The 57,671-nt window shown below is 36.6% G+C and carries 55 protein-coding genes, 2 tRNA genes and 1 riboswitch (2 of these 58 running past the window's edge); of the genes, 22 read left to right on the top strand and 35 right to left on the bottom strand.

What is annotated here, in order from left to right; all coding sequences use genetic code 11:
• From rpoB to E4N78_RS04655, 14 genes are all read right to left on the bottom strand, one after another.
• A protein-coding gene (gene rpoB / locus E4N78_RS04720; RefSeq protein ID WP_255811895.1) for a DNA-directed RNA polymerase subunit beta crosses the window boundary here: on the bottom strand, positions 1 to 1,736 show its 5' portion. Its footprint begins 1,768 nt before the window's first position; the window shows 1,736 of its 3,504 coding nt (coding positions 1–1,736); the start codon lies at positions 1,734 to 1,736; the stop codon falls past the left edge of the window.
• Between the two features lie 146 nt (positions 1,737 to 1,882).
• Complete coding sequence (rplL, locus tag E4N78_RS04715) at positions 1,883 to 2,272, bottom strand: 50S ribosomal protein L7/L12 (RefSeq protein WP_255811894.1); 390 nt, start codon at positions 2,270 to 2,272, stop codon at positions 1,883 to 1,885.
• Between the two features lie 113 nt (positions 2,273 to 2,385).
• Positions 2,386 to 3,003, bottom strand: a complete 618-nt coding sequence (rplJ, locus tag E4N78_RS04710; RefSeq protein ID WP_255811893.1) for a 50S ribosomal protein L10 — start codon at positions 3,001 to 3,003, stop codon at positions 2,386 to 2,388.
• A 1-nt stretch (position 3,004) separates the two neighbouring features.
• Complete coding sequence (rplA, locus tag E4N78_RS04705; protein WP_255811892.1) at positions 3,005 to 3,685, bottom strand: 50S ribosomal protein L1; 681 nt, start codon at positions 3,683 to 3,685, stop codon at positions 3,005 to 3,007.
• A gap of 1 nt (position 3,686) precedes the next feature.
• On the bottom strand, positions 3,687 to 4,118 hold the full coding sequence (rplK, locus tag E4N78_RS04700) for a 50S ribosomal protein L11 (protein ID WP_002667599.1): 432 nt from the start codon (positions 4,116 to 4,118) through the stop codon (positions 3,687 to 3,689).
• Between the two features lie 88 nt (positions 4,119 to 4,206).
• Positions 4,207 to 4,764: a transcription termination/antitermination protein NusG gene (gene nusG, locus E4N78_RS04695; RefSeq protein WP_255811891.1), complete on the bottom strand. Its 558-nt coding sequence runs from the start codon at positions 4,762 to 4,764 to the stop codon at positions 4,207 to 4,209.
• A 3-nt stretch (positions 4,765 to 4,767) separates the two neighbouring features.
• Entirely contained in the window at positions 4,768 to 4,947 is a 180-nt protein-coding gene (secE, locus tag E4N78_RS04690) for a preprotein translocase subunit SecE (protein ID WP_255811890.1), read from the bottom strand.
• 22 nt (positions 4,948 to 4,969) lie between these two features.
• A tRNA-Trp gene (locus E4N78_RS04685) sits at positions 4,970 to 5,042 on the bottom strand.
• 45 nt (positions 5,043 to 5,087) lie between these two features.
• The gene (gene rpmG / locus E4N78_RS04680; protein WP_044977405.1) at positions 5,088 to 5,258 is read right to left on the bottom strand and encodes a 50S ribosomal protein L33; all 171 of its coding nucleotides are present in this window, start codon (positions 5,256 to 5,258) and stop codon (positions 5,088 to 5,090) included.
• Positions 5,259 to 5,296: 38 nt separating this feature from the next.
• Positions 5,297 to 5,369: transfer RNA gene (locus E4N78_RS04675), tRNA-Thr, on the bottom strand.
• Between the two features lie 160 nt (positions 5,370 to 5,529).
• Positions 5,530 to 6,228, bottom strand: coding sequence for a TolC family protein (locus E4N78_RS04670; RefSeq protein ID WP_255811889.1), 699 nt, complete (start codon positions 6,226 to 6,228; stop codon positions 5,530 to 5,532).
• Positions 6,229 to 6,249: 21 nt separating this feature from the next.
• The gene (locus E4N78_RS04665; protein ID WP_255811888.1) at positions 6,250 to 6,939 is read right to left on the bottom strand and encodes a hypothetical protein; all 690 of its coding nucleotides are present in this window, start codon (positions 6,937 to 6,939) and stop codon (positions 6,250 to 6,252) included.
• The gene (locus E4N78_RS04660) at positions 6,936 to 8,075 is read right to left on the bottom strand and encodes an HlyD family secretion protein (RefSeq protein ID WP_255811887.1); all 1,140 of its coding nucleotides are present in this window, start codon (positions 8,073 to 8,075) and stop codon (positions 6,936 to 6,938) included. Before E4N78_RS04660 ends, E4N78_RS04665 begins: the two co-directional genes overlap by 4 nt.
• Positions 8,072 to 10,231 (bottom strand): peptidase domain-containing ABC transporter, encoded by a 2,160-nt coding sequence (locus E4N78_RS04655; RefSeq protein ID WP_255811886.1) that lies wholly within the window; start codon positions 10,229 to 10,231, stop codon positions 8,072 to 8,074. The genes E4N78_RS04660 and E4N78_RS04655 overlap by 4 nt, the downstream gene beginning before the upstream one ends.
• Positions 10,232 to 10,362: 131 nt before the next feature.
• Here E4N78_RS04655 and E4N78_RS04650 point away from each other — a divergent pair, with 131 nt between their 5' ends.
• Positions 10,363 to 11,424: a hypothetical protein gene (locus E4N78_RS04650; protein WP_255811885.1), complete on the top strand. Its 1,062-nt coding sequence runs from the start codon at positions 10,363 to 10,365 to the stop codon at positions 11,422 to 11,424.
• Positions 11,424 to 12,122: a LysM peptidoglycan-binding domain-containing protein gene (locus E4N78_RS04645; protein WP_255811884.1), complete on the top strand. Its 699-nt coding sequence runs from the start codon at positions 11,424 to 11,426 to the stop codon at positions 12,120 to 12,122. Before E4N78_RS04650 ends, E4N78_RS04645 begins: the two co-directional genes overlap by 1 nt.
• An 85-nt stretch (positions 12,123 to 12,207) precedes the next feature.
• On the opposite strand, the gene E4N78_RS04640 is transcribed toward E4N78_RS04645, so the two are convergent.
• The 3 genes from E4N78_RS04640 to E4N78_RS04630 are packed head-to-tail and all read right to left on the bottom strand — an operon-like array spanning position 12,208 to position 15,332.
• Positions 12,208 to 14,514 carry a polysaccharide deacetylase family protein gene (locus tag E4N78_RS04640; protein WP_255811883.1) on the bottom strand — a complete coding sequence of 769 codons (2,307 nt, stop codon included), beginning with the start codon at positions 14,512 to 14,514 and terminating at the stop codon, positions 12,208 to 12,210.
• Positions 14,515 to 14,524: 10 nt separating this feature from the next.
• Positions 14,525 to 14,707 (bottom strand): hypothetical protein, encoded by a 183-nt coding sequence (locus E4N78_RS04635; protein ID WP_255811882.1) that lies wholly within the window; start codon positions 14,705 to 14,707, stop codon positions 14,525 to 14,527.
• Positions 14,708 to 14,723: 16 nt separating this feature from the next.
• Complete coding sequence (locus E4N78_RS04630) at positions 14,724 to 15,332, bottom strand: hypothetical protein (RefSeq protein ID WP_255811881.1); 609 nt, start codon at positions 15,330 to 15,332, stop codon at positions 14,724 to 14,726.
• Between the two features lie 340 nt (positions 15,333 to 15,672).
• Between E4N78_RS04630 and E4N78_RS04625 the strand changes: the two genes are divergently transcribed.
• The gene (locus E4N78_RS04625) at positions 15,673 to 16,437 is read left to right on the top strand and encodes an Rpn family recombination-promoting nuclease/putative transposase (RefSeq protein WP_255811880.1); all 765 of its coding nucleotides are present in this window, start codon (positions 15,673 to 15,675) and stop codon (positions 16,435 to 16,437) included.
• 1 nt (position 16,438) lies between these two features.
• On the opposite strand, the gene E4N78_RS04620 is transcribed toward E4N78_RS04625, so the two are convergent.
• From E4N78_RS04620 to E4N78_RS04605, 4 genes are all read right to left on the bottom strand, one after another.
• On the bottom strand, positions 16,439 to 16,996 hold the full coding sequence (locus E4N78_RS04620; RefSeq protein ID WP_255811879.1) for a cyclic nucleotide-binding domain-containing protein: 558 nt from the start codon (positions 16,994 to 16,996) through the stop codon (positions 16,439 to 16,441).
• Positions 16,986 to 18,278 carry a potassium channel family protein gene (locus tag E4N78_RS04615; RefSeq protein WP_255811878.1) on the bottom strand — a complete coding sequence of 431 codons (1,293 nt, stop codon included), beginning with the start codon at positions 18,276 to 18,278 and terminating at the stop codon, positions 16,986 to 16,988. The genes E4N78_RS04620 and E4N78_RS04615 overlap by 11 nt, the downstream gene beginning before the upstream one ends.
• Before the next feature lie 12 nt (positions 18,279 to 18,290).
• A complete protein-coding gene (locus E4N78_RS04610) occupies positions 18,291 to 19,382 on the bottom strand; it encodes a M42 family metallopeptidase (protein ID WP_255811877.1) in 1,092 nt (363 codons plus the stop codon).
• An 86-nt stretch (positions 19,383 to 19,468) separates the two neighbouring features.
• A complete protein-coding gene (locus tag E4N78_RS04605; RefSeq protein WP_255811876.1) occupies positions 19,469 to 21,151 on the bottom strand; it encodes an ATP-binding cassette domain-containing protein in 1,683 nt (560 codons plus the stop codon).
• A 320-nt stretch (positions 21,152 to 21,471) separates the two neighbouring features.
• On the opposite strand from E4N78_RS04605, the gene E4N78_RS04600 reads away from it, so the two are divergent.
• Entirely contained in the window at positions 21,472 to 22,650 is a 1,179-nt protein-coding gene (locus E4N78_RS04600; protein WP_255811875.1) for an ATP-binding protein, read from the top strand.
• Positions 22,651 to 22,779: 129 nt separating this feature from the next.
• Here E4N78_RS04600 and E4N78_RS04595 read toward each other — a convergent pair whose 3' ends face one another.
• From E4N78_RS04595 to E4N78_RS04585, 3 genes are read right to left on the bottom strand one after another with little or no spacing between them, the layout of a single operon-like run.
• Positions 22,780 to 24,276 (bottom strand): NAD(P)-dependent malic enzyme, encoded by a 1,497-nt coding sequence (locus E4N78_RS04595; protein WP_010697980.1) that lies wholly within the window; start codon positions 24,274 to 24,276, stop codon positions 22,780 to 22,782.
• Between the two features lie 49 nt (positions 24,277 to 24,325).
• Positions 24,326 to 24,958, bottom strand: a complete 633-nt coding sequence (locus E4N78_RS04590; protein WP_255811874.1) for a shikimate kinase — start codon at positions 24,956 to 24,958, stop codon at positions 24,326 to 24,328.
• Positions 24,959 to 25,006: 48 nt separating this feature from the next.
• Positions 25,007 to 25,447: a hypothetical protein gene (locus tag E4N78_RS04585; protein WP_255811873.1), complete on the bottom strand. Its 441-nt coding sequence runs from the start codon at positions 25,445 to 25,447 to the stop codon at positions 25,007 to 25,009.
• Between the two features lie 219 nt (positions 25,448 to 25,666).
• On the opposite strand from E4N78_RS04585, the gene rpsU reads away from it, so the two are divergent.
• On the top strand, positions 25,667 to 25,876 hold the full coding sequence (gene rpsU / locus E4N78_RS04580; protein ID WP_002673965.1) for a 30S ribosomal protein S21: 210 nt from the start codon (positions 25,667 to 25,669) through the stop codon (positions 25,874 to 25,876).
• Positions 25,877 to 25,924: 48 nt separating this feature from the next.
• On the opposite strand, the gene E4N78_RS04575 is transcribed toward rpsU, so the two are convergent.
• Genes E4N78_RS04575 through arcC form a run of 3 tightly spaced genes read right to left on the bottom strand, consistent with a single transcriptional unit; the run spans position 25,925 to position 28,771 of the window.
• Entirely contained in the window at positions 25,925 to 26,416 is a 492-nt protein-coding gene (locus tag E4N78_RS04575; protein WP_002684149.1) for a GNAT family N-acetyltransferase, read from the bottom strand.
• Positions 26,417 to 26,450: 34 nt separating this feature from the next.
• Positions 26,451 to 27,842: an MATE family efflux transporter gene (locus E4N78_RS04570; RefSeq protein WP_255811872.1), complete on the bottom strand. Its 1,392-nt coding sequence runs from the start codon at positions 27,840 to 27,842 to the stop codon at positions 26,451 to 26,453.
• A complete protein-coding gene (arcC, locus tag E4N78_RS04565) occupies positions 27,842 to 28,771 on the bottom strand; it encodes a carbamate kinase (protein ID WP_044977559.1) in 930 nt (309 codons plus the stop codon). The genes E4N78_RS04570 and arcC overlap by 1 nt, the downstream gene beginning before the upstream one ends.
• Before the next feature lie 292 nt (positions 28,772 to 29,063).
• Between arcC and E4N78_RS04560 the strand changes: the two genes are divergently transcribed.
• A complete protein-coding gene (locus E4N78_RS04560; RefSeq protein WP_002677466.1) occupies positions 29,064 to 29,924 on the top strand; it encodes a flagellin N-terminal helical domain-containing protein in 861 nt (286 codons plus the stop codon).
• Between the two features lie 56 nt (positions 29,925 to 29,980).
• Here E4N78_RS04560 and E4N78_RS04555 read toward each other — a convergent pair whose 3' ends face one another.
• From E4N78_RS04555 to E4N78_RS04540, 4 genes are all read right to left on the bottom strand, one after another.
• Positions 29,981 to 30,685 carry an orotate phosphoribosyltransferase gene (locus E4N78_RS04555; protein ID WP_255811871.1) on the bottom strand — a complete coding sequence of 235 codons (705 nt, stop codon included), beginning with the start codon at positions 30,683 to 30,685 and terminating at the stop codon, positions 29,981 to 29,983.
• A gap of 153 nt (positions 30,686 to 30,838) precedes the next feature.
• A complete protein-coding gene (locus E4N78_RS04550) occupies positions 30,839 to 31,717 on the bottom strand; it encodes an NAD(P)-dependent oxidoreductase (protein ID WP_255811870.1) in 879 nt (292 codons plus the stop codon).
• 57 nt (positions 31,718 to 31,774) lie between these two features.
• Positions 31,775 to 32,611 carry a formate/nitrite transporter family protein gene (locus E4N78_RS04545; RefSeq protein WP_255811869.1) on the bottom strand — a complete coding sequence of 279 codons (837 nt, stop codon included), beginning with the start codon at positions 32,609 to 32,611 and terminating at the stop codon, positions 31,775 to 31,777.
• A 41-nt stretch (positions 32,612 to 32,652) separates the two neighbouring features.
• Complete coding sequence (locus tag E4N78_RS04540) at positions 32,653 to 33,519, bottom strand: Rpn family recombination-promoting nuclease/putative transposase (RefSeq protein WP_255811868.1); 867 nt, start codon at positions 33,517 to 33,519, stop codon at positions 32,653 to 32,655.
• Positions 33,520 to 33,711: 192 nt separating this feature from the next.
• A riboswitch (cobalamin riboswitch) is annotated at positions 33,712 to 33,898 on the top strand.
• Positions 33,899 to 34,206: 308 nt separating this feature from the next.
• Here E4N78_RS04540 and E4N78_RS04535 point away from each other — a divergent pair.
• Positions 34,207 to 35,448, top strand: a complete 1,242-nt coding sequence (locus tag E4N78_RS04535) for a Glu/Leu/Phe/Val family dehydrogenase (protein WP_255811867.1) — start codon at positions 34,207 to 34,209, stop codon at positions 35,446 to 35,448.
• Positions 35,449 to 35,458: 10 nt separating this feature from the next.
• Here the strand turns inward: E4N78_RS04535 and E4N78_RS04530 are convergent, their stop codons facing one another.
• Positions 35,459 to 36,892 (bottom strand): MGH1-like glycoside hydrolase domain-containing protein, encoded by a 1,434-nt coding sequence (locus E4N78_RS04530; RefSeq protein WP_255811866.1) that lies wholly within the window; start codon positions 36,890 to 36,892, stop codon positions 35,459 to 35,461.
• A 120-nt stretch (positions 36,893 to 37,012) separates the two neighbouring features.
• Positions 37,013 to 38,944, bottom strand: a complete 1,932-nt coding sequence (locus tag E4N78_RS04525; RefSeq protein ID WP_255811865.1) for a hypothetical protein — start codon at positions 38,942 to 38,944, stop codon at positions 37,013 to 37,015.
• 55 nt (positions 38,945 to 38,999) lie between these two features.
• Here E4N78_RS04525 and E4N78_RS04520 point away from each other — a divergent pair, with 55 nt between their 5' ends.
• Together E4N78_RS04520 and E4N78_RS04515 are read left to right on the top strand one after the other, a co-directional pair.
• The gene (locus tag E4N78_RS04520) at positions 39,000 to 40,394 is read left to right on the top strand and encodes a tetratricopeptide repeat protein (protein WP_255811864.1); all 1,395 of its coding nucleotides are present in this window, start codon (positions 39,000 to 39,002) and stop codon (positions 40,392 to 40,394) included.
• 12 nt (positions 40,395 to 40,406) lie between these two features.
• Positions 40,407 to 41,063, top strand: coding sequence for a 5-formyltetrahydrofolate cyclo-ligase (locus E4N78_RS04515; RefSeq protein ID WP_255811863.1), 657 nt, complete (start codon positions 40,407 to 40,409; stop codon positions 41,061 to 41,063).
• Positions 41,064 to 41,350: 287 nt separating this feature from the next.
• Here E4N78_RS04515 and E4N78_RS04510 read toward each other — a convergent pair whose 3' ends face one another.
• Positions 41,351 to 42,679: an ISNCY family transposase gene (locus E4N78_RS04510; RefSeq protein WP_255811862.1), complete on the bottom strand. Its 1,329-nt coding sequence runs from the start codon at positions 42,677 to 42,679 to the stop codon at positions 41,351 to 41,353.
• Between the two features lie 180 nt (positions 42,680 to 42,859).
• Entirely contained in the window at positions 42,860 to 44,908 is a 2,049-nt protein-coding gene (locus E4N78_RS04505) for a type IA DNA topoisomerase (protein ID WP_255811861.1), read from the bottom strand.
• A gap of 252 nt (positions 44,909 to 45,160) precedes the next feature.
• On the opposite strand from E4N78_RS04505, the gene E4N78_RS04500 reads away from it, so the two are divergent.
• From E4N78_RS04500 to E4N78_RS04440, 13 genes are all read left to right on the top strand, one after another.
• A complete protein-coding gene (locus E4N78_RS04500; RefSeq protein WP_255811860.1) occupies positions 45,161 to 46,363 on the top strand; it encodes a relaxase/mobilization nuclease domain-containing protein in 1,203 nt (400 codons plus the stop codon).
• Positions 46,364 to 46,591: 228 nt separating this feature from the next.
• Entirely contained in the window at positions 46,592 to 46,963 is a 372-nt protein-coding gene (locus tag E4N78_RS04495; RefSeq protein WP_255811859.1) for a hypothetical protein, read from the top strand.
• A 169-nt stretch (positions 46,964 to 47,132) separates the two neighbouring features.
• Positions 47,133 to 49,184, top strand: a complete 2,052-nt coding sequence (locus tag E4N78_RS04490; RefSeq protein ID WP_255811858.1) for a type IV secretory system conjugative DNA transfer family protein — start codon at positions 47,133 to 47,135, stop codon at positions 49,182 to 49,184.
• Positions 49,168 to 49,635 carry a hypothetical protein gene (locus E4N78_RS04485; protein ID WP_255811857.1) on the top strand — a complete coding sequence of 156 codons (468 nt, stop codon included), beginning with the start codon at positions 49,168 to 49,170 and terminating at the stop codon, positions 49,633 to 49,635. The genes E4N78_RS04490 and E4N78_RS04485 overlap by 17 nt, the downstream gene beginning before the upstream one ends.
• The gene (locus tag E4N78_RS04480) at positions 49,635 to 50,585 is read left to right on the top strand and encodes an ATPase, T2SS/T4P/T4SS family (RefSeq protein WP_255811856.1); all 951 of its coding nucleotides are present in this window, start codon (positions 49,635 to 49,637) and stop codon (positions 50,583 to 50,585) included. Before E4N78_RS04485 ends, E4N78_RS04480 begins: the two co-directional genes overlap by 1 nt.
• A gap of 53 nt (positions 50,586 to 50,638) precedes the next feature.
• Positions 50,639 to 50,989, top strand: a complete 351-nt coding sequence (locus E4N78_RS04475; RefSeq protein ID WP_255811855.1) for a TrbC/VirB2 family protein — start codon at positions 50,639 to 50,641, stop codon at positions 50,987 to 50,989.
• Positions 50,990 to 51,001: 12 nt separating this feature from the next.
• Complete coding sequence (locus E4N78_RS04470; protein WP_255811854.1) at positions 51,002 to 51,319, top strand: hypothetical protein; 318 nt, start codon at positions 51,002 to 51,004, stop codon at positions 51,317 to 51,319.
• Positions 51,320 to 51,388: 69 nt separating this feature from the next.
• Complete coding sequence (locus tag E4N78_RS04465) at positions 51,389 to 51,655, top strand: VirB3 family type IV secretion system protein (protein WP_255811853.1); 267 nt, start codon at positions 51,389 to 51,391, stop codon at positions 51,653 to 51,655.
• A complete protein-coding gene (locus E4N78_RS04460; protein ID WP_255811852.1) occupies positions 51,648 to 51,965 on the top strand; it encodes an HU family DNA-binding protein in 318 nt (105 codons plus the stop codon). The genes E4N78_RS04465 and E4N78_RS04460 overlap by 8 nt, the downstream gene beginning before the upstream one ends.
• Positions 51,966 to 51,984: 19 nt before the next feature.
• Entirely contained in the window at positions 51,985 to 54,489 is a 2,505-nt protein-coding gene (locus E4N78_RS04455) for a VirB4 family type IV secretion/conjugal transfer ATPase (RefSeq protein ID WP_255811851.1), read from the top strand.
• Between the two features lie 202 nt (positions 54,490 to 54,691).
• On the top strand, positions 54,692 to 55,450 hold the full coding sequence (locus E4N78_RS04450; protein WP_255811850.1) for a hypothetical protein: 759 nt from the start codon (positions 54,692 to 54,694) through the stop codon (positions 55,448 to 55,450).
• 11 nt (positions 55,451 to 55,461) lie between these two features.
• Complete coding sequence (locus tag E4N78_RS04445) at positions 55,462 to 57,369, top strand: type IV secretion system protein (protein WP_255811849.1); 1,908 nt, start codon at positions 55,462 to 55,464, stop codon at positions 57,367 to 57,369.
• A gap of 42 nt (positions 57,370 to 57,411) precedes the next feature.
• Positions 57,412 to 57,671, top strand: the 5' end (the start) of a protein-coding gene (locus E4N78_RS04440; protein ID WP_255811848.1) for a VirB8 family type IV secretion system protein. 433 nt of this gene lie beyond the right edge of the window; the window shows 260 of its 693 coding nt (coding positions 1–260); it begins with the start codon at positions 57,412 to 57,414; its stop codon lies beyond the right edge, outside the window.

Here is a 57,671-nt window from a genome sequence, read left to right as displayed (position 1 = left end):
GAAGAAACCTGACCTATAAAGTACTTGTCTTCATCCATTGCGGACAAGTATTCGATTTCGCGTGTAGCAACCCCGTTTACAACCTTTACATAGGGAGCTTCCAAAAAGCCGTATTCGTTTACACGGGCATAGTTTGCCATAGAAACGATAAGACCGATGTTCGGACCTTCAGGGGTCTCGATAGGACACATTCTTCCGTAGTGGGTATAGTGAACTTCTCGTACCTCAAAGCCTGCCCTATCGCGTGAAAGACCGCCGGGGCCTAAGGCATTAAGACGGCGCTTATGAGTAAGCTCTGCCAAGGGGTTTACCTGATCCATGAACTGGGATAACTGGCTTGCTCCGAAGAATTCTTTGATAGCTGCAACGATGGGCTTAATGGAAATTAAGTCCTGAGGTTTGATGGTATCCATTTCCTTAGAGCTCATCCTGTCGCGGGCAATTCTCTCCATTCTGGAGAAGGCTTTTTTTAGAACATCGGTCATAATTTCGCCGACTGACCTAATTCTCCTGTTTCCTAAGTGGTCAATATCGTCAATGGCTTCTTCACCTATGTAAACCTTGATCAAAAGTTTCATCGTTTTAAATATGTCTTCTTCAATTAAGGTTGTACCTTGCACATCATCCGGATAGTCAAATTTTTTGTTTAATTTATATCGGTCGACCTTGCCTATGTCGTATCGGCGGGCCGTAAAGAACATATTGTGCAGATCTTCTTTTGCATTTTCATAGGTTATAGGATCTCCGGGGCGGATAACGCTGTAAACTGCATTTAAGGCATCTTCAACTGTAGGCTCATCGTTTACGGCCGGATCGGGAGTATACTTGATTTCTTCCCTTTCAAAGCAGTTGATGATGATCTGAGAATCTAAAGAGTCTTTTCCTTTAAAGTCGATTATCGTTATCTTTTTAACGTCATTTTGAATTAAATCATCTATGTTGTGAGGATGAATTTTTTCACCGGCTTGATGCATCTTACGTTTTTCGCCGTCTTCACCCTTAACAAAGACATCCCTAGCCAGTACCTGACCGATTAACTCCTCATACTCAGCCCTGTCCGAAGATATTTTTGCCGTCTTGGTCTTATAGAAAAGGTCGATAATTTTTTCTCTTGTGTCATATCCGAGAGCACGTAAAAATATCGTACCTAAAATTCGCTTTTTACTGTCGAGCTTTGCGTAGATAAGCTCTTTTTTCTGATCTATTTCAAATTCAAGCCATGTTCCTCGGTAGGGAATAATACGGCTTGAGTAAACGCCCTTTTCATGCGAAAAGATTACACCTGGAGAACGGTGAATCTGAGAAACTACAACCCGTTCAGCTCCGTTGATAATAAAGGTTCCTCTTTCCGTCATTAGAGGAATATCGCCCATGTAAATGTTTTTGCGGCGTATTTCCTTAGTTTCTTTAAAAAATAAGTCTATTTCGGCTTTTAAGGGAACAGAATATGTCAAGCCCTTTTGTTTGCATTCAATTTCAGAAAATTTAATACTGTCATAATCAAGAGAATAGGAAAGATATTGCAAAGCCATGTCTTCATTTATACTTTCAATCGGAAATGTTGTATTAAAAACCGACTCTAAACCCTCAATCTCGGCCGTATCTGTCTTTTTTTCTTTATTTAAAAATTTATTGTAAGATTGAATCTGAATATCTATAAGGTTAGGAAGCTCCATAAAATTCGGAACATCCTTACCGTAATACCTTCGATCTATCTTTTGGCCTCTTGCAAACATCCCTTACCCCCAATTTTATATTTAATCACAAAAAGACTTCCTGAAATTCCAACAGGAAGTCTTAGAGAAAACTTATTGTTTATAATGTTATGCTTCTCTTTGGAAGAAGCATAACAATGTCCGGCATAAAGCCGGTATTTTGCTTATTAAGCAATTTCAACTTCACCGCCGGCTGCCGTAATAGCTTCCTTAATTTTGGCTGCTTCTTCTTTAGAAACATCCTCTTTAAGAACTTTCGGAGCTCCTTCAACGAGCTCTTTAGCTTCCTTCAAGCCGAGACCGGGAATAACGTTTCGAACTTCCTTGATAACGCCGATCTTTTTACCGGGGTCGGAAAGACCTTTAAGAGTAACAGTGAATTCTGTTTTCTCTTCTTCAGCGGCTCCGCCGGCTGCAGCTCCGCCTGCAACTACTGCAACGGGAGCAGCGGCTGTTACGCCGAATTTTTCTTCCATAGCTTTGATAAGCTCAGAAAGTTCGAGAATCGTTTTTTCGCCGATTGCTTCAATAATTTGTTCATTTGTTAATGCTGCCATATTATCTTCTCCTTAAAGTTAGATTTTTGTGCTCAATGCACCTTAAGCAGACAGGGGGTCAGCTTTTGAAGCCTGACTGCTTAACTACTTTCGGAAATATCCGAAAGCTTGTTTTAAGCCTCAGGAGCTGCTTCGGGAGCAGACTCTGCTGGCTGTTCAGCCGCTTTTTCCTCTGAAGCAGGAGCTTCAGCTTTTGCTTCTGCGGGAGCTGCGCCTTGGGCACCGCCCTCTGGGCCGCCCTTATCCACAATCGCTTGTAAGGTGCGTACAAACTTAGAAGTTGTAGCATTGACTGTAGACATAAACATTGCAATAAGATCTTTTTTGCCGGGAAGCTTTGAAAATGCCTCAATTTGCTTGGCATCATAAATTTCACCGTCAACCACTGCACCCTTAATTATAAGAGCGGGTGCATCTTTTGCATATTCAAACAAGGTCTTAGCAGCAAGGTTTGCATCTTCTGCAATCATAGCCAAGGCTGTAGGTCCGGTTAACCAAGAATCTACATCCTTAATATCGGCATCTTCAAAAGCAATACGTGCAAAATTATTGCGTACAACCTTGTATGTGCAAGCATTTTCCCTGAGCTTTTTACGGAGCTCGGTAATCTGCTCAACTTTTAAACCTCTGTACTCGGTAAAAATAAAAGCGGAGGAGGCTTTTACATCATTTTTGATGCTTTCAATCGCTTCGGTTTTTTGGCGATTCGGATTTTTTGTTCTTAATGCCATTTTACTCTCCTACCTTATAATCAACCCAAACGCCGGGGCCCATTGTCGAACTAATCGATACGGATCTGATATAGTCGCCTTTTGCATCAGCAGGCTTTTTTCTCATCGTTTCGTTGATAAGAGCCTGTATATTTTCAACTATCTTAGAAGAATCCATAGAGATTTTTCCTATGGGAAGGTGTACAACTCCGCCCTTGTCGGCACGGAATTCTACACGGCCCTTCTTAAGCTCATTTATAGCGCTTGCAATATCCGTAGTAACCGTTCCCGTCTTGGGGTTAGGCATCAAACCTCGTCGGCCGAGTACCATACCCAAGCGTCCTACATCCTTCATCATGTCGGGGGTAGCAACCGCGATATCAAAATCGAGCCAACCGCCCTTTACCTTTTCAATGTATTCCGTAGAACCGGCATAAGCAGCTCCTGCGTCAAGAGCTTCTTTTACTCTATCGTCCGTACAAAAAACCAAAACTTTTTTTTCGCCCCTAAACTGGTGGGGAAGAACAAGGGTATCTCTAACGCTCTGTCCCTTACCAAGGGTCAAACTTACATGAACTTCAACTGTTTCATCGAATTTGGCGTATTTAAGCTCTTTGACAATATCAACAGCCTTGGGAAGCTCGTAGGATGCTGTAGAATCATACTTTGCAAGTGCATTTTTGTAATTTTTTCCGTGTTTCATACTAGCGCTCCACCTCTACACCCATGCTTCGTGCAGTTCCTGCAATGATTTTCTTTGCAGCTTCAATGTCGTTTGCATTGATATCGGGCATCTTTGTTTTTGCGATTTCTTCCAATGCGGCCTTTGAAAGTTTTCCAACTTTTGCAGTAACCGACGTGGCAGAACCTTTTTCAATCTTACAGGCTTTTTTGATTAAAACCGATGCGGGCGGTGTTTTGAGGATAAAAGTAAAACTCTTATCTGCATATACCGTGATAACAACGGGGATAACCAAACCGGGCTCCATGGACTTTGTACGGTCATTAAATTGCTGTACAAACTGGGGTGCACTTACACCGTGCGGGCCTAGAGCCGGGCCTATAGGCGGTGCAGGAGTTGCTTTTCCTGCCGGACACTGAAGTTTAATCTGTGTCACAACCTTTTTCTTTGCCATCTTCTCTCCTTCCGGTACAAACGGAGGTCTACCCTCCTCCCGTAATATACAATTAAAGTGCGGGCAAAAGACCGCACTTATTTAAACCTTAAATGATTTCCGCTTGAGACATTTCGACTTCAACCGGGGTTGTCCGGCCGAAAATTGCTACCATAACTCTTAACTTGTTTTTATCTGCCATAACTTCATCGATGACGCCGGTAAATGAGGCAAAAGCACCTTCGATAATTTTAACATGCTGTCCTTCACTGAAATTCTGAATAACGCGGATATTCTTATCGCCCTTAATTTCGCCGGTTTTTTGCAGTATTTCTTTAGCTTCATCTGGAGAAATAGGCTGAGGTTTTTCATTTCCCGCTGTTCCCAAAAAGCCCGTAACACCCTGAATCTTTCTGATTTCAGAACAAACACTTTTCCAACCCACATCAGGCAAATTCATTTCAATAAGCATATAACCGGGAAGAAACTTGCGTTTAACATTGCGTTTTTTTCCGCCCTTATTTTCGATTACAAGCTCTTCAGGTATCTTTATATCTGTAACAAAATCTGCAGAAATAATTCCTTTTTCGATGAGAGTACGTATTGTTCTTTCAATTTTATTCTCATAACCCGAATAGGTATGAAGAATATACCAAGCCTTAGCCATTACTTAAAAAATCCAACCTACACAAGCTATAAAGAAAGCATCAAGACCGCCGAGAAAAACAGCCACTATAAGAGTAGAAACCAAAACAACTTTTACAGAAGACCATACTTCCGCAGTTGTCGGCCATACAACCTTTCTAAGCTCTCCTATACATTCTTTCCAAAAAGTTCCAATCTTAGCCATAAAAACCTCGTTTTTAAAATTACAGGCCAGGAAGGACTCGAACCCTCAACATTCGGTTTTGGAGACCGACGCTCTACCATTGGAGCTACTGACCTAATTAAATATAAATCCGTTACCTAAACGGCAGCGGATTCATTCGGCTACTTTATCTTTGTTTCCTTATGCAATGTATGCTTTCTATCAAAAGAACAATACTTCATAAGTTCAAGTTTACCCTGAATATTTTTTCTGTTCTTAGATGTAGTATAATTCTTTCTTTTGCATTCGCTGCATTGAAGAGCTATGAGCTCTACAGCTGTCTTTTTAGCCATTATCTTACCCTCCGCAAAATTATAGGTCTTTTCTGAAAAGCTCCCGAGCAGAATTGAACTGCTGACCCCAACCTTACCATGGTTGTGCTCTGCCGACTGAGCTACAGGAGCAAAATACCCATAAAATAGGTTCGAGCATTTTACCAAATAGACTTCTTTTTGTCAATAGCTTGATTATAGAATTTTAACTAAATTAGAAATAAAATCAGACATTCCTTAATAAAGAAATGCCTGAGATTTTAAAAAGTAAATTTAAAAGAGGCCGGAGCCTCTAAAAGTTATAAAAATTCAAAACCTTCAAAATATACGATAATCTTTCAGCGTAATAATTTATTTCGGTTTCTTCTAAGAGATTTTTTGCAGCATATAAATCGTGAATACTGCTCTTACCTTGTTTATAAAGCTCTTCAGCAAGGGTAAAGTAGTTTTTTTGAATTTCAAGGACAGATTTTGACATTTCGGATAGAAATAGGGATTTTTCTATATTTTTTAACCCATTATTTTTTCCTTCTTCAATACTGTGCCTTAAAAATTTTTCATCCAAAGAGTTAATCTCTTTTAAAATTTTAAAATTCTTATTCAGTCTAAAATCATCATGCAAGGGAGAGAGGTTTATTCTTAAATTCATAGATACCGACCACTTTAGCCTAGGATCATCCTTCCAATACCCGGTAAAAGCAGCCGGAAAAGAGGGATAATTTTCTTTAGACGGAACAACATCAGCACCGACCGATAAAAAAAGCCTTGGAATCCTTGTATTAAAATTTTGAACCGACTGCATCCACGAAATTTCATGCTGTAAAAGACTCAGCTCATCCTCGGCTGGAGCTTCTTTTTGAAGATAAAAAGCAAAATTTTCAAAAAAAGTCAGCCAAGAATTAATATCTTCGCTCAAATCTCTAAAACTCAATCCCATAGCTTCTATTTCGCCCATAAGAACTTCGTAGATTTGTTTTGTTTGAAAAAGCAAAATTTCTTCTTGCCGGATCTTTTAATTTTTTTCGGAAAAGTCCAAGACAGACAGCTTTCCTTGAGAAAATAAAATTTCGTTTTTTGCAGTTTCTTCAATGTTCCATTTTTGAACATTCTCCAAGAGTTCTATCTTTTTCTTTAAAATTTTTTCGGAACCTATAGCAGAAAGTATTTTAATAATCAAGGTCTTCTTTGCTTTATCTTTTTCTAGCACGGAAAGCTGCTTTTTCATTTTATAAAGTCCGAAATCCTGTTTTATAAAATCAGACAGAATAGAAGGAGCCATAAACCAAAGGGGAATATTTAAATCTGCAGAAGAACTAAAGCTGTAAGAATATTCAGGCTTATTATCAAAAAATATTCCGCATGACTGTTTACCGGCAAGCTTAAGGTCTATACCCAATGGAATCCTTTGACCAATCCATAAGGAAGAAGCAAGATCAAGGCGCTTATAATGTTGATCCAGCTTAACACCTGAAACAGCACTATTTAAATCAAGATAAGGGAAAGGCAGCCACTTTGTAAACTCCGAAAAAGTCCCCATCTCATTTAATTTAAAACCTAATTCCATTTTTTTATACTGATGATTTTTTTCGATCAGGGGATTTACCCTCTCAAAAAATTCGTTTATTCCAACCTCCTTTTTTACTTCAGTATGGGCTGAAAATAAAATAAAGCCAAAAATTATATTTAATACAAGTTTTTTCATTTTACCTCCAATCTTTTTAATATAAATGACAGGATAGAACCTGTTTCGGTGATTATTGATGCCTCGGCGTCCAATCCGACTTTTAGAAAATGAGCTATACCCTTTTTATCAGGCAAGCTATTTCCATCCAATTTTACAAATACTGCATATTCGGAACTTTTTGCTCCTAAAAAAACATCGGGAAGAATTGTTTCCACTTGCCCGTCAAGGCTGCCGAATTCATGGTGCGGAAAAGCGGGAAATTTTAAACGGACCTTCATGTCTTCTCTTATAAGCCCGGCCTTTGAAGAAGGTAGTCTTAGCACAACCCTAATATTTTCACTTGAGGAAGGCACAATTTTTAATATTTCTTGACCGCTAAAAACATTATCCCCGCAGTTAAGGGATGAAATTTCTTCTATTTCTCCTGAAATCGGAGCATAGAGATTAAAAAGTTTTAAACTTTCTTCTACTTTAAAAAGGGATGTCTTTAAATTTTCTTTTTGAAACTCTAAAGCCTCTTTTTCACTGAGAAGAGAATGAAAAAAAGAATTTTTATACTGATCCAAGTCCCTTCTGCTTTTTTCAAGATTTAAATTAAGCAGTTCAAGTTTTTGATTTGACAAACTAAAATATGGAAGAGACTTTTCTTCTTCAAAAACCCTGAGGTTTAGCTCAAGCGTTTTTTCCAAATTAGTTTTTACAGAAAAATAATTTTCCATCCGTTTATAAGCTATTTCACTTTTAAACGGCACAAGCATTAAGTCCTTTTCTGCACTTTTAATGCATGCATCTGCATCCTTAATTTTCTGTTCGGTTTTAAAAATCAGGCTTTCAAGGTTTTGCTTTTCCTTTTGAGCAACTGTGTTGTCAATGCTTAAAAGAATAGTCCCTTTTTCGACATATTGGCCTGATGTAAAGTGAATGTTTTGTATCTTTCCTGCCGTAAAAGTTTTTACAAAGGAAACATTTTCTATAGGACGCACCATACCTGAAGCCCTTACAACCTCTTCTTTTTTTCCTAAAATGAGCCAAAAGACGGTACAAAGAGCAAGAAGGCAGATAATTGAAATTACGGAACTGAAAATTCCTGCATTTTGTTCTTGCAGCACCTCGCCTGTATAAGTTAAATCCTCAAGATACAAGATAGATTTCATGCAACAACCTCCTCCACATTGTTTTGTGTTTCCCAGAGCCGTGAATAAACCCCGTCTTTTTCAAGCAAGTCTGCGTGTGTTCCTACCTCGGCTATTTCGCCCTTATCGAACACGAAGATTTTATCGCAGTCCTTGATGGAGCTTAATCTGTGAGCTATTATTATCAATGTTCGGCCTACAGTGATTTCTTTAAGGGTATTTAAAACTTCCGCTTCCAGAATTCCATCCAAGGCGGAAGTAGCTTCATCTAAAATTAGCATGGATGGATTGTGCAAAAGGATGCGGGCAATTGCAATACGCTGTCTTTCTCCTCCTGAAAGGGTTGCACCTTGTTCCCCTACAAGAGAATTGTATCTGTCTGGAAGAGCATCTATAAATGAAGAAGCTCTCGAAACTTCAGCAGCTGCAATCATCCGCCTATAATCGCTGTTCCCTGAACTCCAATTTATGTTTTCTGCTATCGTACCAGAAAACAAGAGGATGTCCTGAGGAACATAGCCTATATGTTTGCGGTAAGAGCCGGTTTTTAAATCTTTAAGATTGATGTTATCTATAAAAATATCTCCTTCTTGCGGCAAATAAAATTTCATTAAAAGTTTGGCAATGGACGTTTTCCCGGAACCTGAAGCACCTACAAAAGCGACTCTTTCGCCGGCATTTATAGTCAGATTTATATTATTTAAATTTTTTTTATTGGAATCATAACTGAAGGATAAATTTTTTATATCAATTTTGCCGGCAAGACCATCCAATTCTATTTTTCCCTTATCTAAATCATCTTCAGTTTTTTCATCAAAAATTTCCGAAAGCCTTTCAGCAGCAACATATGCTTCTTGCAGCTGAGGCTGAAGAGTCAATAGACGGGCTAAAGGATCTAAAAAATAACCTGAAAGAATTACAAAGGAAATCAGTTGCCCCAAAGACATTGATCCGTTTAAGATATTTAAGCTGCCTAACCAATATATGGCCAAGGTTCCGCATCTTCCTATAAAATTTTGAAGACTATTTTGATAGTTCGAAAAAGAAGATAAGCTGATTCCCTTTTGAATAGCCTTTACTATTTTGAATTCAGCCCGTTCAAGAGCTTTCGATTCCGCAGCTAGGGCTTTTATAGTAGAAATTCCATTTAAGCTTTCAACAATACAGGAATGCTTGTCCGCTTCTGCCATAGTCCTATTTTTTATTCTTATTTGATAAGGCTTTGTATAAAGCCATACTAATCCGGCACTTATTATAACCGGAATAAGAGCCGCAGCCAATAAATTAGAGCCTAGAGAAATTAGAAAAACTGCACCAAAAATCAGCATTAATGAATCTAAAAGCACGGTCAAAGCAGTTGCAGAAATAAGCTGTCTTATAGTAACCGTATCATTCATCCTTGCAAGAATTTCTCCGGTCTTTTTTCCTGTAAAAAAGCGCATGGGCAAGTGAAGCACATGTTCAAAATAACGGTACAATAAAACCGTATCTATTTTATAACTCATACTCATCAATAATTGATTTCGAGCCAAACCCAACATTCCGCGAAAAACTATTACTGCAAAAAAACCTATCGAAAAACTAGTAAGGGCATCTTTTAAATTAGCACTTAGAACTTCATCAATTAAAAATCTAAAATAAAAGGCACTTATTATACCTAAAAAAGACAAAACCAAGCTCGCCAAAAAGATTTGAGCCGCAGCTTTTTTATACCGTTTTAAAATAGGTAAAAAACGCGAAAGAATATTTGATGAAACCTCTTTTTTAGAAAGGTCCGTATCAGGTACAAGTATAAAAAAGACTCCTGTCCAATTTCTTTTAAAAATTTCCGCTCTAACTTTTTGGTAACCCATAGCAGGGTCTGTCAGATAGACATAAGTTGAATCTGCCTTATAAACCACAAGATAATAATTCTCTTTCCCCCTCATAACATGAGCAATAAAGGGCATCGGTATATTTTTAGGAACCTTTTTTGATTCCGACACGGCGCCTCGGCATGAAAAACCTAAAGATTCGGCAGCATTAATTATGCCTAAACCCGAACTTGCTTTATTACCGGTTTCAACCAATTCTCTTATCTTGCAGATATCGATAGGCTTCCCATAGTGCCTGCATATATTCGCAATACATGCGACACTGCAATCTTCTTGATCTGTTTGTAAAATAATATTTCTCATATTCACACCCCTCTATAATTCTTATACTTATTTTTTGTAATAAATAGTAAAATTTTAAAATTAAATAAAAAAAATAAATACTTGAAAAAAGGGTTAAAAAAGAGTATCATTACTTAAATCAGGAGGTAATAATGAACAAAAATTACAAATTACTTATTGTGTTGTTTGCCCTTATGACGCTTTTGTTTTTTTCATGCGCATCAAAGCAAAAAACGGAAGATATCATCACCAAACCGGAACCTGCAAAAACTGAAGAAGTAAAAGCAGATACTGTAAAGCAGGAAGAGCCTAAGGCTGAACTTATTAAACCTAAAGAAGATCCTCTCCTTGCAGAACTTAAGTTATTAAGGAGTGAAAACGGAAAGGTTAATAAGGCAAAACGAAGAGCCGTATCGCTTGGAGCCGACAAGTCTTATGCCGATTTTTTTAAATTTTCAGAAGACCTTAGGCAAAAGGCTGAAGCTGATGCCTCATACGGAAATCTAAAAGGCGCAATCGAGAAATATAATGAAGCTATTGTAAGATATGATACTCTTTCCAACTTAATGGAGGCCTCAAGCCTAAGAAAAGAAATAGAAGACAATAGTTTTGCAAGGTTTTCACCGGACGATTATGTTGAAGCCGAAAAATTTTCACTCAATGCTGTCGAACACTACAATTTGGATCATAAACTGGCAAAAGAAGCTTCTGAAGATGCTTTAAAATTTTATAAAAAAGTTGTAAACAGGGGTTATCTTGAATTTACAAATGCAGCCGGTGCTTCAGCAAAAGAATATAAAGAAGATTGCGACTCCATAAAGGCCGCAAGAAGCCGAAAAGAGGAATATAATAAGGCTGTAAAAATATTTAACAAAGGAAAAACGGCTGCAGATAGAGCCAATTATAAAGAAGCATATAAAATTTACACCGAATCGGCAGATCTTTTTGCAAAACTATATGAAGAAGTTTCTGCAAAAAGAGCTGAAGCTGAAAAAGCAATGGCTGAAGCAGCAAAAAGACAGCAGGAAAGCTCGAACCTAGCCTTAGAAGCCGATAAAGAGGCCCCCTTAATAGAAGCCGGAGAGGGATTTACCGATGGAGAGCTTGATTTACAAAATGTATCTACACCCGAAACCTCACCCCCCGTTGAAAACATAAACACAAGTAACGAGGGAAACGGCGGTAAGTCCGCAAAAAGACAAGGAGGACTATAATGAAAAAAGTAATCATAATTTTAATATTCTTATCGCTTTTAATGCCTATTTTTTCCGTGTCCTATGATGACAATGAATATCAAAGAAAGAGCCGAGCCTATACGGAGCTTGCAGCAAAATCTTATGATGAAGGCGATTATGATGCAGCCATAGAATATGCCAAACTTGCAGAAAGTTATGCACAGCAGTCGGCAGACTTTATTCAAAGGATGCTTGCAAAAGTCGAAGCAGAACAGGAAATGAATAAGGCCCGTACCAGATTTAACTGGGCAAAGACAAACGGTGCTGAAGAAAAATACCCTGAAGCCTATAAAACGGCAGAAGAAGCCTTAAATGCAGGAAGTATTGCATTCGATAACGAAAACTATGATGTTGCAATTGTCTGTGCTCAACGGGTCTTAGATGCCCTTGGTGTAGTTAAGGGAAAAGACAACACAGGGCTTGCCGAACTTCCCGCTGAATATAGAATACGCACATGGAGAGGGGAAAAGGACTGTTTATGGAATATCGCAGGTAAAAAAGAAATTTACGGAAATCCATTTATGTGGCGAAAACTGTATGAAGCCAACAAAGAAAAACTTCCCGATCCCGCGAATCCTAACTGGGTAGAGCCGGATATTATTTTAACAATACCAAGCATCAAGGGAGAAAAGAGGTCAGGTCTTTTCGATCCTTCACAAGCATATAAAAAATTTTAAATAATACAATTTTGATAAGCTAAAAAATAATCCCCAAAGTCTATAAGATTTTGGGGATTGTTTCTTTTATAAGAAGTCAAAAAGTTTATGAGTCCATCATAGTCTTAATATCCGTAATAGAATAGCCCATTTCGGTTAAAACATCTATTAAAAGCTGCAAATTATGATATAAATAATCATTTCTCGGCGAAGAGGTCTTACCTATTCGAATAGGAATTATAGAACCTACAAAGACGGTATCACAGATATCTTCAATAAGCTCTGCAGAAGACTTATAAAGAGAAGGAACCGAAGACTTTTCATCCGAATTAATCCAATCCGCCAAACGCATGTCCGGTGAAATAAAAGTATAACCGGCTTTTTTTCCGGCATTTACAAACATAGAGGATGATATATAATTAGGCGTATGCCATATAAGAGATAATTCAGAATTTGTAAGGGAATAAAAATCATCCTCATTTCTCGCCAGGCCCTGAACTATAAAATCTTCATCAATTATGTACCCTGAGTCATTTAAATTCCAAGTTGTAAAAAAAAGAGAACCGCACTGATGACCGCTTTTTACAATTTCCTTTACGGCATTTGGATTTTGACGCATTGCTTCTCCATTTATAAAAAAAGTAGATTTTATATTATTTCTTTCTAAGATATAAAGGACATCGGCTATACCATCCATATTATCCATAGCATCAAATACCAGAGCAACCTGTTTTTTTCCGCTCCGGTTTCCATGAGAAAAAACGGATAGAGAGTTTCCGTATTCGGAAGGGATTCTTTTTTGAGAATAATCTTTAAAAAAAACAGCATCTTCTAAAAGAGGACGGGTCATAAAATCTTTAAGCTTGCGTATATAAATCATATTATTAAAATAACCTGAACTAGAGTCGATATAAATTCTGTCCGAGGTATTTGTGTTTTTCTTTTGCATTATTTTTTTTGCAGAAAGCACCCACTTCAAGTTTTCAGTATATTGCAGAACTTCCGAGTCCTTAGGCTGTATCAAAATTTCTTTGCCGGAATCGGACCAGCTATAATCTTTTATTGAAGAAACAAAAAGCTTTTTCTTTATTCCGGGTAAAAAGTTTTTATCAATTTCATACTCGTAAATATAGTTTTCACCGCCCAAAAAAACGGTAGAATTATTTTTCCAAACAGCTGAGATTATTTTTTCGTCGGAAAAAACGGTGAGCTTTTTCCACAAGTCCTTTTCGTCTGTGAGTGAGGTATCATAAAAAACAATCCCGTCAGCTTCCTCAAAAGCTGCAATCTCAAAATTCGGCGAGGCAGCCAGCAGAAAAGAGTTTTCTTTTACAGGCAGGCGTTCAAACCGATCCGGAGAATTTAAAAGCTGCCAAGCACTTAAAATTCTCGAACCGTTCACAATCCCCTCCGCAAAAACAATCGGAAGATTATTTTTCCAATAAACGGAAATCTCAGCTATATTTCCGGGAAGCAATAAATAAGGAATGGTATCGGAAGAATGAGCACTTATATAGTCATCTCCATCCAGTTTTATATAATATACATTCCTTTTACCTTTAAAAAATACGGCAGTTTTTCCGTCCGGCGATATAAAAATAGAATCAACGGCAGGTGAAAAGTCTGAAGGTATTTTTGCTATAAGCTTACCTACAGAAAAAAGAGGGCCATAAAACGCTTTTGTAAAAAGTTCGGTAGAGGACACCTTGTAAAAAGCATTTCCAGATAAAAATATAAATTCTGAAGGGGAGATCCATTTTAGAGTCTTTACCATTCCTGAAGCCAATTTTCTAAATGCCGTATCAGGAAAAGAAGCTGCCGAAAACCATTCAGGCCGTGCAAAATAAATTATTGAGTTATCTTCATATAAAATAATTTTTGAGTCAGGTGACCAAGAAACAGGAAAAGCGTTGCGGACGGTTTTTTCGCTCAAAACATATTTGCGTCCGGTCTGTCTATCAACCAATATAAGCCGGCCGTATACAAGAGAAGACGGCTCTATCATGGTGAACCATCTTCCGTCAGGGCTTGACTGTACATTGTTTAAGGCTCCTATCTTTGCCGAATTAGCTGCAGAAAGAGGCTCAAAGTCCATGTTAGAATCAATCATCCCTGAATTAAGATCTAAATTCACTATACCGAAACGGTTAGAGATTTGTAAGAATCTATTATTTCCGAAAAGCTGTAATTTCTCGGGAAAAAAAGTAAGTTGTTCAATTTTATTTTTTTCATTAGAGTACTTAAAAAGGGTTTTATAAGAATATTTTTCAACAAAATCCGTTTTTATATCAAATAAGATATCGCTTTCCGCATTTATATCGGCAGATTCAAAATAAAGCTCGGAATAAATACCCGAAAGATTAAAAAAAATAAGATAGAGCAATAAGTAAAATCGTGTTAAGTTTTTTTTCATATAGGTATCCTCAATTCGCCGTAAGTATTTTTGAATGAGCCTCAATGATATCCGATAACTCTTCTTCAAGTTTTTCTAAGGACTCTTCCATTTCGGTAATTTTTTTTATTGCAATTTGTTTTTGCAGTTCACCAGCCTTACCGAATATATCGTCTATTCCTTCATAAAATTCGATATTGTTTATTTTATTCATCTTAATATTTCCTATTTTAAGAAATCAAAACAGTTATATTCTTTCTGAATTCACCCGATGTGATTTCTCCCTTGATAAAACTTTTTATCTCCTGTTTTATTCTCATAGGAAAACGGCTCCAGTATTTTTCTGTCCAATTTCCCATCGTAGTTTTTAGCTCATCGTTTTCTTTTGCACTCATTTCGCCAATGCTGTAAGATACAAATTGCAAAATCATTCCATATAATACATCGGCAGGAATGCCGTCAACTTTTCCGTTTTTTGTAAGGCTTTTTATTGAGCCGTCATAGGAGCCTTGTTCGGGAATCCACGAATCGATAAGAGCCTTCATCTGATCTTCGGAAAGATCGGGAGCTTCTTTTAAAAGCATATCGGCTGCAAAATCGCGGAAGGTATGGCGCACACCTTCGAGACTTGCCTGAATCGACTTGTTGATGGATTCGGACATTTGTTTTGCCATGTTTTCAGGATTTATAGCTGCAAGCGGACTTGCCGCCGAAGCCTCATTTTTTTTCCTCTTCAAGGCAGCAGCAATAACTTCTATTTCCCTCTCCCCTGCCCTGTTTAAAATGTAATCGACGGCAGCTAAAAGCTCCCTTTCCTTATTTTGCATATCATTAGCCATATCTTTGATTATACACCTTTTTTAGAGCTTTGAAAAGGGAGGAATTTTTTATAGGGGAGGAATTTAACCGCAGGGAGCGCAAAGGCCGCAAAGAATTTTTATAAATTTACTCTTTTTTTTTAAATAATCCCTATAAATATAATGTGGAGGGTATGATAAACAGTTCGGCAGGAATTCAGCCTCACTGTTTATCAGCCGAGTTTGCCTTTCGGCAAACATCGCATTATTATATGTGCTTTTTCACTTCGTTGCAAAAGCACGGAAAACACTTTTTTCGCAAATTGATATTTGCTACAAAAGGTTTTTATAGGGGAAATGTGAAAAAATTAGGAGAACACAAATGATCAAAAGATTTGAAGATTTAACATTTACAGACGATTTTATGTTTTGTAAAGTTATGCAAAATCCGGATTTATGCAAAAGACTTATTGAAATGATACTGGCCGGCACAATAGGTAAAATTACTTATATCTCAGTACAACATAATATTAAAAACTATGAACAGGCAAAGTCAGTAAGATTTGATGTTCTTGTACAAACAGAAAACGGTAAATTTTATGATATTGAAATGCAGGTAAGCAATGAACGCAATATCCCGAAACGAATGAGGTTTTACCAAGCTGCCATAGATATTTCATTCTTAGATAAGGGAAATTCCTATAATAATTTAAATGATTGTTTTATAATTTTTATCTGTACTTTTGATGCCATAGGTAAAAATAGGCCTATTTATACCTTTGAAAAGATCTGTCTTGAAGATAAAAATATATCTTTACAAGACGGTACGAAAAAGATTATAATAAACGCAGAGGCCTTTAAGGACACTGAAGACAAAGAATTAAAAGAATTTTTAGAGTACCTTAAAACAGGTAAAGCAAAAAGTGAATTTACAAGGAGGATAGAAGAAATGATACAAGCAATAAAACAAAACGAACAAGCAAGGCAAGAATATAGATTAATGTCTACTTTTGAAATGGACGCCATGGATAGAGGAGCTTATAAAACTAAGAAAGAAACGGCCAAACTTATGAAGCAAAAAAACTTTGATATAGCTTTGATTAAAGAAATAACAGGTCTTCCCGAAACGGAAATCGAGGCTCTCTAATTTAAGGCATCCCTATCTCATCGAGCAGGGCTTGATAGAGGGTAAGGGAATCCTTGGTAGATTCTTGGAGGGCCTTTGCAAGGCGGCGGGCAATACGGTAAATAACCTTGGCTCCTTGGGCAGGCATTTCATTGCATAGGCTCAAAAAATCTTGAGACCTTAGCTCTAAAACGGTGCACTCGTTTAAGGCTTTTACGGAAGAACCGTGAAAATCTTCGCCGAGCAAGGCGGCCTTTCCAAAGCAAACATTTTCTTCAGCCTTTAAATTGCTTAAGGCAAAGGGAGAACCTTCAAGGGTTGTGCGGAGCATTTGCACCTCTCCTTTGGCTAAAATAAAAAGGCTTTTTACCGTATCGTTTTTATCGAGTATAATTTCGCCGCCAGTAAAATTTTTTACGCTTAAAAAGGAAAAAATCTTTTCTAAAAATATCTTATTTTGATTATCTTTGATATCCGAACCTTTAGCGGAATCCAATCCTGCAAGGTCTGAAAATATTTCCAATCTTGATATAAGAGATAGAATTTCATCTTTTTTTTCCATGATTTCTTTATCTGTCATCAGCGCCTCCTTCATTTAAAATTTGGGAGTCGTCAAGAGCCGTTCCGTCAAGGGTAAAGTCGGTACGCTTTCTTCCCGAAACAAAGATACCTCTGGAATTAGGCTTTATTATATACTCATCGGGCGGAGTCAAAATAGGCTCGTTGCTTTTAAGCCGCTTTATCTTTTTTAAGTTATTTACTATCTGCTGAATATTGGGATTTTTTTGAGCCTCGTGCAGAGCTTCTTTTCGGCGGCTGTAAAAGTTCCCCGTATTTTCCAAAAGGCCTATTAAAACGCGGCCGCCAGAAAGGCTTCGGCGGTATTCTCGGTAGGTTTTGCCTATAAACTCAAAAGGAATATCGTTTATGATAAGCCCCTCGCCTGATTTTTCCGTGATTAGTTCTCTTAAAACATGGCTAAGCCCCGTACCGCTTGAAGCCGAAACTAAAATGCTTCTTTCATAATCGGTGCTTAAAATAATTTCATCACAGTGAGCAAGGGAAAGGTGCTGCCGGAATTTTGAGTCGATGAGCTCGGCAGCCGTATATATATGGGAGTTAAGACTTCCTATTGTGAGAACTGCAAGTACCGTGCGCGAATCTACTTCCATGGGGGAAGCATTTTGCGAATAGTCTGAAAGAATGAGAGCCCGCTCTGCATATCTTACATTTGCACGGAGCAATGTCGCCTCATCGGTATAATCCCCGAATAGATAGATAAGCCCCTTAAAGCGTCTGTCGGTTTTGATTATATCCATATTTTCGGGGCTTGCATTGTTTATAAGAACAATATGGTCTATGGGAATATCGGGGTTTGAAGAAATAATCCCTAAAAGAATCCTGTCAAAGTTAGGCTTCCAGCCGCATATCAAAAAATGATTTTTTATCTTTTCCAATCTAATAAGCCCCCTATCCTTTTTTACCTGTCTATCAAAAAAGAACGATGCAACTTTTCCGCTCACTCCTGCAAAAGCTACAACTCCAAAAAGAAGGAGAATGATACCGGCCAAGCGGCCCAAAATTGTTGAGGGAGTAATGTCTCCGTAACCGACGGTTGTGATAGTTACAAGAGAATACCAAAAGGCATCGAAAAAATTGTTAATCCTTGAATTACTGTTTGCTTCCGAAACAAAGATAATTACAACCAATACAAGAAAAATAAATGCAAAACCTGCCAGTATTCTAAAAATATCGCTTGCAGGAATATGCTTTATCCAAAGCACAAACCTGACAATCAATGGAATTTTTTTAGGCTGAGAGAATTCTATATCCGTTTTTTTGTATCTTTTTTTTTCTTTCATTTTAATATCGAGCTATTCCGAGATATAAGCTGTCAATAAAAGAAGAGTGTTTTCAAGCCCCTGTTTATGAATTCTTTCATAGCCGTGGGAGGCGGCGACTCCGGTTCCGATAAGGGCATGGCGGTAGTCATAGCCTGCACTTAGGGCAGCCGAAGCATCCGAGCCGTAAAAGGGGTAAACATCGACTGCAAAGTTCAGTTCCATCTCCTTGGCTATTTTGATAAGCTCGCTTGTAAACTCATAGTTATAGGGCCCGGAAGAATCCTTTGCACATATTGAAACCGCATATTCATCGGTATCAAGATCGCTTCCCACAACGCCCATATCGACTGCAAGCATATCGCTTATGCCTTCGGGGTGTCCTGCAGAAGCTCCATGGCCTATTTCTTCATAATTGGTAAACATAATGTAGGTCTTGCGTTTTAATTTCAATTCTCCCTTTGCAACCTGTTCTGCAAGATAGATGAACATTCCGCAGCTCGCTTTGTCGTCCAAGTGCCGGCTCTTTAAAAAGCCGTTCCCGGCCTTTCGGGCAAGGGATTCAATGGCCACAACATCTCCTGCCATGATGCCGAGCTTTTCGACATCTTCACGGGATTTTACAATCTCATCGAGCACGAGCTCCATATTTGAATCATCTCTTTTCAGCTCGTTTATTTCGCGCGAAGCGTGAACGGCGGGTTCCGTGAGCCTCATAGTGCCCTCATATTTTTTCCCCTCTCTTGTGATAACCGTTACGTTGGACTGCTCTACATAATTGTATGGAAAGCCCCCGTCAAGGGATGTACGCAGCCGGCCTGAAGATTTAATGTGCCTAACAAAGAGGCCGAGGGTATCGATATGGGCTGAAAGCAAAAGAGCCTTATCTCCTTTTTTGCCGGTATTAGGTTCGGCATTTTTATCAAGCTCACAGACAACAGCACCCTTGTTCGTAAGCCAAGGCTTAAAGCCTAAACCTGAAAGCCTTTTTAGAACATAATCGGCGGCCTCGCAAGTGTAGCCCGTGGGGCTGGGTATATTGCAGATAGTGATAACTTCATCCATCACCTTTTCGGCTGCATTTGAAATTGAAGTTTTAAGCTCGGCAAGTTTATTTTTTTTCATGATAAAGCTCCTTTAAAGCAAGTTTTAATTAAGGCTTACAGGATATTATAGATGAGGCGGAATGTCAAGAAGAGGCGGACAGTCTTTTAATTTTCAGCTAATATCTTGCTTAAAAAGCTTTTATTTATCTTTGCTTCCTCATAGGTGCCCGAAAATATTTTGCCGTCGGCTTCAATTGAAACTACATGATCACAAAAGAATTCTATTTCTTCTATATCATGTGAAACTATTATGCAGCTTTTGTTTTTGATTAAATCTTTTAAAAGCGGAAATATTCTTCTTTTGGTGAGCACATCTATCGAGGTAAAAATTTCGTCAAAGATTAGGTAATCATATTTCTCTGCATGGAAAAATATACGGGCAATATTTATAAGTCTTTTTTCTCCGCCTGAAATATGTTTTCCGTCTATACCTAAGTCTCTTCCTCTTAAAGAGCCAAGCTGTAAGGCTTCAATTATTTTTTCGGCAAGGTTTGCGTTATGGCAGCCCAGCTCGATATTTTGAATTAAATCCGCATTTAGGATATAGGAATCTTGTGAGATATAAAGAATTTTATCGGACAATTCATAATCATATGGATTTGTATTTTTGTTAAACACAAAAACATTTCCGGTCAGCTTGTCCCGTCCCAAAAGAATATTTAAAAGGCTCGACTTACCGGAACCTGAAACACCGAGTAAGGCATATTTTTTGTTTAAGCCGAAACTTAAACGCTCTATAAAAAGACTCCGCTCCTTATCTATCTGTAAACTTAAACCGGAAATATCAAAGAAAAAGTTCTGAGACTCATCTTCTATATTAAGTTTTTCTTTTATATCCTCTTCTTCCATTAGGCTTAAAATTTCATCGGCACTTTCGCAAGCTCCAAAATAAGCCTGACTTACCGAATCAAGGTCTCCTAAAACCGAGGTTAACTGTGAAAAATATGCAATTATGGTTATTAAAACGCTTAAAGGTAAAATACCATCAAAATACATCTTTGCCGAAACAGCCATAAGGGCTACAGACAATAACGGCAATACATAAACAGGAACAAGGCGGTAGACGGTATCCGAAAATAAATCGGTTTTGCGTACACTGTTATTTACATCTTTTATTGTGTTTTTTATTCTTTCATTTTTTTCAAGTTTAAATAAGGGAAAACCCGGAAAAAGAGTTGTCATTGAAAGTGCTTCTATCATTTTGGAATGAAGACCTGCATAAGCCTTCATTGTTTTTAAAAACATAGGCGAATAAAATTTACGGTTAATAAAATAGGCACATGTATAAAGCGCCAGAGCCGCAAGGCCTAAAAGGCCGAAGATATAAGAATATGTAAAAAGGATTACAAGAATAAAAATGTAGCGCACAATGCCCATCAGCTTATTCATTACGGAAGGCACAAAGAGAGAAAGAATTGAGCCGACCGAAGCATCCATAATATTTTCGTAGTAACCTTGCCCATGAGTTTTAATCGTTTTTTCGGAATGCTGTGAAAGCGAAGAATAAAGGCCGTAACGCAATGCAGAATCAAAACGCATATGCACCTTACCGAAAACCCAGCCGACAAGATATTCAAAAATAAGTGAAAAACAAATTACACCTATGTATATAACAAGCACCCTTGAAGGGTTAATATTATTTTCAAGATTAGAAACGAAGGCTCCGTAGAGTTTCGGATAAATAAGAGAGATCAGCGACACAAGTGAAAAAATAAACGATATAAGAGCACAAGAATAAATATGCTTTTTTAACTTATACATAGAAATTATTTTTTTTAAACTTTGCATTTAAAGATTCTCCTCTTAAGTTTGACTATAGTATACCCCCCCCCGATCTTTTGTCAACACTTTAGAATTTTAAACCGGACAAGTTTTTTTAACCGAAAGGAACGCAAAGAGCTCAAGTTAATGCTTGAGCTGCGCAAAGATTTTTTAATAATTGGAACCTCCAAAAACTTCAGTTTTTTGAGGTTTTACTTGATTTTAGTTTGCGATGATTGCCTTAAAACTCTTGACAAAAAATCATGTAAATAATATAATTAACTATACGATTTACATAGTTTTTATAGAATAAATTGAAAAAAAGGCTTGAAAATGGAGAGGGAGGTATGAAAAAAAAGCTTGTTAAAAGGCATATTATAAAAAAATTAAAGCAATTAGTCTCTTCTTTTCCGATAGTTGCATTAACGGGCTGCCGTCAATGCGGAAAATCGACTCTTTTAAAATACCTCTTTCCCGACTGGAAATATGTTTCTCTTGAGGATTTGGATATAAGGCAGTTAGCCCAAACCGACCCTCGATATTTTTTAAGCCTCTACCCCGAAAAAGCTATTTTCGATGAGGTGCAGCGTGTTCCCGATTTGTTTTCATATATTCAAACCCATACGGATTCTATCGGCAAAACAGGCATATATATCCTCTCAGGTTCTCAAAATTTTTTACTTATGCAGTCAATATCTCAAACTCTGGCAGGAAGATGCGCCGTTTTAAACCTTTCAACCTTTTCGATACGGGAGTTAAAAGAGAGTAATCTTTTAATAGAAAATATCGACGAATGTTTATTTACCGGTTTTTATCCGCGTATTTATGACCAAAAACCTCTGCCCCAAGATTTTTACCGCTCTTATATCAAAACCTACATTGAGCGGGATGTACGGGATTTAAAAAACATAAACGATTTATCTTCTTTTCATAAATTTATCCGCTTGTGTGCAGGGAGAACCGGACAAATACTGAATCTTACCGAGCTCTCAAATGAGGCAGGGCTCTCGGTCATCACGGCTCGTTCTTGGCTTTCCGTGCTTGAAACAAGCGGGCTTATCTTTTTCTTAAAGCCCTACTCAAAAAATTACGGAAAAAGGCTCATTAAATCTCCTAAGCTTTATTTTTATGATACGGGCTTGGTTTGTTCCTTGTTGGGAATAGAAAATCCTGAACAGGTCGGTACCCACTATTTAAGAGGCGGAATTTTTGAAAACCTCATAATAAGCACTTATTATAAAAACGAATTTTTTATGGGAAGAGAACCAGAAGCTTTTTATTGGCGTAATTCCAACGGCCTTGAAATCGACTTGATAATAGAAACACTCTCAAAAGGGAAACCGCTTCTTAAAATATACGAAATAAAGTCCTCTGCCACAATGAACGAAAAATTCTTTTCTTCCATAAAAAAATTTTGCTCCATCAGCGGCTCTGAAATAAAAAACTCAAATGTAGTGTATGCAGGAAACCTTTCACTTCCGGCAACTGATGAGCATGGTGCTTATATCTCGTGGAAAGATTGGTAATCAACAACCCCGACGCGAGCGTCGGGGTATTAAACCCTCCGCACGAATAAAAAAACCGGCCGATTCTTTTTAAGAGCGGCCGGTCTTGTACAAAGTGCTTCTAAAAATCCAAGTGGTTTTTAGAAAGATTTACTTTCTGTTCTTTTTAATTTGCTCAATGGCGTATTCTAAGGCTTTTTCATAGAACTCCTGCGGGGGTTCTTTGATGAAGTTCTTTTCCATTAACATTTTGGTCAAGGAGCGGCTTTCTTCAATATCTTTTTTTGCTCTTTTGTAGGCTTCGTCCCATGTCATGGTTACGCGGGCCAAGCCTTCCTTAATTGCCTGCATTGCAACGTCGGCAGCTTCAACTGCAAAGACATCTTCATCCTGCATTGTAACTACGATATTGTCGGGATTGATGCCTTTCTTTTCGGAATAGTCTGCAATCGAGTGAGAACAGCGGATAGCCATTCCGTCGGAAATCTTTTTAGCTCTTACCAAAAGAGCACCCTTTAGGATACCGGGGAAACAAACGGAGTTGTTGATTTGGTTCGGGAAGTCTCCTCGTCCTGTTCCGACGATAAAGGCACCTGCAGCCTTAGCTTCGTGGGGCCAGATTTCGGGAATGGGGTTTGCACAGGTAAAGACTATAGCCTTTTTATTCATCGAGGCAACCTGTTCCTTTGTTACAGTATTGGGCCCGGGAGTAGAAAGAGCGATTAAAACATCGGCACCCTTCATTGCTTCATCAAAGGTTTCAATCTTTTTGGGGTTGGTCTGTAAACAGAGCTCCCACTTTCGGTAATAGCGCTTATCTTCTTCTATGTCTTTTCGGCCTGAATGTAATGCTCCTCTTGAGTCGCAGATAATCATATTTTCGGGTTTTCCGCCGTCAGCCAAGATAAGACGGGCTATTGTCGTGTTTGAAGCACCTGCACCCAAAAGAACAATCTTGCAGTCTTCCATCTTTTTACCGGCAAGTTTTATTGCGTTTAAAAGACCTGCAAGGGTTATACAGGCAGTGCCTTGAGCATCATCATGCCAGACGGGAATTTCGCAGACCTCTCTCAATGTATCCAAAACCTTAAAGCAGTCGGGCTGTTGAATATCTTCAAGGTTTACGGCTCCTACCGAAGGTTCGAGCATTCTGACAAAATCGATGATCTTGTCGGGGTCATGCTTTCCGGCTTTTACGCCCCGTTTTCCTTCTTCGTCAACTCTTACAATAGAATCGATACACAGAGGATATGAGTCAACGCCGCCTAAATACTTCATTAGCATACATTTGCCTTCCATAACTCCCAATCCTCCGGGAGGGGTGCAGTCGCCGTCGCCTAAAACCCGTGTAGAGTCGCTTACAACAGCAACCAAGTTCCCTTTGTTGGAAAGAGCAAAGGATGTTTCATTATCATCGCGAATTGTGGTAGAAATAGCAGAAACGCCGGGTGTATACCAAACGTTAAACCAGTTAAAACCGTACAAACCGCATTTGGGGACAGTCTGGAGCTTTCCGCCGTAAAAACTGTGTGTTAAAACGGACAGTTTTTTTAAAAAATGCGTTTTCGCGAGAGCCTTTTCATCATCCGTAAAATCGGACGGGAATAATTCAGTAATGGAGTTCAACTCCTTATCTATGCTTTTCATAAGATAATGATAACATAAGAACAAGATTTTATCAAGCCTTAAATTTTATTTACAAAGATGAAATAATTTTATCTGCCGTTTCGTCGGGGGAGAGGCCTTTCGGATTTATGGAAAAGGAAGCCAAAGCCTTGTAAATTTTTATACGCCTTTTATATATCGAAAAAAAACGGTCTTCTGCATCTTTTTCATTTTTAATATTTTCTCCTAAAAATGCCGGATAAAAACCTTTTTTATACGCAACCGTTTTTATTCTATAAAAAATTTCGTCTGGAGCGGTATCGATTAAAATAATTCGGGGAAAATCTTTTAGCTTTTTGATAATGGCTTCGTTTTCCGCATAGCCTCCTCCGGTGCTGACAACGGCGTTTTTGTACCCACAGCTAACGGCATTTACATCATCACAGTGAACAGCATTTTCGCACTCACAATAAATGGCGTTTTTGTCATTGGAACAAGACGAAAATTTTTCGATTATTTTTTCGATTATTTTGTTAAGGCATTCAAATTCTTTTAGACGGAATTTTTTTTCTCCATGCGCCTTATAAAGTTCTCTTATCGTTTTCCCGTAAACTTCCTCCATATAGGAATCCGTATCTACAAAAGGAGCTTTAAGTTTTTTTGAAAGAGCCCTGCCCGTTTCGGTTTTTCCGGCTCGGCTCATTCCGATTAAAAATATAATCATCAAAATATTTCCTTATAACTGGTTATCGTGATAACTGGTTATCACGATTTATTTCTTTTCGATTTTGCGCAAAATGAGAAGTTCAGCCAATTCACCCGAATAAGGTTTTCTTTGGGCGTTTAAAAATGAAAGAGAGCCGTCTTTATTTTTTATAAAAAATTCGCTAGGAATGTTTTGTCTAAAATACAAAATAATAATCCCGTCCTTCGCTATAAGCCACTTACCATGCGAGATTTCAGGTTCCGTTCTTCCTTCTTTAAAAACTAAAACCCTTGCAGTTTGATCGGCTTTAAATTCTACCGAGTAGCTTGTAATTCCGCTTCGGGATGAAGGAAGGTCCATAACATAAAGGCCCAAAAAAGGATCTTCCGGTTCTTTTTCGATTAAAACCTTAGGCTTAGGAGGCTCCAATGGTTCTGCAATTCGGCGGCTCTTACAAGAAAAAAACAACAAGACAACAAAAAGCGGAGTGCAGAAAAAAAATGTCAATAATTTAAATCTTCGGTTTTTAATTTTTTTTACCTCGTTTTTTCTTTTCCAAGTATAACCTATAAATACATTCGATTCAATAGAAACGGAGCCTTATTACAGCCGGCCTTGACGGAAATGTAGAAAGGAATGCGGCAAAAAAATCGTCCTATTGACATATTCTTATATTTTCTATATAATCGGCTTTTAATCCTAAAGCCGGAGGGGGTGAAAAGAAAAATGGCATATGTAACAATTGACGATTCGGAGCATCTTGAAAAAGCTCTAAAAAGATTTAAGCGTCAAGTCGAAAAAGAAGGTATTATCCGCGAATGGAAAAAGAAGGAATTCTACGAAAAGCCTTCCACTGTTTTAAACAGAAAGAATAAGGCCCTCCGCCGAAAACTTATGAAAAAAACAAGACGCTCACGCGATTCAAAGAGCTATTAATGGAAAAGAGCTTGCGGTTTCAAACTTGAACCCAAGCTCTTTTTTTTATCAAAGCCCTTTTTCCATATAAATATAACCGTCCTCTCCATATTCTTTTAAAATATGCTCAGGTACCTTAGAGGCGGAAAAACCTAATCTTTTATAAAGTTTGATTGCTTTTTCATTTTGAGGAACAGGAGTAACCCAAACCTTTTTAGCACCTTTAAGTCTTGCCTGTTCTATAGTAAAACTCAAGGCCTTAGAGGCAATTCCTCTCCCCCGCGCCTTGGCAAACAGCTTAATATCAAGACTTGTAAGATTATCATGAACCGTATCGATGGAATACCAAGTTTCGCCGCAATAAACTTCCCCCTCAAAAACCGAATAATGCATAGATAGAGGACTTCTCTTTAGCAACCTATCATACCAACGGGCCAATTCTTCATCGGTTTGAACCAAACCATCCGGAAATCCTACAAATTTCATAACATCACCATCAGCCCATAAGGCTTTAACCAACGGAAGATCCTTTTTTTCGGTCGGTCTAATCAATATTTCCATATAACTACTTCCCTCCTTCTATAAAATAGAGAACTTATTTTTCAATCCTAGTCAAATTTTTGACCCAGCGTTCTTTTTTTAGCTGGACTTCGGCAAGGACGGCTTTCATTATACTGGTAAGTTTAGCAATTGCATACATAATAGGTGAAGACCAATCCGTAAAATAATATAACAAAAGCATACAGGGCATAAATAAGAACATATTTACCGTAGTATCTACCCAGACTCCCATAACCGCATCCCCTCCGGATCGGGCTATTGCATATTGGGTGTTCTGAACCGTCCATACAGGCATATAAAGAGCGATAAAGATTATAAGAAGCCTTGTAACCTCATGAGAAGCAGGACTTAAACTACGGAACACAATCGGAACCAGCATAATCGAAAAAAGCTCCAAAAGGGCTGTTCCAAGACCGAGTACAAAAGCACCTCTTTTAATCCAACGGGCCTGTTCCCTTGCCTCCTCAAGCTTATTCCTTCCAAGTGTACCGCCTATTATAACTCCTACCGAAGTACCTATTGCCGGAAAAACCAAAAAGAATAGGTTGGCAATTGTCCAGCCCGCAGACATACCGGCTACAACTTCAGGGCCTCCCCTGCTGTTATAAACTGCCGTTGCCACTATCTCGCTCAAAACCCAAGACATATCGGCAACAAAGATGAGGGCAGACTTTTTTAAAATCTCATAAAAAAGGTGAAGCTTTATTTTAAGCATGTCTTTTATTTTTACATAGAAAAGAGGCTTAACTTTTTTTGCATAAAGAACAAAAATTATAAGCTCGGCACAGCGGGCAATTACCGTAGCATAGGCAGCTCCTGCTACCTCAAGCCTTGGGGCTCCCAGATTTCCGTATATGAGCATGTAGTTTCCGATAGTATTTATAAGGGTTGAAACAAGGGATATATACATGGGAACCTTTACATTTCCCGTTTCACGGAAAGAGGAAGCTATTCCTATCGAAAAGGCTGTGGGAATAAACGATAATAGAATAACATTACTGTAAATTACGGCCTGCTCTACTATTTCTTTTTTTGCAGTATTACCATTCACCAGGAGGCCTAAAACAAGGTCGGGGATTGTAAGACAGATACCAAGAAGAGCAAGGGCGAAGATAAGGCCTGACATCTGCTTAAAGCGGTAGGCCTGCTGCATTCCTTCTTCATCCTTTGTGCCGTTATACTGCGACATAAACATTCCGCCAGCACTGCAAAGAATATTGAGGCCGGTTATGTATACAAAGATAATTTGATTGGCAACATTTACCCCGCTCATTTTTAGGTCGCCTAGATCGGCAACCATAAAGTTGTCTATAAGAGAAACAAGAGATTGAATAAAAAGCTGTACCATTACAGGTACAGCTAATTTTACGGCATTTTTATAAAAAGAAAAAGGCCCAAAATATTTATGTTTTAAATTTGTAACCACTATTTGATTATTGTTCCCGATTTACCGTCGATAGCATCCTTTGCTTTTTCCAAAAGGGTAATAAGGGCATAGCCTTTTTTGTTGGATTCGGCAAACTGGATGGCAGCCTGCACTTTCGGAAGCATAGAACCGGGAGCAAAGTGTCCTTCTTCAATATATTTTTTTGCTTCTGCAACCGAAATTTCTGAAAGCCATTTTTGGTCGGGCTTGTTAAAGTTGATAGCGACTTTTTCTACAGCGGTCAAGATGATAAGACAGTCTGCATTTAAAAGCTGAGCCAGCTTTGCACTTGCAAAGTCCTTATCGATAACGGCCGGAACGCCGCAAAGAGCGTTTCCTTTTTTTACGACAGGAATACCGCCGCCTCCGCAGGTTATAACTATTTGGCCCGCATCGCAAAGAGCCCTGATACTTTCGATTTCCGCAATATCTACCGGCTTTGGAGAAGCCACGACCCGTCTGTAACCTCGGCCTGCATCTTCTACAACATTTTCACCCTTAGCGGTTAAAATATCGGCTTCTTCCTTGGTCATAAAACTGCCTATGGGTTTTGTAGGTTTTGAAAAGGCCGGATCCGAAGGATCTACAAGTACCTGAGTTATCAAGGTAGCAACGGGCTTATTGATACCGCGGTTTAAAAGCTCTTCCCTTAAAGCGGCTTCCAAATCGTTTCCTATATAACCTTGACTCATAGCAACGGAAACGGCAAGTTCGGGTTCCGAAGTTTTAGGATCGATTTTATGGTATTCGGACATCGCCAAATGAATCATTCCAACCTGAGGCCCGTTTCCATGAGAAACGATTACTTGATGCCCCTCTTCGGCTAAATCGGCAATGGCCTTCGCCGTAATTTTAACGGCCTTTCTTTGTTCTTCCAAATTATTTCCCAATGCATTGCCGCCTAAGGCAATAACAATCTTTTTCGGCATAGAATTCTCTCCTTAAATGGAATTATCTCCTTAATCCGCCGATTATATAGAATTTTTTTAATTGTTTCAAGCATGGCCTAATATCAAATCGAAGCAAACATTAAGTTAAAACACAAATATTTAATCTTTTTTCTTAAGTCTTTTTTTAGTTCTCCGATAAATGAATTAAGCACAGCTTAAATTTTAATGTGCTTCCGTCTTCTGCGGAATGACAGAGGATCCGGAAATGACATATCGGCAGGGATGCCGCGGGAATTTTAAAATTGCCGAAAATCACCAAAGGAGTAGGAATATGATCATTAATCACAACATGAGCGCTATGTTTTCACAGAGAACATTGGGTCACACCAATTTGATGAACCAAAAAAACATAGAAAAACTTTCTTCAGGTTTACGCATTAACCGAGCGGGCGATGATGCATCCGGTTTGGCCGTATCAGAAAAAATGAGAAGCCAGATCCGCGGTTTGAACCAAGCAAGTGCCAACGCACAAAACGGCATTTCTTTTATTCAAGTTGCAGAAGCTTTCCTTCAGGAAACTACAGATGTTATCCAGAGAATCCGCGAACTCAGCGTTCAGTCTTCCAACGGTATTTACTCGGCAGAAGACAGATTGTACATTCAGGTTGAAGTATCTCAGCTCATCGCTGAAGTAGACCGAATTGCAAGCCACGCACAGTTTAACGGTATGAATATGCTTACCGGAAGATTCGCTCAAGAAACCGGAGAAAATACCGTAACTGCTTCTATGTGGTTCCACATCGGTGCCAACATGGATCAGAGAACTCGAGCTTACATTGGAACAATGACAGCTAAGGCTCTCGGCGTTCGCAATGTCGGAGATGAATCGATTATGACAATCGATACACCCGAAACAGCTAACCGCGCTATCGGTACCCTTGATGAAGCCATCAAGAAGATCAACAAGCAAAGAGCCGACCTTGGTGCATACCAGAACAGACTCGAACTCACTGTTGTAGGTATCAATATCGCAGCAGAAAACCTCCAAGCCTCCGAATCACGAATCCGTGACGTAGATATGGCTAAAGAGATGGTAGATTATACCAAAAACCAGATTCTCACACAGTCCGGTACAGCAATGCTTGCACAGGCAAATCAGGCAACTCAGAGTGTCATGACCTTGTTAAGGTAAGCTGTAAACAGTTTGACGGAAAAGCGGTTCTTTTTAGAACCGCTTTTTTTTATTTTTTAGACCTTGGGAAAACCGTGTTTTTCGCCCCAACCGAAGGGATCGAGCCTCCATTCTCCCAGACTCTTTTTATTTTCTTCGCTTATATAGTTTTGCTTTACAGCCTCATCCAGCATAATATCATAGTTTAAAATAGTAACCGGAATACAGGGAGGTTTTAATTCGGCAAAGGCTTTTTCGGCTTCTGCAAATCCGTAAGAAAAGATAGCAAAACAAAATGGGACCTTTCCGTTTGCATTACGCACGGCCTCAACAGCCTTGATGGAGCTTCCCCCCGTCGAAATTAAATCTTCAACAACAAGTACGCCGGCCCCTTTATAATCCGCATTGGCACCTAAACCCTCAATCTGGTTTTTTAGGCCGTGATCTTTTCCGCCCGAGCGTACATAGGAAACGCTTTTTTTCAAGAGGTCTCCTAAACTTACGGAATGAGGAATTCCTGCCGTTGCAGTTCCTGCAAGCCATTCGGGATCAAAGTCAACTGCTTTTAAAAGCTCTGCGAAGGCTTCGGCTATAGTACGGCGCATCTCAGGCAGGGCTAAAAAACGGCGGTTATCGTTATAAATGGGCATACGGTAGCCTGATGCCCAAGTAAATGGATCATTGGGAGAAAGCTTTAAGGCTCCCAACTCAAAAGCCGTTTTAGCCAAAAGCGGCCCATATTTTTTTTGAACCTCTGCTATTTTTTTTTCATCTTTGTGCATAAAATTTCCCTTTAGATAGTCTTATGGCTGCCCGTAAAAACTTTGTTAGATTTTTACAGGCAGCCGACGAGTTTTCCATAAGTCATCATAATATAAAGACTTATGGAAAACTCGCAAATTAGATTTAAGGAAACTCTCTAAAAACTGAAGTTTTTAGAGAGTCTTATAATATTCATAGATGGCCTGCGTTCCTTTTTCGGCATAGCCTTCTTCATTCATCTTGTTAAAGAAATTTTGTGCAAGCTCCAAAACGGGAATATGCAGTTTGAGTTCCTTTGCAACATTTAAGGTTATGTTTAAATCCTTTAAAAAGTGTTTAATATAGAAGCCCGGAGCAAAATCTTTTTGAAGCATCTTAGGCCCGTTGTTTAAAATCTGCCAGCTTCCTGCAGCACCGCCCCCGATCGCCGAAAGCATTTTTTGAGGGTCAAGGCCTGCAGCCTCGGCATAACAGACAGCTTCGACCGTACCGAAAAGGTTTGCGGCTACGGCTATTTGGTTTGCCATCTTAGTATGCTGCCCTGCCCCTGCACCTCCTTGAAGAGCCCAAGTTTTTCCCATGCAGGCAAAAAAAGGTTCCAACTCTTTAAAGGCTTTTTCATCTCCGCCTGCCATAATCGAAAGGGTGCCGTTTTTAGCTCCTATATCTCCGCCTGAAACGGGAGCGTCTACAGAAAAACATTCTTTTTTCTTTGCCTCATCATAAATCTTTTTTGCCAAAATCGGACTTGATGTCGTCATATCAGCAAAAATCGTTCCGGGCTTTGCGGTTTTTAATAAACCCTTTTCTCCGAAATATGTTTCTTCAACATCTTGCGGATAACCGACAATCGTAAAGATGATTTTACAATTGGGAGCAAGGCTTGCCGGATCATCATACCAAACAGCCCCCTTTGAAAGAATCTCTTCGGCGGATTTTTTTGTACGCGTAAAAACATGCATCTTAGCACCGGCCGCTCTTAATCTTTCAGCCATGCTCTTTCCCATAACTCCAAGGCCTATAAAGCCCACATCGCAATTTTCAACATTCATAATTTAAATTCTCCTTATAAAAATTTTTTGCGGGAAGCGGCAGCTTCCGAAAAAAAGTTATTTTTTCTTATAACAAATCCAATAAAACATTCCGACAAAAAAGGCTCCGCCTATTATGTTTCCGAGAGTAACGGGCATTAAATTCTTTATAAAAAATGCACCCCAATTTATATTTGAAAGAGCCTCGGCGGAAAGGCCTGAAGCGGCAGCATAGGCCGGAACGCTTTTCGAGAAAATCCCCGCAGGGATATAGTACATGTTTGCAACACTGTGCTCAAAACCGGAAGTTATAAAAAGCCAAATCGGGAAAAAGGCGGCAAGCATTTTTCCGGTCATATCCTTAGCGCCATAGCAGAGCCAGACCGCAAGGCAGACCAGCCAATTACACATAATTCCTAAAAAAACAGCCTGCACAAAAGAAAGCGAAACCTTGCCGTAAGCAATTTTTATTGTAATCCCGCCCAAAAGACTTGCACCGCTTGAAAGCTGTCCGCTTTTTACGATTAAAAAAGCAATAAAAACAGAACCTATAAGGTTCCCGATATAAACGGCAAGCCAGTTTTTAAGCATTGCAGTAAGGCTCACCTTTTTTTCTAAAGCAGCTGCAATGATTAAATTATTTCCCGTAAAAAGCTCGGCTCCGGCAAGGAGCACCAAGATAAGCCCTACAGGAAAGATAAGCCCTGCAACGAATTTTCCAAGGCCGTAAGTTTCAGGCTTGGCAAAAAGTCCGAAAGCAGCCATATTGGAGCCTTCCGAAGCAAAGGCAATAAAAACCCCTGCCAAAAATCCTAGGCAAAGCAGCTTCCACACCGGGGTCGAAGCCTTTGCAATACCCTTTTGCACCGTAACTTCCAAAATCTCAGCAGGATCACAATACATTTTTTCAGACATACACGCCTCCTTAATACCACTATGCAGATTTTATTATTAATTTATAGTTTTTCGATTTCTTCACAGCTTAAACCTGTAGCTTTTGTGATTGCTTCTACGGCAAACCCCATTTCAGCTAAATTTTTAGCAGTTTCCAGTTTATTTTGGTAAACGCCCTGAGATATTCCCTCAGCAAAGGCTATTTCCCGTTCTTCAGCACGCTGCACAGCTATATCTGTTTCATAATCATATTCGGCTAGTAACATATTCAATACCTCCTTAGTCTTGCGTTTTAAATAATCACGCAATATATCATTTGCTATACATTCTTCAATCGCTTTTTGAAAACCGTTTTGAGGATCTGTTTTTTTCCATCTTCGTACCGTTTCTACAAATATTGTGTACTCATACATCGTTTTGCAGTTTTTAAGCAAGGGATGGCGATTTTGCTGATTTATGTTTATTATCTTAACGGTCAACTCAAGATTAGGTTTTACCGCCTTTTCTATAAAAGCATCTGATAGTTTTAATGTTTTATCGGAAGGATAGGTTTCATCCCCATTATAAAATACATAAAATTCGGGCGTCGGAATGTTTAAGAGTTTACGGCTGTATTTTTCTTTTGATTCAAATAGAGTTTCATAAAGGCGGCTTATGTATTCAAGGCAACGTAAAGGCATATTTGGGTTTATAGTGGATTGATGCTCTACCAGCACTATGATTTTGTTATCAATAAGATATGACACATCATTATAGAATGTCATATAAAGTACCTGATCAAGCCTTACATTTTTCAGCTGTGCTGTAGCCGTAAGTTTGGTGCCGTGTAATGCATTATAAAGAGACAAAAAATTCTCTTTCGCCTTTTCATCTTCACTGAACAAATCAACAAAAACCGAATCCTTGTATTTTCTGTTTGAAGTACTCATATCACACCTCTTTTTAATTGGTAATGAAATTACAAATTATCCACTACCAATTAACTCTCAATCCCCCTTACAAATCAAGTATATCATAGAACAGTAGATTTTTCAATTGTCAGAGTGTTGAATCTCGATTGGATTGGTGTACCGATTTTGACATCTTGACTTATTTTTTATAAAAGTATAGAATTGTGTTTAAATAACGGTTTCGGTCTTGGTGCTCCTTTTAGCTAAGGAGTGAAAAGGGAATCAGGTGAAAGTCCTGAGCAGTCCGGCTGACGTAAGTGAGAGAGTTGGTTTTCAAAATGCCACTGGTTTATTCCGGGAAGGCGAAAATCAATGATGACCTCCGAGCCGTAAGACCTGCCAATGACTATGAGGGTAAAATGCAAGTTTTGCCCGTGCCGCACTCTGCTTGGACTCATGAGTTGCAGCAAAATTTATCGTGTTAATCATATTTATTTCCTCTATTGCTCCTTGGGCTGTTTGAAGATTTTGTCAAGTTTTCTTCGTTTAGCCTTGAGTACATCCGATTGATACCCTTGGGTGTACATTTTGAGGAAACCTAAATCCCTTTGCGGACCGGAATCGTTTTTCTTTATTTAAATCAAAATTCGAATTTTCTCCCTGATAACTTTCAAAAATACGGCTTTTAATGTATAATCATCATAAACTATTTTTAAGAAGGATTTTATGGCGAATACATACGAAAAACTTTTAAGCACTATAACGGAAGCTGCAAATACGGCTAATCTGGCAGAAGACGATTACATATCCCTTTTAAGCCCTGAAAGAGAGATGCATGTTTCAATACCCGTAAAAATGGATAACGGAAAAATCAAGGTTTTTAGCGGATACAGGGTCCAGCATTCTACATTAAGAGGCCCGGCAAAGGGAGGTATAAGATTTCACCAAGATGTAAACATCGATGAGGTACGCTCCCTTGCTGCATGGATGACCTTTAAGTGTGCCGTTGCCGACATTCCCTACGGGGGAGGAAAAGGAGGCATCTGTGTAGACCCTTCAAAACTTTCAGAAACGGAACTTGAAAAGCTGACAAGAGGATACACAAGGCGGATTGCATCTTTTATAGGCCCTAAGATAGATATACCTGCCCCGGACGTCGGAACAAATGCAAAGGTTATGTCCTGGATAGCGGACAGCTACAGTGAATATGCCGGAGAATTCAGCCCCGCAGTTGTTACGGGAAAACCGCTTCCTCTCGGCGGGTCTAAAGGACGAGTAGAAGCCACAGGCCGGGGAGTTCTTTTTGCAACAAGGGAAATTTTAAAGAAACTTAATAAAAACTTAAAAGACCAAAGTGTAGTTATTCAAGGTCTTGGAAATGTCGGCGGCGTTACTGCAGATCTTTTTTATAAAGAGGAAGCCAAGATAATTGCAATAAGCGATACAAGCAGCGCAATATACAATGAAAAAGGCTTAAATATTCCTCAAATACTCAAACACAAAAAAGAAGGAAAAAAACTCAATTCTTTTGCCGGAGATTTTACAAGGCTCTCCAATGAAGAACTATTGGAGCTTAAAGCCGATATTTTAATTCCGGCGGCCCTCGAAAATCAAATTACCGAAAAAAATGCATCAAATATTAAGGCTTCCATAATCATCGAGGCTGCAAACGGCCCCGTTACCCCTGAAGCCGATAAAATCCTCGAAAAAAATAACATTATAACTGTGCCCGATGTTCTTGCAAATTCAGGAGGCGTAATCGTTTCATACTTTGAATGGGTGCAAAACCTGCAAAGCTTTTATTGGACGGAAGAAGAAGTCAACAAGCGCCTTGAAGATAAGATGATTGAAGCCTTCAAGCTGGTATGGGATGAAAAAGAAGCCTATAATGTCAGCATGAGAAAGGCTGCCTATATTAAGGCTTTAAAGCAGCTTGTAGAAACTCAAAAAGTTAAGGGAATTAACTAAACCGGCTTTTTTAAAGTTTGTCTATCAGCATTGAACACTTACCCGACGGAATCGGCAAGGTCTTCTTCTTTTCGTTTAGGATATTTATGGTAAAATAATAGAGCTTTTCGCTTTCCATGTGAATCTCCCATCCCCTCTGGCTCTTGGACGAAAGAATAGTGATTAGGTTTCTTTTAAGGCTTAAGTTTTCAATACCCATGACTTCAAGATTGGGAACAGTCCAGTTGACAGTCTTACGCGGGAGACTTATCGAAAGACCTATAACATTTTCTATCATAAGACTTATTGTAGAAAGGCCGACCCTTAAAAGGTACTGTTTTCTAGGGAAAGCAGGTTTTCCCTTCCAATGTGCAGGCCCTTCCTTTACCGGAGAATAAGCTTCCCATAAGAAGCCTTGTTTTTTTGAGTTTCCTGCGGGAGAAAGGGTTTCAAGCACGTAGTATAAATGTCTTATAGCACATTCACGGGCTAATTCCCAACGGTTATATTTTTCAAGTCCCTTTATAACAACAAAATTTAAAATAGGAAAAACGCTGCCGCAGGCACCGTTTCCGGCCTCATCATATTCGGGCTCATTAGCGGCAAGGCTTGGAAAAGGATGATCAACACCGAAAGTGTTAGGGTTTGATAAATGTTCAACCAAAAGAGCGGCCTTATCTTCGTTAGGAATTTCGGCAAGCATGGGCCAAAAACCGGCGAGAGTCTTTTTCTTTATCTGGTTTCCTGAAGCATCAAGGTCATAATAAAACCCCTCCTCTTCATTCCACATCATAGAATTGATTCTGGTCTTTATCGTAAAATACATTCTCTTGTATTGGAAGTCTATTTCTTTGTCATTCAGTATATCTCCCAAAGCTGACATATAAAGAGCATTTATAGCCAGAGCCGAATTAAAATCGGTTAAAAATGCAGCTTCTTTTCGAGGGGTATTGGGCATATTAACTGCTTCGAGCGGTGTTTTATATAAACCGTTATCGGTTTTAAACATCTTATCAATCCAGTCCATGTACTTGGTCAAAACAGGCATAATATCCTTTACTCTCTTCTTATTTCCTGTTTTATGATAAATATTATATTCAGCCCAAGCAAATAGAGGCATTCCAAGACCTTCAGGATTGTCTCTTTTTATGACGGGTTCCTTTGTATCAAAATTATAACGGTTTCGTATAGCTCCGTTTGCTTCCTGGCGTTCGTAAAAAAAGTCCAAAGCAGAGTTAGGCGTATAATTTTTGTTTGAATAAACAAAAAAGAAAGATGAAAATATCGTTTCATATTGATTTAAAAAATTACCGTCATCTTCAGGATAAATAAAAAATCCCTCCGTACTCTGTTTACCGTCACCAGTTGAATGCCAAAATTCATGTACTAAGGCCCATGTTCTATCATAAATGTCTACAAAATCTTGATCATAGAAATGAACACGCGGAAAATCTCTTTTATTCACCTTATCTCCTTAAAATTCTCAAACAACAACATAATATAGTATACCACATTTTTATAAAAAAGGATAGTTTTTTACCGATATTTATAAAAAAAATTTAAAAAGCCTATGATTTTTTAATCATTATTCGTCTGCGGAATCGGAATTTTCTTCAGTTACTGCATTTGCTTCGGAATTTGCAGCAGTATCGTTTTCCGTATTAGGCACGGAAACAGGCACGGGCACAGGTGCCGGTGCAGGCGGACGCCCTAAAAACAGTACAATTTCTTCATCGTCTTTTTTATGACGTAATTTAAGCAGGAGGGTTCGGCTCCTCTCATCATATACATAACCTGAAGAATCGTAAATTTCAAAGCGCGGATCGGTTCTAAAATCTATGCCATGAATTTGAATTCGGTAAAAGGGCCTTATACCCCTCAAAATCACATAATGGGTTTCTCCGGCTTTAAAAGAAAACCTAAAACTTAATATTTTTGCATCATTTTTAAGAATATTAACATCCTTTGCAGATGTCCAAGCCCAAATACCGGCTTCTGCTTTTAGAGCCAAGGACTCGGCATGGGGATAGGTAAAATTATCTTTTATTGCCGAAGAATATAATTTTTCGGCATGAAGGATCATGACATCATTTGCCATGAGGCCCAATTTTTTTGCCTTATCTCCTTGAATGTCAAACGAAGCCGGAAGACTCGCTGACTCGCCTCCAAGGGAAAGGATGGATGAATATAGAGCTTGACCTACAGCCTTCCATGTTCTTTTTTCAGGGTATTCGGTCCCGTAGCGAATTAAAACAGCGGCCGAATCCAAAGATTTTTCTGTGTTGATAGTTTTTGCATCATCTGAAAGATATAAACCTTCATCTATCGAAAATAAAGAATTCTTTAAAACGGCTTCGCACTTTTCAGACTGTTCCATAAAGATATTTTGTCTATTTGGAAAATAAAGAGCATAATCCATTGCGGCAGCCAATATTCCGGCAGCATCAAAGGCGTTTAATGCTTCTTGAGCAGTGTTTAAGGCTGTTTTTTCCAAGGCCGGAATCAAATTTGTCCTTGAGCTATTTACTAAAAAAGGAATAAGGCCTTCTTTATGAAATGGAGATAAAACTCCTTTTGCTATACCGTTCTCAATATCTGTCAAGGTCTTTTTATCGGCTGAGGCAAGACTCTTTTCATTTTGAACAAGGTTATCATAAAAAGAACAGGACTTATAGGTCCTTTTATCTTTCGGCAAAAGAGAGGCCGGAGCTGTTGTCAAAGCTTGAGAATACTCGCCCCTAAAAGCTTTTTCTGCAATATATGCGGTTAATGTATCTTCGTTATAATTTTTTGCTGCAATATTATTTGAAAAATAACTTAAAGCTTTTTCTCTAAAAGATTGTTTTACTTGGTTATAGTATTCATCACTTGCAATGGGAATACGGGGAATCATGTCAAATTCCAAACTTTGTGATTGAACATAGGTCTCATAAAAAGCGGTCCGCTGCGAACTGGAAAGGATTAGATGGGGCAATTCCGATGAATCATCGGTATTACCGAACCCGTAACCGCCTCTAAAAATAAAACGGTCTTTTCCGTATCTTAAAAATATCTGTTCATCTTGACGCTCAAGACGGGCTGACTGAGTCAACTTCCAAGGAAAATATACGGTATCTATCTCAAAAGGAAAAGAGGCAGCAATTTTTACAGTATCCGCAGTTTCTGAAGTATACGAAGTAAAATCTATTAAAACATTATTTGAGCATACTATACTAAAAGAATCATCTGTCTTTTTATATTCTAAAACCTTTAATGCAAGCTCTTTATTATCATTTGTCTTTGCAATAATCGGACTTTGGTCAGTAATATAAAAATCGAGTCCGTTCGAAACTATATGAAGCGGTAAAAGAGGCATAACATTCCCTTTTTCATCAACCTCATCCCGTCCCGAAACGGACATAGCTCCTATTGTATAATAAAAAGTCTTTCCTATGGTAAACTGAATAACAAAAATGCCGAAAATAATTAATATATATAATAAACTTAGTGCAATTACCCTACTTGATTTGCGTTTCATAATGTTATAGTTTATATAAACTAAAGAATAATTGCAATACTTACAAGGAGTTATTATGAAAATAACCAAACAAATTCTAATCTATTTTGGCTTTTTTATTGTATTTATGCTATTTTTTTCGTGTAAAACAACTGAAGAGGCTGTTAAAGAACCTGCAATTGAACAAACAAAAAAAAGCCCACGGGAAGAATTTACCGATAAGATTACAAAACTCTTAAACAATCAAGATTTTGAGGGTATTATAAAACTGATAGATGAATCGGATTCGGAGATAACCGATGATTTTAAAATACAATATTTAAAGCTGTCCATCCTTACTTCGATGGGAAAAGCAAAAGAAGCGGAGAGTTTTGCCGAAGAACTAAGCAAAACTTACCCTAATAATACCGACATCCTTTATGCTCAAGTTATGCTTGCCCAAGCTGAAAACAATCTTAAAAAGAGAGATCAATATTTAAAAAAAATATTGGCCATAAATCCTAAAGATTCGAGAGCTTTAACAGCACAGGGAATGGATTTTTACTCGGTTAAAAAATATAACGATGCAAGAAGAAAATTTATAGAGGCCTACAAAGCAGATCCGAAATGTACTGAGGCTCTTATAGGTCTAGGCCGTATAAATTACCTTGAAAATAAACTTGATCAGGCTGAATCGAATTTAACGGCAGCATTGGAGCTTGAACCGGATAACAGCATTGCCCTCGCAGAGCTTGCACGGGTAAAATCCGAAACAAACAGGATGTATGAGGCTTTAAAAGATGTAAAAAGGGCAGCAGAAATTGAACCGGCCAATACGAGCCATTGGATGGATATAGGCTCATACAATTCTACAATAGGCCGAAAAGAAGAAGCAAGAAAAGCTTACTCTAAGATAATAGAGCTTACCCCGGACTCCTACATAGCCTATATTTACCGAGCCGGATTAAATGACGAGTTAGGTTATAAAGAAGAAGCCCTAAAGGACTATATAACCGTGTGCAATCTTTATCCGCCCTATTACTTTGCTCTGGAAGGAGCCGGAATCTTGTTCTGGGAAAAAGGAGACTGGGTAAATGCAGGCACGGCGTTTTTAAAAGCCTTAAATAAGGCTCCGGCTTCTTATCAATATGCCCTTTTATATACAATAAGCCTATATAAACAAAACAAAAATCAGGATGCAAAAAAATTTATGCAAAACTATATAAAAACCATAAACCGGACAGAAAAAGAAAACGAATACTTTTTATGCCGTCTCTTTATAGATTTTGCAGGAGACAGCGAGCTATTAAATAAAGTATCGGCAGAAAAAGATCTTGTAAAAAAGGGAAGAATGTTTTTTTATCTTGGAGAATTCTATTCAATAACAAAAAAACATAGCCTTGCCGATAAATGTTATCTTGAGCTGCTTTCGATTGAAAATCCGGCATTTTTCGAATATCGGCTTGCAAAAAAAGCTATGAAAATAACCTAAAGGAAAAAATAAATGCTTAACGAAAAAAAAGCGGAAATCCGCAGACTTATAAAAGATTACTTTAAAGATGCTAAAACTATAAGCAAAATAAAACAAGAAGAAGAATTACAAAATTCAAAAGATTATTGTAAGCTGTTTTTAAACAAAATCCCTGCTTACGTTGCTTCTAAAACAATTTTTGCTTATAACCCGATAAGCGGGGAATTTCCTACTTTAGGGCTTTTAAGGCAAGCAGAGGAAGATAAAAAGACTATAGCCCTTCCCCTTGTACAAGGAAAGGATCTCCTCTTTAAGAAAATTGAATTTAAAAACGGAAAAATAGAACCTCTGGAACTCGGAGTATATGGAATAATGGAGCCTGCAAAAAATGCTTTAACCCTATTTCCGCAAGAAGAAAAAGATAAAGACATATGTACCTTAGAGTTTCCTCTTTTAATTTTAGTCCCCGGAAGGGCATTTTCAAAAAACGGAGAAAGAATGGGCCGAGGAGGAGGTTTTTATGATCGGTTCTTTGAAAAGCTTTTTAAAAGCATAAAAAAGGAAGAAGTCTACCTTGCGGGTCTTTGTTTTTCGGGGCAAATTTTAGACTCAATCCCAATGGGAGAATTTGACCAACCTGTAGACCTTGTCGTAACGGAAGCGGATGTTTACTTTAAGCAGAGCAAATAGCAGTGCTTAAAACAAAATTTGATAAAATCATAAAAAATACGAATTTTCTATGTCAATACTTTCTGTAAAAAATAATTAATTTTTTTTAATTTTAGCATTATTTTGATGTTTTGTCCATACTTTTTATAAAAATATCAGGATTTACACACATAAAAAGGAAAAAAAATCTTAAAACACCCTAAAGATAGAGCATTTTGTGATATTTTTAGGGTAAAAGGATATGGTTCACCCTAAGCCTTTAAAAAATAGGCTAAAAAGAGATTGTAATGTCTTTGAAAATTAAAATTTTAACCTACTAAGTGATAAACGCTTTCTTCTTTTGCATCTAGGAAAAGATACTTATTAAATAAATCCTTCCAAACTATAGGGATAGATAATCTATCTTTACCTAATGCTTTTTTATTTTTATCGAGTTGTTCAAGTTCAACATCATAGAATTTATCGTTAATTTTTACTTTCATACCCCATTCAGCATTTAAGTAAATTTCTACATAGCGTAATCTTACATCTGTATATTTACCTAAAACTTTAAATTTATAATTATGAGAAGAAAAAACGCCGGCAGCATCGGTTTTTCTATGGTGTTTGATAGAGAAAAGCTCTGTTAAATTGTCTTTTTTTGATATGGGAATGTAAGATTTTTTTTCTTCTTTAGGTTCAACTGCGAATTCTTTATTATACTCATCAACATATTTTTCCAAAAACTTATTGGCGCTGTCTATATCATTAATACCGTTTTGCATAAAAAGAAAAGGCAGCCTTCTTTGAAGAGTTCCGCCAGCCCTTTCTACCCGGCCTTTTGATTCAGGCGAAAAGCAAGGGAGCATTTTAATTCCTAATTGATTTTCTAAAATTTCTCCCATTTGAGTCTTTTTTTCAGTGATACCTGATAGCTGATCTTCAATGCTTAAATTATCCTTTTGTCTTTTGCTGTTAAAAAATACGCTTGCTCTATCAGAAGCAAGTTCTTCAGGTAAACCATATCTTTTTATTCCCTGTTTAAAGACTTCCGAGTAACCAAAAAAACACTCATTTTTAGTCATAAAAAGTCCTAATAGTTTTCCTGTTGCGTCATCTTGCAAAATATGAATGGTCAGTTCTTCATCACCGCCTAGCCAGTTAAAGGGGCTTCCATCGGTAAGCCACAGATCACCTTCATGTTTTCGTCTTTCTCTATATTCATGCATTTTTTTCTTTTCTTTAGAACGATGAGCATAAGGCGTTTTCTTTCCGTTTTGTTTTAAAATATTATAAGCGGAGCTATATGATATTGATATTTCGTATGCTTCTTTAATAGCTTTTCTAAACATAACAAAAGAACAGGGTTTAATTCTTCTTTTTTCACACAAAACTTCGTATTCTGTAAACATTTTCACAATTTGAATTTTAAATTCATCACTAAATTTTTTAGGCGGTTTACCCCTCTTTTTCAATGTAAGCAAAGAATTTACGCCTTCTTTTCTTGCCTTATGTGCCAAATTATAAATGTACGATTCAGATAATTGGAGTCTTTTGGCTGCATATTCTGCTGTAATTTCCCTTGTTAAGAACTGTCCGATAATTGTAAGACGATTATTTAAATCTTTTGCAAAAATAGATTTTTCATTTCTCTTCATAAAAAGTTTATCGGGAAAAGACAGATATTTATTTATATAATTTAAAATAAATTAGCCTCAAGTGAGGCTAATTTTAACTATTTTTCTTATTTTTTTCAAATGAAAGAAAAACAGCAGAAGCTGTAAACAAGCCAATTAGTAAAACTAAAAAAAAATTTAAAATACCGAATAATAAATTCATCATATACCCCTCTTTTTCTCAAATATAAATTTAATTTTATTTTCTGTATCTAAAGCGAAACTACATTTGAAAGACTTACCGTCCTTATTTTTACAAGTTTTAATATCCGTGTTTTTTCCTACAAGTAAAGCTTTAACATCTTTTACTGAAAGTTTTGCACCTGTAATATCTTTCCAAAGCATGAATTTACAGCCCTCTTTATATCCTGAGCAATAATAATTTTTTTTACCTTCTAAAATATCTTTACCGCAAGAAGGACATTTTCCTATCATTTCTTTTTTAAAGGAGTCAATATTTTTTTTATTTTTACACACATTAAATACAAAATCTTTAATTGACTTTAAGAAAACACCCGGATTATCCATCATCTTTTCTTCCCATTGAGTAGTCTGCGATATATCTATAAGAGGCAAAAGATCGGTATTTTTATTTATCTGCTCTATCAAAAAAATACCTTTTGATTGCACTGTAAGATTTTTTTTAACTTCTTTGATATAATCCCTATCGATAAGACTTTTAATTATTTCACCCCTAGTTGCTTCCGTTCCAAGACCTATAAGTTTTTTATTTTCACTTTCATTTTTAGGATTTTCCATAAAAGCAAGTAACGAGTCAAATTTATAAGGAGCTTTAGGTTTTGTAAGTTTTTTTACTTTTTGTACATCTTTACATATAAGATTTTCAAAATTTACATTTTCAAAAGAGTTTTCATCTTCTTCTAAATTAGCCTCACTTGAGGCTAATTCTTTCCAACCTTTCTGAATAATCTTTTTTCCTCGTGCTATAAAATCATGTCCTGCGATATTAAAGTATACCGTCTTACTTTCATAAATATAAGGTTTTGAAAAAACGGCAAAAAACTGTTTAACAATAATCTCAAAGACTCCTTTTTCTATTTCTGATGCTGAATGAGGTATATCGGTAAGGGGGACTAAAGCGTGATGGTCTTCAAGTTTTGTATCATCGAATACATGTGTGTTAGATTTTTCAAATAAAGATAGATCAATATTTTTAGTATAGTCAAGTCTTACCTGTTTTAGTTTTTCGTAAATTTCTTTTGCAAAATCAACATTTGATTCGCTTAATACACGGCTTGGCGTTCTAGGATATGATAAACATTTATATTCTTCATAAAGTTTTTGAGCAATGTTTAAAGTTTTGTCGGGGGATATACCAAAACATTTAAAAGCTTCTTTTTGAAGTGCCGTAAGATTAAAAAGTTTTTCCGGATTTTCCTTTTTTTGATTGCTTTCGATATTTTTAATTTGTGCTTTTTTACCGATACAACCTGATAAATCAATATCGTTTTTAAAAAAATGAGTAGAAAGCTTTTCATTTTCTATAACATATTTTTTTGCTTTTAAATTAGCCTCACTTGAGGCTAATTCTGCTACATATTCAAAAAACTCTTTAGGAATGAAATTTTTAATTTCAAGTTCTCGTTTATAAATCTCATTTAAAACGGCAGTCTGAACCCGGCCTACCGGAAGAAGAGTATTTGAAAGAACAGATATAAGTCTTGAAAAATTGATACCTATAAGCCAGTCAGCTTGTTGCCTTGCATAGCCTTGATTACCTAAAACATTATAATCTTTAAGAGGCTTTGCATTTTTTAAGCCGAGAGTAATAACTTCAGGAGTTAATGCCGCAGACTCCCAAAATCGATATATATTGTCGATAGAGGTAAATCCTGCCTGTAAAAGAGTAATACGGGCTATAAGTTCTCCTTCACGACCGGCATCAGTTGCTATTATAATTTTAGCCGTTTTATTTTCTTTTAAAAGTTTTAAAACAAGATTTGCCTGATCTTTGGTGTTGTTATTTTTTTTATATTTAAAAGAATCGGGGATTATAGGAAGAGTTTCAAGCGTCCATTTTTTTAAATTCTCATTATAATCTTCGGGCATAAAAAGTTCAAATAGATGCCCTACACAATTAGTAATTATATACTCATGGTTTGCATAAAAGCCGTTATTCCACGGAACCGATAAAGCTGAAGCAAAAGATTTTGCGACCGATGGTTTTTCACAAAGTATTAAAGAATTCATAAAATTATTCTAACAATAAATAATTATAATGTCAATAATTGACAATAAGACTATATAATGTTATTATATACCTATGTCCGAAAGGCAAGATAAAGAAAAGTCGGACATTATAGCGAAACATACCAATATCTTGGTATGTTTTTTGTCGGACATAGTAAATAATTGTATGACAAGAAAACTGAAAGTATCCAAGATGTTGCAATGTTTTATGTAAGACAAATACATTTTATTTAAGAGTTGAGGAATATTAAAATGATTTCTTATAAAAATAATATTTTTAATGATAAACACAATAAAAAAGATGAAGATCCTTTTAAAATCAAATTTGTAAAAAAATCAAAAAATGATATGAAGCTCCTTCTTAGAGCTTTAAAAAAGACGGCTTACAGAAAAAATAAATTAGCCTCAAGTGAGGCTAATTATTTAAGAGGAGGCTTTTCAAGCAAGAGAAAATCAGAGGGAACAAATCCATACAAACAACTTTGTGTAATAAAATTTAGGCATGGCACAAAAAAAACAAATCACAGAGAATTTTTAAAAACGTATATGCCTCAAAAAAACAAAGAAGATGTAAAAGAAAAACCTATTTTTTTTGGAGATGACATTGAAGACTATGAAAAAAATATGACGGATAAACACTTTAAATTTATAATTTCTCCCGATAATCAAGATGTGGATTTAAAGGTTTTAACCGAAACTTTGGTTAAACAAATGAATAGCGTTATGGATAGCGACTTATATTGGGTTGCAGTTCAACATAATGATACAGCTCATAAGCATGTGCATTTATTGATCAACGGTAAAGATAAAAATGGTAGATACATAAATAAGATTGATAAAGCTTTAATTAAAGGTACTTTAAGAGAGATGGCCCAAAATTTGTGTACCAAAATGGTTGGAGATCGAACAGAAGAAGAGATAATAAATTACCGAAATAAAGAATATACAAAAAACAGAATTACGAGATTAGATAAGGTTATCAATGGCCAAGTAAATAAAAATTATACTGATGTTATTTTTACAAAAAAAATAAAAACTTTTGATGAAAATGTAAGAAAAAGACTTGATTATTTAATCTCTTTAGGACTTGCAAAGAAGGATAAAAAAAATTATTTACTTCAAGAAGATTGGTTTGAAAGCCTTGAAGCTGCAGGTAGGTTTAATACATTTTTGGAAGCAAAAAATATTTACTCTTTTAAAAATAAAAAATTTAAATTATATAAGGAGACCGATAAAAATATTCAAAATGGTACGGTTCTTAAAATTTATAATATGAATGACGAAAACGTTTGGAATAATGCAGCGGTTATTGAAACCGATAATGAAATACTATATTTACCAATGTATAAAAAAATAGATATAAATTTATTAAATAAAAAAGTAGATATTGTTGATAACAAAGATAAAACATCAAATATATCTTTAAAAAATATAGAGCTGAAAGTACGAGAATAATTAAAATATATTATATACAATATTGACAATAAGATTAAACTTGAGTATACTCTTTTTAGAAAGCAACGATAAATCTAAAAGGAGAAGTTTTGGAAAAAGAATGAATTTTTACGAGGCAAACCTAACCGCATATCTCAACATTATATTTTAGACCTTTTCAATTGGCTTTTTCCTATCTTTTCTTTATTTATAGGTTTTTGGCTATCGGCGCAACTTTTTGCACGTCTTATGAATTTTGATCCCCGTATTGTAGGATACCCTATTTTAATTTTAAAAAGCTTTAATAATTACCGTATCTATCATCCCGATTTATATATTCTATCATTTCTAAAATATGCATTTAAGCCCGGATTTGGCCATTACTTTTATGCTTCATTAAAACCCGGTCTTATTGGTGTTATATTAGCCTTGTCTTCATTATTATTTTTTAGTCTTTTACGTAATTACTTACAAAGACTTCAAAAATTGTATGGAACTGCAAGATGGGCAAACAAAAAGGATTTAGAAAAGTTCGGTCTTTTACAGATCAAAATGATGTTTGCGGGCCAGCTTGTAGATGCTGATGTAGAGGCCGAAATTGCTCAAGATGGTTCTATCTAGAAAGCAACGATAAATCTAAAAGGAGAAGTTTTGGAAAAAGAATGAATTTTTACGAGGCAAACCTAACCGCATATCCCAACATTATATTTTAGACCTTTTCAATTGGCTTTTTCCTATCTTTTCTTTATTTATAGGTTTTTGGCTATCGGCACAACTTTTTGCACGGCTTATGAATTTTGATCCACGTATTGTAGGATATCCTATTTTAATTTTAAAAAGCTTTAATAATTACCGTATCTATCATCCCGGTTTATATATTCTATCATTTCTAAAATATGCATTTAAACCCGGATTTGGACCTTACTTTTATGCTTCATTAAAACCCGGTCTTATTGGTGTTATATTAGCCTTGTCTTCATTGCTATTTTTTAGTCTTTTACGTAATTACTTACAAAGACTTCAAAAATTGTATGGTACTGCAAGATGGGCAAACAAAAAAGACTTAAAAAAATTCGGTCTTTTACAGTCCAAAGGAATGATTTTAGGGCAGCTTGCAGAAGCTGATGTAAGGGCGGAAATTACTCAAGATGGTTCTATCAAATTAAATACGCTACATTCAAGTGATTTTGTGTGTCATTCCGGTAAAACAAATACCCTTCTTATAGCACCGACTCGTTCAGGTAAAGGTGTATCAGTAATTGTTCCGTCTTTATTAAGTTATCCCGGTTCCGCAATTATTTTTGATCCAAAGGGCGAAAACTGGAGTATTACGGCTGGTTTTAGAAAGAAGTTTTCACATGTATTAAAATTTTCTCCTCTTTCAAGAGATACAATAAAGATTAATCCTATGGATGAAATCAGAGAGGGGGATTTTGCTTATGCCGATGCAAATCAGATAGCCGATATTCTTTATACATCCGAAGCCAAGGCAGATCAAGCATCGGAATTTTTTAATAACACTGCAAAAGACATCACTACAGCCGTTATTCTTCATATTAAATTTTCTCCTCAATATAAAGAAAAAAATCTTACTAGAGTGTTAAGGGTAATGAGTATTGCAGCTACTTCATCAGAGCAAGATGATGAAGGTGGTGAAGGTCTTGCTTTGATTAAAGAAATGATCAGTACCGATCACGGCGATGAAGATATGAATGAAAGAATTACTGCGATGGCTTCAAGGTTGACTACTAACCCTAAAGAAAGAGCAAGTGTTCTTTCGACAGTTTTTTCAAAGCTGCAACTCTTTGAAGATCCTTTAATTGCAAATGCTACAAGTTCATCGGATTTTAAAATTAAAGATTTTATAGATTCAAAATATCCTATTTCTTTATATCTAACAGTTCCTTTTGCTCATATTGACCGAGTTTCTCCGGTTTTTAGACTTTTAATAAACTTCATGCTTAGAAAATTCTCAGAAGGTGAAACTCAATTCGGAGAAATAAAATTAAAGAATCACTTGGTATTTTTCCTTGACGAATTCCCTATATTAGGACACTTCCCATTTATCGCAAAAGTTATGGGAATATTGGCGGGATATGGAGTTACATTCTTAATAGTATGTCAAGCTTTAAATCAAATTATAGATATATATGGTCAAAATCATCCCTTCCTTGATCATTGTAAAAATCTTATTATATTTCAACCTGCAAAAATTGAGGATGCAAAAATGTTTTCTGAAGCTATAGGAAAAGAATCCGTGATACACGATAACGTATCCACAAGCGGAAGAAAATTTAGTATCAGCTTAGATAACTTAAATCTATCAAGTCAAGAAATAGCAAGGGATTTAATAAATCCTGATGAGCTTATGAAACTTCCATTAAATCAGTGCTTAATTATGAATCACGGCATGCCGCCTTATATAGGCTCTAAAGTCGTTTATTACGATGATGAGCGTTTTAAAGGTAGGGTAAGTCTTCCCGTTCCCATAAAACGAGAAGAACTATTACTTGAATGTCAAACTCTTCCTTCTAATAAAACAATAGATCTAATAGAAAAAGAGAACAATTATATTGATAACCTAAAAAAACAAAGAATTCAAAAACAGGAAGAAAAAAGAATTTTAGAAGAAAAAAAAGAAAAAGCTGAGTTTTTAAATTATTTGGAGCCACAGCCTGATGAGGATGAAGTTCATTTTTCGGATCCGCCTGATCCTGATTTTACTGTCCTATTGCAACGATTACAAGAAATGGAAACCGAAGAAGAAATAAGTCTTGAATTTCAAAATGAAATAGATATTAAAAACAAACTGGAGGAAGTAACAGATGCACAAGTCTTCTAAGCAATATGATGGCATAAAATCTGTAAAAGTGTCCTTTAGAACTTCAGAGGAGCTAAATTCTTTACTTGAAGAAGCTTTAAAATCGGAAAATAAAACAAAGTCGGAAGTTATAAATGATGCCCTTTTTCTTTACTTAACACAAGGAATAAATGATAAGGAGTTGGTTTATGCTTCATTAAATGATAGCAAAAGAAGAATAGGATATATAGATAAAAAGATTGAAGCTTTTTTTAATTATTTTCACTTTGCTCTTGCAACTATTTTTGCAGGTATTCCCGATATTTCTATTCATTCAAAAGAAGAGCAAGCTGTCATAACTAAAAATGCTGTACGAAGACGTAATGCCATGTTTGAAGCATATAAAAAAAATATGAAAGATTCTCCTTCTTTTTTGCAAATGCTTCTATCCGATTTTATAGAGCAAGAAAATACTTTAAAGGATAAAAACTAATGGATACAGAAAAGCAAAGAGAGGAAAGGTATCAAAAAAATCTCTTAAACGATTTAAAACCTCTCATTCCTTATATAGAGCAAAAAGATGTAACAAATATTTTTGTTTTAAGTTCAGGAGAAGTAAAAGTATCAGCTTTAGGAAAGGGGTCAAAATATGTAGATGTTAATATTTCGGTAGAACAGCGAATGAGAATTATTTTTGCTATAGCTGCAATGTCAGGTATTGAAATAAATCAGAAGGAATTACCTAAACTTGAAGGAGTAATCCCTCTATACAATGCCCGTTTTACGGCTATTTTACCTCCATGGGTTCAACGTCCCGAATTTACAATAAGGCGGTTACCGGAACAAATATATTCTCTTGAAAGTTATGTTGAAAGTGGGAGGATGAGTGAAGAACAATATGAAAAAATATGTCGGTCTATAAAAAACCGACAAAATATAATTATAGGAGGTGCAACGGGTTCAGGAAAAACAACATTTTTAAATGCCGTTTTAAAAAAAATGGCAGAATACACTCCGGAGGAAAGATTTTTAATAATCGAAGATACTCCCGAGCTATCGTGTCCTTATGCTAAAGACGTAACCTATGCTTGCGGAAAATCCAGTGAAGTAATTGAGATAGTTCGATTGGCTATGAGATGGTCAATGGAAAGGATTATATTCGGGGAACTTAGATACGGAGATGTAGCTAATGAGCTTATCAAAATATGGGCTACGGGGCATACGGGAAATGCAACTACTATACATGCAGGAAGTGCTATAGAAGTCTTTACCCGATTAAACGGTCTACTGAGAGAAGTTATTCTTGGGGAGCTCCCTCAGTTGTCATTATCGATTCAACTTTGTGTTCATTTAATTAAGGGAGAATCAGGTCCAAAGGTAAATGAAGTTTTGGATACAAGTTCCTCAGGAATAGATGAGTACACAAAATTGTTAAAACCTTAAAAATTTTTAAAAGCTTTGAAAACCGGCCAAAAAATCTTTTTAAGGAGCATTTTATGCAAAAGAAAAAAATCGTTTTGATTTTATGTATGATCTTTTTTGTATGTGTTTCTGCCTTTGCACAAAAACAGGGCAGTATAGGTAAGCTAGACGAGTGGGCTCAAACCCTCGTCAATCTTCTTACAGCCACATGGCTTAAGGCAATCTGTATAATTGCTTTGGTCGGAATCTGTATAGGTATGATTGTTGCAGGGCGCAACGAGCCGGGGCTGATAAAAAAGTTCATCCCTTGGCTCATTGGCACGATTGTGCTATTGAGCGCCGCGGATATTGTAAAATATTTTTTCACGGGTGCAGAGTTTACCATCAGTCTTTTAACAAATCAACTGAAACTATTTTTGGGATAAGGAGAAAAAACTATGAACAATAATAATAAGAAGATAGTCTACGACCTTTGCGTGGTTGTAGACCAATATAGGCAGGGAAATGAAATAAAACAGCGTTTCCAGAAAATAGGAACTGAAATTACTCAGATTAAAGACGGAAAAGAAAAAACAATAAGGCTTCTTGACCGTTTTATTAACCTTGCCGGTTTTCCTAATTTTTCGGATAAGAATTATGCCTCAAGTATTTTGGTGTATAAATTCTTAAATAAGGAGTTATCTGAAGGATTGGATGAAGATGAAAAGAATCTGGAAGATGAGCCTTATCAGGAAACGGAGGCGAGAATTTTTTAATTTTGAAAAAAATAGGTGCTTTACTTTTTGTGGAGCACCTCCCATTTTAACTTTTTAAAGGAGTTTTTAATGAATGATAATTTAACCAGTATTACGGATTTTAAAATACCGGTTCATAGAAGTTTATTACAACCGGACATGTTGATGGGAATAGGCACTAATGCTGCAATAATGCTTCTTGTAGTAACTATACTATGTATGCAGATTGTAGGATTATGGTTTATTTTTATTTCTGTAGGTATATATTTTGTTTTGCGTATTTTATGTAAAAGCGATCCTTATCTTTTGGAACAGTTATTGGACAATATTTTAGAACAGGATATGTATCATGGCTAGTAAAAATAAAACTGATGTAATCACAAATATTTCAGAGACAACAGGCCTATCATGTAAACAAATAAGTGAAGTTTTAGCCTCGTTTTTTGAATATATTGTTAAAAATAATATACAAGGTAATGCAGTCAAAATAAATAAATTCGGTACTTTTTATATGCAAAACTTTAATTATAATAAAAATCAATATGATTTTACGAGTAAAAAGAATAAAAAGCTCATAGCGACAAAAAAAAGCATTCAATTTAAAATGTCAAAACATTTAAAAGATAGTCTTAATAGCAATCTTGACAATAAGATTTTATTGTTATAAAATATTCATGAGGAATATTATGTTAAAGAAAATTAAAGATTTTTTTAAATCTGAAAAATATGTCGAAGGTCTTGATTTAGCGCCTTATAAAAATACAAAAAATCTTTTATCAGGTTATTGTCCTTGGAGCTGTATGGTTGCGGAGGGAGTAGTTTTATTAAAAACAGGAGCCATTATGCGCTCCTTTATCTTCTCTTGTCCTGATTTAGGTTCTTCTTCTGCAGAGTCCATTAACTCAGTATCTTGGAATTTTAATAATGCACTTAAAAGTTTGGGTACGGGTTGGGCAGTTCAATTTGAAGTACAGCGATATAAAACAAAAGAATATCCGGGAGCAATTTTCGATAATGAAGCAGCTTATATAGTAGATAAATGCCGTGAAGCTAATTTTAAAAATTATGGAGAACACTTTGCTTCATCTTATTATATGACTTTCACCAAAGAACTTCCTTCAGAATTAAAACAGAAGTCATCATCTTTTTTCTTTAAAAGAGAAGGAGAAGATGAGAATATAAATACAGGTGCTATAAGGAAAGAAATAGATAACTTTATTACTGTTACAACAAAAATTATAGGAAGTTTATCATCTTCATTAAAAGTAAAATCTTTAAACTCGGCAGAAACCGTATCATATCTTCATACATCTGTTTCTTTAAAATGGTATGGAATGAATTTCCCAAATCATTTTATTTTTATTGACAAAATGATAACAGATGAAGATATAGAAAATTCCATTCCTTTAAAACTAGGAAAAAATTATATACCTATAATAACAGTCAAAGACTTTCCTATGGAAACATATCCTGCTATTTTTGATAGTCTTAATGCTGCAGAAATAGAATATAGATGGTCAACAAGATTTATTTCTTTAGATAAGGCTGATGCACAAAAATATATCGAAAAAACCGTAAAACGGTTTTATGGATCAAGAAAAAGTGCGAAGCAGCTTGTGATGGAAGAAACAATGCAGGTTCAATCTAATCTTGAAAATCAAGGAGCTGCAGCATTCCAACAAGATGCCCAAAACGCTCAAGAAGAATCTCTTACAGATATTTTCGGATTTGGCTTTTATGCTTCTTCTTTAATGGTCTGGGATCAAGATGTTGACGCTGCAATGGATAAAGCCCGCTATCTTGAAAGTATCATATCTTCTTGCGGTTTTGCTTCTAAAATAGAAACTCAAAATTCGTTAAAAGCTTATCTTTCAATGCAGCCGGGAAACTTGGCAGCAAATACAAGAACTTTTTTTGTATCTACCGGCAATGTATCTCATATTATTCCACTATCCTCAATATGGGAAGGAATGATAAATAATAACCACACAAAAGAAGTTACAGGAGTCAATGTTCCTCTTCTAACATGTTCTACAAGATATGGAACACCTTTTTTCCTAAATTTAAATGTAAATGATGTAGGACACGCTATCATTTTAGGTCCTACAGGAGCCGGAAAATCAACTTTAATGAATCTAGTTGAAATTCAAATGTTAAAGTATCTTAAAAGTAATGTAATAATATTCGATGTAGATAAGTCGGCACGAGGTCTTACAATGGCTGCAGGAGGTATTTATGTTGAGCCGGGAGGAGAGAACAATATTGCATTCCAACCTTTAGCCGATTTGGAAACAAATATTGATATATTATGGGCCGCAGAATTTATTGAATGTCTTTTGACAGTGCAAAATATCACAGTAACTCCTGAAATGAAACTTTCAATAAATGAAGCTTTAAAACTTATGAAGTCTTTAAGTGTTCATGAAAGGACTTTAACAAGTTTTAATCAATACGTAAATTACGTTAATCCTGAAACTCAAGTCAACGATATAAGAGTCGGAATAAGTCCTTATGTTTTAGGCGGCCAATACGGAAATATTTTTGATGCAGATTCAACTTCAATGCCTCTCTCAAAATGGACTATGATTGAAATGGGTTCTTTAATGAAATTAAACGATCAGGCAATAACGCCAGCCCTTATGTTTTTATTTAAGTATGTTGAAAAAGTATGGGAAGGTAAAAAAGATGAAATTACTCTTTTAGTTATGGATGAGTTTCATGTGTTCTTAAAAAATCCAATCTTTGTTAATCAAATCGGTAATTGGCTAATGCGCTTAAGAAAGAAAAACGTATGGTGTCTTTTTGCCACTCAAAATATTGCAAGTGCAAGAAAAACCGAAATAGCGGAAATTCTTATCCAGCAATGTCTAACTAAAATATATTTAGCCGATGAGACGGCTTTAACGGCAGGACAAAAAGACGGATATAGATACTTCGGATTAAGCGATCCTGAAATTGCTGCAATAAGACATGCGAGAATGAAGCATGATTATTTTTATAAAAGTCCTTTAGGGGCAAGAATGTTTCAACTGGACTTGGATAAAACACAGCTATCTATTCTTGCTTCTGATCATGAATTTTTAGATTTGCTTGAGCAAAAGTACGGTAAAAATTGCGGTAAACCTCTTGTAAAAGAGATTTTAGAACATAATAACATAAACTATGAAAAGTTTATAAATAAACATTTATAAAATAAATAAGGAGTTTTTTATGAAAAAAATTATTGCGATTTTTTAATTTTTGTCGATTTTAGGTGTAAATATACATTCTATACCTTCACCTTTTCAACTTACATTTGATCCGAAAAATTGGCTTACAGCAATAGATAGTCTGTACGCAATTTACGATCAAATAAAAACTAATGTTGAGCAGCTTAAACTACAATATGAAAGGTTGCAACAGGCCGCTAAAGCTGTACAGGGCTGGCAATTTGATGAAATAAAATGGGATGGAGATTTTGATTTTAGAAATGAAATTTCGGATTTTACCCGATCCATTGATAGACAGTTATCAAATATTAGAGATCTTCAAGGGAGCTTAACTGCCCAAAATATTTCCATCGGAGGACAAAGTTTTTCAATAGCTGACTTAGTAGGAGCCGGTGAAAAGGGAAAAACAATTGCAGGTTTTGCTGAGGCTACATATAACTGGGCTAAAGAAGAAAAAATAGAAAAAATAAGGAAAGCTTTTGAAGAAGGTTTAACCGATGATGAATATATGGCTATTTTTAACAGATACGGATTACGCCCTGCTAATTATATGATGGTAAAACAGGCGGAAGCACAGGTTAAAAGTCAAATAGGACGAGTCATCGCCGCAAACTCTGAAATAGGTTCTGAAAAATGGGTAAAGGCTCAAGAGATGATGTACGGTCCCATTTTTACGGCCGCTTTAGGAAAAGATGCAACTCCTCAGCAAGTAACTCAAGCTGTTTTAATGCATGAAAAAATGATAAATGAAAATATAAACCTCTTAAGAACTAACCTTTTGGAAGTAGGCGAGATGATCGCTTGGAATATTCAAAAACAGGAAAAACAAAAAGAAGCGGAAGAAGCTCAACGCTTTATGATTCAAAGTGCAAAAGAGTCGCGAGTCGGTGTTTCTTCAATGTTTCTAGGCGGTAATTCTTTGAGAAAGAATAAGCATAAATAGAAGGTAACAGTATGGGCGGATTTACAAGTTATACATGGATAGATAATGCATTACTTGATGGAATGGATTATTTTTCAGGAGTATTTTTTTACTTTTTTAATGTAGCAAATAAACTTGCCGTTATTGTTGCTTTGGCCGGTATAGTAATCAATTGTATTAAGCTGTGGTTTGGAGCTATTGCAGTTAGAAAAATGGCTATTTCAACTATTTTAAATTTTATGCTTTTTTTGGGAGCCGTAGGTCTTTATAATATTGCAGTAGGGACTATTGCAAAAACTGCAACTATATGGGGTTCTGAGGCCGGAGGCGGTAAAGCTGTAGTCCAACAAAACTTAGTCGCATTAATGGAACAATGTGAACATGATTTAAAAGTTGCAAAAACGATAGAAAATATGAGCCCTGAACAAGCTCAAAGCTACATAGCCCAAAGAAAACTTAATATCACGCAAAAAGGTTTGGGATCAGGAAGATCCGAAAAGAAAAATTCCCCCTTTACTGACGGTATTGTAGATAAAAACGGGCCTGAAGAATATATGAATAACGTAAATTTATATAGGACAACCGAGCAAAATATTGCTGCAGCTCAAGCAAATATAAATGCTTTAAAAGCCGTTTTATCTCCTACAAAAATTAAGGACAAAAACGGGAATCTAATAGACACATATTTTCTTGATGTGATGATTCACGATACAAAAGGAGGCGGAACAAATTTTATAAGCCCTGCATCTTTTTTTAAGGTTTCTATTTTGCTTGCAAAATTACTTTGGCAAAGAGAAGCCAATTACTTAACTGTTAAAGTAGGTCAAGCTCAGGATGAAGAAAATAAAAAGTGGTTTAATTGGAAGCCTTCCCTTATTGTTGCATTTCAAGCAATGAGCTTTGATGACTTTGGGAATATTATCTTAACCTTTATATGCTGTATTGCAATAGTTTTTGCCGCAATTTTTGTTTTAATGCAGTATTGTATGGCTATTTTTGAATATGCAATCGTAACAAGTATTTGTATTGCTTTTATCCCTTTTATTCTGGCAAATGAAACAAAAGCTATTGCAAAAAAAATATTACCCGTGTTCTGGGGCTTGGCAATAAAACTATTAATTTTAACAATCTGCATGTGGTTTGCTCTTTATCAATATATTTATCTCGCTGCAGGACAGATGGGAGAAGATTCTGCCGTAGATTTAGGCGTCTTTGCTTATATTATGTTTACCATAATACTTTCATTTGTAGTTACACAAAACGGGCCTCAAATTGCAATGACAATTTTAACAGGTCAACCTCAACTATCTATGGGTGAATTAGTTGCGGCAGGGGCAACTGTTGCAGGAGGTGCAGCTTTTGCGGCTTCAGCCCCGGGACGCATAAAACAAGGAGTACAAAAAACTGCCGGTGCTGTAGGAGGAGCTATAGGAAAAGGCGCAAACATGATAGGTACCGGTGCAGGTATGATAAAAGAAGCTAAAAGTGCAGGAGCAGCTGCACGGATGGAAGCTTCAGAAAAAGGCTATTCTTTACAAGAACAAGGCGCCTATGGAAGAAAAGCTGTTGGAGCCGCCATAGGCGGACACATGAAAAATGCAGGTAAAAATATTTTACATAACCTTTCCCATGCTTCGGCTACCAAAGATAACAGAAACGGTAGTCAAAATAGATGGTCGACCTTTAATAACCGCTTTGACGGTCATGAAGGAAAAGTTCCCCATACTTCATTTATAAAGGCAAAAAATGCAGACGGAACAAGTCAGACATTAAATGAATACATATCAAGTATGGGTAAGGCTGGAGAAGCTATAGGAAGGGGTATAGTTCCTGATAATAAAAATGTAGATCCGTTCCCCGGTTTTGAAAGGCCCGGATTACCGCCTCCGAACCCCGGATTACCGCCTCCAAAACCGGAACTTCCGGCGCCTAAAGAGTAAGCAAAATAAATTTTTTTAAAAAAATAGGAGATAAAAAAATATATGATGACATATTATAAAGAAGAACCGCCAAAAGAACTCAATCCTCAATTTAAGGAGTATGATAGAATTATCGGTTTACAAAACAAGGAAAACAAAACTTGGAGGATTATAGCTTTAGCCTCTTTGTCTTTTCTTTTCCTTTCACTTCTTTTATTGCTTTATGCAATTAAATTACCTAAAACTATCCCTATGGTAATTACGGTTTCAGAGTATGGTGAAGCTAAGTATGTAGGAAATGTTTCAAAGATGTCATACTCGAA

The organism is Treponema denticola, assembly GCF_024400535.1.
Taxonomy (GTDB): Bacteria; Spirochaetota; Spirochaetia; order Treponematales; family Treponemataceae; genus Treponema_B; species Treponema_B denticola_C.
Note: the sequence above shows the minus strand (reverse complement) of the source record. Positions and strands in the feature narration are given on the sequence as shown.

Coding starts and splice junctions, on each gene's coding strand:
- rplL (WP_255811894.1), bottom strand. CDS start 2,272: ATGGCAGCATTAACAAATGAACAAATTATTGAAGCAATCGGCGAAAAA.
- rplJ (WP_255811893.1), bottom strand. CDS start 3,003: ATGGCATTAAGAACAAAAAATCCGAATCGCCAAAAAACCGAAGCGATT.
- rplA (WP_255811892.1), bottom strand. CDS start 3,685: ATGAAACACGGAAAAAATTACAAAAATGCACTTGCAAAGTATGATTCT.
- rplK (WP_002667599.1), bottom strand. CDS start 4,118: ATGGCAAAGAAAAAGGTTGTGACACAGATTAAACTTCAGTGTCCGGCA.
- nusG (WP_255811891.1), bottom strand. CDS start 4,764: ATGGCTAAGGCTTGGTATATTCTTCATACCTATTCGGGTTATGAGAAT.
- secE (WP_255811890.1), bottom strand. CDS start 4,947: ATGGCTAAGATTGGAACTTTTTGGAAAGAATGTATAGGAGAGCTTAGA.
- rpmG (WP_044977405.1), bottom strand. CDS start 5,258: ATGGCTAAAAAGACAGCTGTAGAGCTCATAGCTCTTCAATGCAGCGAA.
- E4N78_RS04665 (WP_255811888.1), bottom strand. CDS start 6,939: ATGAAAAAACTTGTATTAAATATAATTTTTGGCTTTATTTTATTTTCA.
- E4N78_RS04660 (WP_255811887.1), bottom strand. CDS start 8,075: ATGAAATCTATCTTGTATCTTGAGGATTTAACTTATACAGGCGAGGTG.
- E4N78_RS04655 (WP_255811886.1), bottom strand. CDS start 10,231: ATGAGAAATATTATTTTACAAACAGATCAAGAAGATTGCAGTGTCGCA.
- E4N78_RS04650 (WP_255811885.1), top strand. CDS start 10,363: ATGAACAAAAATTACAAATTACTTATTGTGTTGTTTGCCCTTATGACG.
- E4N78_RS04645 (WP_255811884.1), top strand. CDS start 11,424: ATGAAAAAAGTAATCATAATTTTAATATTCTTATCGCTTTTAATGCCT.
- E4N78_RS04640 (WP_255811883.1), bottom strand. CDS start 14,514: ATGAAAAAAAACTTAACACGATTTTACTTATTGCTCTATCTTATTTTT.
- E4N78_RS04635 (WP_255811882.1), bottom strand. CDS start 14,707: ATGAATAAAATAAACAATATCGAATTTTATGAAGGAATAGACGATATA.
- E4N78_RS04630 (WP_255811881.1), bottom strand. CDS start 15,332: ATGGCTAATGATATGCAAAATAAGGAAAGGGAGCTTTTAGCTGCCGTC.
- E4N78_RS04625 (WP_255811880.1), top strand. CDS start 15,673: ATGATCAAAAGATTTGAAGATTTAACATTTACAGACGATTTTATGTTT.
- E4N78_RS04620 (WP_255811879.1), bottom strand. CDS start 16,996: ATGACAGATAAAGAAATCATGGAAAAAAAAGATGAAATTCTATCTCTT.
- E4N78_RS04615 (WP_255811878.1), bottom strand. CDS start 18,278: ATGAAAGAAAAAAAAAGATACAAAAAAACGGATATAGAATTCTCTCAG.
- E4N78_RS04610 (WP_255811877.1), bottom strand. CDS start 19,382: ATGAAAAAAAATAAACTTGCCGAGCTTAAAACTTCAATTTCAAATGCA.
- E4N78_RS04605 (WP_255811876.1), bottom strand. CDS start 21,151: ATGCAAAGTTTAAAAAAAATAATTTCTATGTATAAGTTAAAAAAGCAT.
- E4N78_RS04600 (WP_255811875.1), top strand. CDS start 21,472: ATGAAAAAAAAGCTTGTTAAAAGGCATATTATAAAAAAATTAAAGCAA.
- E4N78_RS04595 (WP_010697980.1), bottom strand. CDS start 24,276: ATGAAAAGCATAGATAAGGAGTTGAACTCCATTACTGAATTATTCCCG.
- E4N78_RS04590 (WP_255811874.1), bottom strand. CDS start 24,958: ATGATTATATTTTTAATCGGAATGAGCCGAGCCGGAAAAACCGAAACG.
- rpsU (WP_002673965.1), top strand. CDS start 25,667: ATGGCATATGTAACAATTGACGATTCGGAGCATCTTGAAAAAGCTCTA.
- E4N78_RS04575 (WP_002684149.1), bottom strand. CDS start 26,416: ATGGAAATATTGATTAGACCGACCGAAAAAAAGGATCTTCCGTTGGTT.
- arcC (WP_044977559.1), bottom strand. CDS start 28,771: ATGCCGAAAAAGATTGTTATTGCCTTAGGCGGCAATGCATTGGGAAAT.
- E4N78_RS04560 (WP_002677466.1), top strand. CDS start 29,064: ATGATCATTAATCACAACATGAGCGCTATGTTTTCACAGAGAACATTG.
- E4N78_RS04555 (WP_255811871.1), bottom strand. CDS start 30,685: ATGCACAAAGATGAAAAAAAAATAGCAGAGGTTCAAAAAAAATATGGG.
- E4N78_RS04550 (WP_255811870.1), bottom strand. CDS start 31,717: ATGAATGTTGAAAATTGCGATGTGGGCTTTATAGGCCTTGGAGTTATG.
- E4N78_RS04545 (WP_255811869.1), bottom strand. CDS start 32,611: ATGTCTGAAAAAATGTATTGTGATCCTGCTGAGATTTTGGAAGTTACG.
- E4N78_RS04540 (WP_255811868.1), bottom strand. CDS start 33,519: ATGAGTACTTCAAACAGAAAATACAAGGATTCGGTTTTTGTTGATTTG.
- E4N78_RS04535 (WP_255811867.1), top strand. CDS start 34,207: ATGGCGAATACATACGAAAAACTTTTAAGCACTATAACGGAAGCTGCA.
- E4N78_RS04525 (WP_255811865.1), bottom strand. CDS start 38,944: ATGAAACGCAAATCAAGTAGGGTAATTGCACTAAGTTTATTATATATA.
- E4N78_RS04520 (WP_255811864.1), top strand. CDS start 39,000: ATGAAAATAACCAAACAAATTCTAATCTATTTTGGCTTTTTTATTGTA.
- E4N78_RS04515 (WP_255811863.1), top strand. CDS start 40,407: ATGCTTAACGAAAAAAAAGCGGAAATCCGCAGACTTATAAAAGATTAC.
- E4N78_RS04510 (WP_255811862.1), bottom strand. CDS start 42,679: ATGAAGAGAAATGAAAAATCTATTTTTGCAAAAGATTTAAATAATCGT.
- E4N78_RS04505 (WP_255811861.1), bottom strand. CDS start 44,908: ATGAATTCTTTAATACTTTGTGAAAAACCATCGGTCGCAAAATCTTTT.
- E4N78_RS04500 (WP_255811860.1), top strand. CDS start 45,161: ATGATTTCTTATAAAAATAATATTTTTAATGATAAACACAATAAAAAA.
- E4N78_RS04495 (WP_255811859.1), top strand. CDS start 46,592: ATGAATTTTGATCCCCGTATTGTAGGATACCCTATTTTAATTTTAAAA.
- E4N78_RS04490 (WP_255811858.1), top strand. CDS start 47,133: ATGAATTTTGATCCACGTATTGTAGGATATCCTATTTTAATTTTAAAA.
- E4N78_RS04485 (WP_255811857.1), top strand. CDS start 49,168: ATGCACAAGTCTTCTAAGCAATATGATGGCATAAAATCTGTAAAAGTG.
- E4N78_RS04480 (WP_255811856.1), top strand. CDS start 49,635: ATGGATACAGAAAAGCAAAGAGAGGAAAGGTATCAAAAAAATCTCTTA.
- E4N78_RS04475 (WP_255811855.1), top strand. CDS start 50,639: ATGCAAAAGAAAAAAATCGTTTTGATTTTATGTATGATCTTTTTTGTA.
- E4N78_RS04470 (WP_255811854.1), top strand. CDS start 51,002: ATGAACAATAATAATAAGAAGATAGTCTACGACCTTTGCGTGGTTGTA.
- E4N78_RS04465 (WP_255811853.1), top strand. CDS start 51,389: ATGAATGATAATTTAACCAGTATTACGGATTTTAAAATACCGGTTCAT.
- E4N78_RS04460 (WP_255811852.1), top strand. CDS start 51,648: ATGGCTAGTAAAAATAAAACTGATGTAATCACAAATATTTCAGAGACA.
- E4N78_RS04455 (WP_255811851.1), top strand. CDS start 51,985: ATGTTAAAGAAAATTAAAGATTTTTTTAAATCTGAAAAATATGTCGAA.
- E4N78_RS04445 (WP_255811849.1), top strand. CDS start 55,462: ATGGGCGGATTTACAAGTTATACATGGATAGATAATGCATTACTTGAT.